This is a genomic window from Porphyrobacter sp. TH134 (assembly GCF_002855495.1).
Taxonomy (GTDB): Bacteria; Pseudomonadota; Alphaproteobacteria; order Sphingomonadales; family Sphingomonadaceae; genus Erythrobacter.
The window spans coordinates 1-54,721 of the sequence record NZ_PKRO01000002.1 but is presented as its reverse complement, the minus strand read 5'-3'; the positions used below and the strand labels follow the sequence as shown (position 1 = coordinate 54,721).

The 54,721-nt window shown below is 66.1% G+C and carries 57 protein-coding genes (1 of these 57 cut by a window edge); 31 read left to right on the top strand and 26 right to left on the bottom strand.

The window, feature by feature from the left end; translation table 11 throughout:
- The 8 genes from C0V72_RS01335 to C0V72_RS01300 all read left to right on the top strand — a co-directional run.
- On the top strand, positions 1–523 hold the 3' portion of the coding sequence (locus C0V72_RS01335) for a shikimate dehydrogenase family protein (protein ID WP_101791417.1). The gene continues 335 nt to the left of window position 1, outside the view; the window shows 523 of its 858 coding nt (coding positions 336–858); its start codon lies beyond the left edge, outside the window; its stop codon occupies positions 521–523.
- Positions 520–1,104 (top strand): dephospho-CoA kinase, encoded by a 585-nt coding sequence (gene coaE, locus C0V72_RS01330; RefSeq protein WP_101791416.1) that lies wholly within the window; start codon positions 520–522, stop codon positions 1,102–1,104. Before C0V72_RS01335 ends, coaE begins: the two co-directional genes overlap by 4 nt.
- Before the next feature lie 49 nt (positions 1,105–1,153).
- On the top strand, positions 1,154–1,864 hold the full coding sequence (gene dnaQ / locus C0V72_RS01325; protein WP_101791415.1) for a DNA polymerase III subunit epsilon: 711 nt from the start codon (positions 1,154–1,156) through the stop codon (positions 1,862–1,864).
- A gap of 62 nt (positions 1,865–1,926) precedes the next feature.
- Positions 1,927–2,493 (top strand): ribosome hibernation-promoting factor, HPF/YfiA family, encoded by a 567-nt coding sequence (gene hpf / locus C0V72_RS01320; RefSeq protein ID WP_101791414.1) that lies wholly within the window; start codon positions 1,927–1,929, stop codon positions 2,491–2,493.
- A gap of 182 nt (positions 2,494–2,675) precedes the next feature.
- Complete coding sequence (locus tag C0V72_RS01315) at positions 2,676–3,137, top strand: PTS sugar transporter subunit IIA (protein WP_101791413.1); 462 nt, start codon at positions 2,676–2,678, stop codon at positions 3,135–3,137.
- A gap of 15 nt (positions 3,138–3,152) precedes the next feature.
- Positions 3,153–3,641, top strand: coding sequence for a PaaI family thioesterase (locus tag C0V72_RS01310; protein WP_101791412.1), 489 nt, complete (start codon positions 3,153–3,155; stop codon positions 3,639–3,641).
- Positions 3,642–3,656: 15 nt separating this feature from the next.
- Complete coding sequence (locus tag C0V72_RS01305) at positions 3,657–3,998, top strand: DUF1491 family protein (protein ID WP_101791411.1); 342 nt, start codon at positions 3,657–3,659, stop codon at positions 3,996–3,998.
- A 187-nt stretch (positions 3,999–4,185) separates the two neighbouring features.
- Positions 4,186–4,845, top strand: coding sequence for a cell wall hydrolase (locus C0V72_RS01300; RefSeq protein ID WP_101791410.1), 660 nt, complete (start codon positions 4,186–4,188; stop codon positions 4,843–4,845).
- 37 nt (positions 4,846–4,882) lie between these two features.
- On the opposite strand, the gene xth is transcribed toward C0V72_RS01300, so the two are convergent.
- From xth to C0V72_RS01285, 3 genes are all read right to left on the bottom strand, one after another.
- Complete coding sequence (gene xth, locus C0V72_RS01295; protein ID WP_101791409.1) at positions 4,883–5,677, bottom strand: exodeoxyribonuclease III; 795 nt, start codon at positions 5,675–5,677, stop codon at positions 4,883–4,885.
- Between the two features lie 122 nt (positions 5,678–5,799).
- Positions 5,800–6,132: a HesB/IscA family protein gene (locus C0V72_RS01290; RefSeq protein ID WP_101791408.1), complete on the bottom strand. Its 333-nt coding sequence runs from the start codon at positions 6,130–6,132 to the stop codon at positions 5,800–5,802.
- Between the two features lie 40 nt (positions 6,133–6,172).
- A complete protein-coding gene (locus tag C0V72_RS01285; RefSeq protein ID WP_101791407.1) occupies positions 6,173–6,604 on the bottom strand; it encodes a CBS domain-containing protein in 432 nt (143 codons plus the stop codon).
- 147 nt (positions 6,605–6,751) lie between these two features.
- Between C0V72_RS01285 and C0V72_RS01280 the strand changes: the two genes are divergently transcribed.
- Complete coding sequence (locus C0V72_RS01280) at positions 6,752–7,063, top strand: hypothetical protein (RefSeq protein ID WP_101791542.1); 312 nt, start codon at positions 6,752–6,754, stop codon at positions 7,061–7,063.
- Here C0V72_RS01280 and C0V72_RS01275 read toward each other — a convergent pair.
- The 5 genes from C0V72_RS01275 to C0V72_RS01255 form a co-directional block, all read right to left on the bottom strand.
- Positions 7,060–7,455, bottom strand: coding sequence for a (2Fe-2S) ferredoxin domain-containing protein (locus C0V72_RS01275; RefSeq protein WP_172438872.1), 396 nt, complete (start codon positions 7,453–7,455; stop codon positions 7,060–7,062). The genes C0V72_RS01280 and C0V72_RS01275 overlap by 4 nt on opposite strands.
- Before the next feature lie 14 nt (positions 7,456–7,469).
- Entirely contained in the window at positions 7,470–9,620 is a 2,151-nt protein-coding gene (locus C0V72_RS01270) for a dipeptidyl-peptidase 5 (RefSeq protein ID WP_101791406.1), read from the bottom strand.
- Positions 9,621–9,660: 40 nt separating this feature from the next.
- Complete coding sequence (locus C0V72_RS01265; RefSeq protein ID WP_101791405.1) at positions 9,661–10,173, bottom strand: DUF2497 domain-containing protein; 513 nt, start codon at positions 10,171–10,173, stop codon at positions 9,661–9,663.
- A gap of 65 nt (positions 10,174–10,238) precedes the next feature.
- Positions 10,239–11,705, bottom strand: coding sequence for a TolC family outer membrane protein (locus tag C0V72_RS01260; RefSeq protein ID WP_101791404.1), 1,467 nt, complete (start codon positions 11,703–11,705; stop codon positions 10,239–10,241).
- On the bottom strand, positions 11,702–12,322 hold the full coding sequence (locus C0V72_RS01255) for a protein-L-isoaspartate O-methyltransferase family protein (protein WP_324761508.1): 621 nt from the start codon (positions 12,320–12,322) through the stop codon (positions 11,702–11,704). The genes C0V72_RS01260 and C0V72_RS01255 overlap by 4 nt, the downstream gene beginning before the upstream one ends.
- A 214-nt stretch (positions 12,323–12,536) precedes the next feature.
- Between C0V72_RS01255 and fumC the strand changes: the two genes are divergently transcribed.
- From fumC to C0V72_RS01240, 3 genes are all read left to right on the top strand, one after another.
- Positions 12,537–13,943 (top strand): class II fumarate hydratase, encoded by a 1,407-nt coding sequence (gene fumC / locus C0V72_RS01250; protein WP_101791539.1) that lies wholly within the window; start codon positions 12,537–12,539, stop codon positions 13,941–13,943.
- A gap of 142 nt (positions 13,944–14,085) precedes the next feature.
- Positions 14,086–15,315: a sensor histidine kinase gene (locus tag C0V72_RS01245; RefSeq protein ID WP_101791538.1), complete on the top strand. Its 1,230-nt coding sequence runs from the start codon at positions 14,086–14,088 to the stop codon at positions 15,313–15,315.
- On the top strand, positions 15,308–16,063 hold the full coding sequence (locus tag C0V72_RS01240) for a LytR/AlgR family response regulator transcription factor (RefSeq protein WP_101791403.1): 756 nt from the start codon (positions 15,308–15,310) through the stop codon (positions 16,061–16,063). Before C0V72_RS01245 ends, C0V72_RS01240 begins: the two co-directional genes overlap by 8 nt.
- Before the next feature lie 128 nt (positions 16,064–16,191).
- On the opposite strand, the gene C0V72_RS01235 is transcribed toward C0V72_RS01240, so the two are convergent.
- On the bottom strand, positions 16,192–16,515 hold the full coding sequence (locus C0V72_RS01235; protein ID WP_172438862.1) for a UrcA family protein: 324 nt from the start codon (positions 16,513–16,515) through the stop codon (positions 16,192–16,194).
- Positions 16,516–16,701: 186 nt separating this feature from the next.
- Between C0V72_RS01235 and C0V72_RS01230 the strand changes: the two genes are divergently transcribed.
- The 3 genes from C0V72_RS01230 to C0V72_RS01220 all read left to right on the top strand — a co-directional run bounded on the left by C0V72_RS01230 (position 16,702) and on the right by C0V72_RS01220 (position 18,107).
- Positions 16,702–17,016: a hypothetical protein gene (locus tag C0V72_RS01230; protein WP_233999722.1), complete on the top strand. Its 315-nt coding sequence runs from the start codon at positions 16,702–16,704 to the stop codon at positions 17,014–17,016.
- Between the two features lie 7 nt (positions 17,017–17,023).
- Positions 17,024–17,785 carry a metallophosphoesterase family protein gene (locus C0V72_RS01225; protein WP_101791400.1) on the top strand — a complete coding sequence of 254 codons (762 nt, stop codon included), beginning with the start codon at positions 17,024–17,026 and terminating at the stop codon, positions 17,783–17,785.
- Between the two features lie 124 nt (positions 17,786–17,909).
- Positions 17,910–18,107 (top strand): hypothetical protein, encoded by a 198-nt coding sequence (locus C0V72_RS01220; protein ID WP_101791399.1) that lies wholly within the window; start codon positions 17,910–17,912, stop codon positions 18,105–18,107.
- 124 nt (positions 18,108–18,231) lie between these two features.
- On the opposite strand, the gene rpsI is transcribed toward C0V72_RS01220, so the two are convergent.
- From rpsI to C0V72_RS01200, 4 genes are all read right to left on the bottom strand, one after another.
- On the bottom strand, positions 18,232–18,747 hold the full coding sequence (gene rpsI / locus C0V72_RS01215; RefSeq protein ID WP_101791398.1) for a 30S ribosomal protein S9: 516 nt from the start codon (positions 18,745–18,747) through the stop codon (positions 18,232–18,234).
- Positions 18,747–19,226, bottom strand: a complete 480-nt coding sequence (rplM, locus tag C0V72_RS01210) for a 50S ribosomal protein L13 (protein WP_101791397.1) — start codon at positions 19,224–19,226, stop codon at positions 18,747–18,749. Before rplM ends, rpsI begins: the two co-directional genes overlap by 1 nt.
- Positions 19,227–19,382: 156 nt before the next feature.
- The gene (cutA, locus tag C0V72_RS01205; RefSeq protein ID WP_101791396.1) at positions 19,383–19,703 is read right to left on the bottom strand and encodes a divalent-cation tolerance protein CutA; all 321 of its coding nucleotides are present in this window, start codon (positions 19,701–19,703) and stop codon (positions 19,383–19,385) included.
- Positions 19,703–20,776 carry a COX15/CtaA family protein gene (locus tag C0V72_RS01200; protein ID WP_101791395.1) on the bottom strand — a complete coding sequence of 358 codons (1,074 nt, stop codon included), beginning with the start codon at positions 20,774–20,776 and terminating at the stop codon, positions 19,703–19,705. Before C0V72_RS01200 ends, cutA begins: the two co-directional genes overlap by 1 nt.
- A 261-nt stretch (positions 20,777–21,037) precedes the next feature.
- On the opposite strand from C0V72_RS01200, the gene C0V72_RS01195 reads away from it, so the two are divergent.
- The 4 genes from C0V72_RS01195 (at position 21,038) to C0V72_RS01180 (ending at position 23,180) form a co-directional block, all read left to right on the top strand.
- A complete protein-coding gene (locus C0V72_RS01195; RefSeq protein WP_442792539.1) occupies positions 21,038–21,322 on the top strand; it encodes a MerC domain-containing protein in 285 nt (94 codons plus the stop codon).
- A 51-nt stretch (positions 21,323–21,373) separates the two neighbouring features.
- On the top strand, positions 21,374–22,351 hold the full coding sequence (thiS, locus tag C0V72_RS01190) for a sulfur carrier protein ThiS (RefSeq protein WP_101791537.1): 978 nt from the start codon (positions 21,374–21,376) through the stop codon (positions 22,349–22,351).
- Positions 22,352–22,420: 69 nt separating this feature from the next.
- The gene (locus C0V72_RS01185) at positions 22,421–22,933 is read left to right on the top strand and encodes a hypothetical protein (protein WP_101791393.1); all 513 of its coding nucleotides are present in this window, start codon (positions 22,421–22,423) and stop codon (positions 22,931–22,933) included.
- Positions 22,934–22,946: 13 nt separating this feature from the next.
- The gene (locus C0V72_RS01180) at positions 22,947–23,180 is read left to right on the top strand and encodes a ribbon-helix-helix domain-containing protein (RefSeq protein ID WP_101791392.1); all 234 of its coding nucleotides are present in this window, start codon (positions 22,947–22,949) and stop codon (positions 23,178–23,180) included.
- Positions 23,181–23,277: 97 nt separating this feature from the next.
- On the opposite strand, the gene murA is transcribed toward C0V72_RS01180, so the two are convergent.
- A complete protein-coding gene (gene murA, locus C0V72_RS01175; RefSeq protein WP_101791391.1) occupies positions 23,278–24,558 on the bottom strand; it encodes a UDP-N-acetylglucosamine 1-carboxyvinyltransferase in 1,281 nt (426 codons plus the stop codon).
- A 138-nt stretch (positions 24,559–24,696) separates the two neighbouring features.
- Here murA and C0V72_RS01170 point away from each other — a divergent pair, with 138 nt between their 5' ends.
- A complete protein-coding gene (locus C0V72_RS01170; RefSeq protein ID WP_101791390.1) occupies positions 24,697–25,575 on the top strand; it encodes a UTP--glucose-1-phosphate uridylyltransferase in 879 nt (292 codons plus the stop codon).
- A 3-nt stretch (positions 25,576–25,578) separates the two neighbouring features.
- On the opposite strand, the gene C0V72_RS01165 is transcribed toward C0V72_RS01170, so the two are convergent.
- The 6 genes from C0V72_RS01165 to glnE all read right to left on the bottom strand — a co-directional run bounded on the left by C0V72_RS01165 (position 25,579) and on the right by glnE (position 33,554).
- A complete protein-coding gene (locus C0V72_RS01165; RefSeq protein WP_101791389.1) occupies positions 25,579–26,883 on the bottom strand; it encodes a cytochrome P450 in 1,305 nt (434 codons plus the stop codon).
- Positions 26,880–28,427, bottom strand: coding sequence for an acyl-CoA synthetase (locus C0V72_RS01160; RefSeq protein ID WP_101791388.1), 1,548 nt, complete (start codon positions 28,425–28,427; stop codon positions 26,880–26,882). Before C0V72_RS01160 ends, C0V72_RS01165 begins: the two co-directional genes overlap by 4 nt.
- A gap of 242 nt (positions 28,428–28,669) precedes the next feature.
- Positions 28,670–29,413, bottom strand: coding sequence for a M23 family metallopeptidase (locus tag C0V72_RS01155; protein WP_101791387.1), 744 nt, complete (start codon positions 29,411–29,413; stop codon positions 28,670–28,672).
- A 110-nt stretch (positions 29,414–29,523) separates the two neighbouring features.
- Positions 29,524–30,315, bottom strand: a complete 792-nt coding sequence (locus tag C0V72_RS01150) for a ferritin-like domain-containing protein (RefSeq protein ID WP_101791386.1) — start codon at positions 30,313–30,315, stop codon at positions 29,524–29,526.
- Positions 30,316–30,324: 9 nt separating this feature from the next.
- On the bottom strand, positions 30,325–30,798 hold the full coding sequence (locus C0V72_RS01145) for a peroxiredoxin (RefSeq protein ID WP_101791385.1): 474 nt from the start codon (positions 30,796–30,798) through the stop codon (positions 30,325–30,327).
- On the bottom strand, positions 30,795–33,554 hold the full coding sequence (gene glnE / locus C0V72_RS01140) for a bifunctional [glutamate--ammonia ligase]-adenylyl-L-tyrosine phosphorylase/[glutamate--ammonia-ligase] adenylyltransferase (RefSeq protein WP_101791384.1): 2,760 nt from the start codon (positions 33,552–33,554) through the stop codon (positions 30,795–30,797). The genes C0V72_RS01145 and glnE overlap by 4 nt, the downstream gene beginning before the upstream one ends.
- 151 nt (positions 33,555–33,705) lie before the next feature.
- Between glnE and C0V72_RS01135 the strand changes: the two genes are divergently transcribed.
- The gene (locus C0V72_RS01135) at positions 33,706–34,686 is read left to right on the top strand and encodes an agmatine deiminase family protein (RefSeq protein ID WP_101791383.1); all 981 of its coding nucleotides are present in this window, start codon (positions 33,706–33,708) and stop codon (positions 34,684–34,686) included.
- Positions 34,687–34,722: 36 nt separating this feature from the next.
- Complete coding sequence (locus C0V72_RS16710) at positions 34,723–34,857, top strand: hypothetical protein (RefSeq protein ID WP_267893423.1); 135 nt, start codon at positions 34,723–34,725, stop codon at positions 34,855–34,857.
- On the opposite strand, the gene C0V72_RS01130 is transcribed toward C0V72_RS16710, so the two are convergent.
- The 4 genes from C0V72_RS01130 to C0V72_RS01115 form a co-directional block, all read right to left on the bottom strand.
- Positions 34,858–35,601, bottom strand: a complete 744-nt coding sequence (locus tag C0V72_RS01130) for a sulfite exporter TauE/SafE family protein (protein ID WP_101791382.1) — start codon at positions 35,599–35,601, stop codon at positions 34,858–34,860.
- Positions 35,602–35,605: 4 nt separating this feature from the next.
- Positions 35,606–36,007: a CopM family metallochaperone gene (gene copM / locus C0V72_RS01125; protein WP_101791381.1), complete on the bottom strand. Its 402-nt coding sequence runs from the start codon at positions 36,005–36,007 to the stop codon at positions 35,606–35,608.
- A 2-nt stretch (positions 36,008–36,009) separates the two neighbouring features.
- Positions 36,010–38,013, bottom strand: coding sequence for a threonine--tRNA ligase (gene thrS, locus C0V72_RS01120; RefSeq protein ID WP_101791380.1), 2,004 nt, complete (start codon positions 38,011–38,013; stop codon positions 36,010–36,012).
- A 253-nt stretch (positions 38,014–38,266) separates the two neighbouring features.
- The gene (locus C0V72_RS01115; RefSeq protein WP_101791379.1) at positions 38,267–39,943 is read right to left on the bottom strand and encodes an alkaline phosphatase D family protein; all 1,677 of its coding nucleotides are present in this window, start codon (positions 39,941–39,943) and stop codon (positions 38,267–38,269) included.
- A gap of 120 nt (positions 39,944–40,063) precedes the next feature.
- Between C0V72_RS01115 and C0V72_RS01110 the strand changes: the two genes are divergently transcribed.
- The 5 genes from C0V72_RS01110 (at position 40,064) to C0V72_RS01090 (ending at position 48,857) form a co-directional block, all read left to right on the top strand.
- Entirely contained in the window at positions 40,064–40,798 is a 735-nt protein-coding gene (locus C0V72_RS01110) for an alpha/beta hydrolase (RefSeq protein ID WP_101791378.1), read from the top strand.
- A 6-nt stretch (positions 40,799–40,804) separates the two neighbouring features.
- A complete protein-coding gene (locus C0V72_RS01105) occupies positions 40,805–41,668 on the top strand; it encodes a tetratricopeptide repeat protein (RefSeq protein WP_233999721.1) in 864 nt (287 codons plus the stop codon).
- The gene (locus C0V72_RS01100; protein ID WP_101791377.1) at positions 41,665–42,660 is read left to right on the top strand and encodes an LLM class flavin-dependent oxidoreductase; all 996 of its coding nucleotides are present in this window, start codon (positions 41,665–41,667) and stop codon (positions 42,658–42,660) included. The genes C0V72_RS01105 and C0V72_RS01100 overlap by 4 nt, the downstream gene beginning before the upstream one ends.
- Before the next feature lie 130 nt (positions 42,661–42,790).
- Positions 42,791–47,524, top strand: coding sequence for an NAD-glutamate dehydrogenase domain-containing protein (locus C0V72_RS01095; protein WP_101791376.1), 4,734 nt, complete (start codon positions 42,791–42,793; stop codon positions 47,522–47,524).
- Between the two features lie 88 nt (positions 47,525–47,612).
- Positions 47,613–48,857, top strand: a complete 1,245-nt coding sequence (locus tag C0V72_RS01090; protein ID WP_101791375.1) for an NAD(P)/FAD-dependent oxidoreductase — start codon at positions 47,613–47,615, stop codon at positions 48,855–48,857.
- On the opposite strand, the gene queG is transcribed toward C0V72_RS01090, so the two are convergent.
- Positions 48,841–49,896, bottom strand: coding sequence for a tRNA epoxyqueuosine(34) reductase QueG (gene queG, locus C0V72_RS01085; RefSeq protein WP_101791374.1), 1,056 nt, complete (start codon positions 49,894–49,896; stop codon positions 48,841–48,843). The genes C0V72_RS01090 and queG overlap by 17 nt on opposite strands.
- 47 nt (positions 49,897–49,943) lie before the next feature.
- Here queG and C0V72_RS01080 point away from each other — a divergent pair, with 47 nt between their 5' ends.
- The 4 genes from C0V72_RS01080 (at position 49,944) to msrB (ending at position 54,237) form a co-directional block, all read left to right on the top strand.
- Positions 49,944–50,954: an ABC transporter ATP-binding protein gene (locus C0V72_RS01080; protein ID WP_101791373.1), complete on the top strand. Its 1,011-nt coding sequence runs from the start codon at positions 49,944–49,946 to the stop codon at positions 50,952–50,954.
- Entirely contained in the window at positions 50,951–52,210 is a 1,260-nt protein-coding gene (locus C0V72_RS01075; protein WP_101791372.1) for an ABC transporter permease, read from the top strand. The genes C0V72_RS01080 and C0V72_RS01075 overlap by 4 nt, the downstream gene beginning before the upstream one ends.
- Before the next feature lie 105 nt (positions 52,211–52,315).
- Positions 52,316–53,665 (top strand): cytochrome P450, encoded by a 1,350-nt coding sequence (locus C0V72_RS01070; protein WP_101791371.1) that lies wholly within the window; start codon positions 52,316–52,318, stop codon positions 53,663–53,665.
- A gap of 83 nt (positions 53,666–53,748) precedes the next feature.
- Entirely contained in the window at positions 53,749–54,237 is a 489-nt protein-coding gene (gene msrB, locus C0V72_RS01065; RefSeq protein ID WP_101791535.1) for a peptide-methionine (R)-S-oxide reductase MsrB, read from the top strand.
- 9 nt (positions 54,238–54,246) lie between these two features.
- Here the strand turns inward: msrB and C0V72_RS01060 are convergent, their stop codons facing one another.
- Positions 54,247–54,588 carry a PilZ domain-containing protein gene (locus C0V72_RS01060; protein WP_233999720.1) on the bottom strand — a complete coding sequence of 114 codons (342 nt, stop codon included), beginning with the start codon at positions 54,586–54,588 and terminating at the stop codon, positions 54,247–54,249.
- Between the last annotated feature and the right edge of the window lie 133 nt (positions 54,589–54,721).

Here is a 54,721-nt window from a genome sequence, read left to right as displayed (position 1 = left end):
GCTCAAACCCGACCTTGCCGAAACGCACTACTACCGCATGGCGCGCATCATCGGCACCGGCGGGGCGGCGCGCGCGATCATTACCGCGCTGGCGGGCCACGGCTTCACGCTGGTCGTGGCGGGCCGCGATCCGGGCAAGGCGCGCGCGCTGCTCGATGAACTCGCGCCCAAGGGGGAGCATCACGCCATCGCGCTCTCCCACTTCGCCGATCCCACCGATTTTGCCTTTGACGACCGCGAAGGGTGCCTCGATCTGGTCATCAACGCCTCCAGCCTTGGCATGGCAGGCCAGCCCCCCCTGCCCTTCGACTGGAGCCACGCCCCGCCCGGCAGCATCGCCTACGACATTGTCACCACCCCGCTGGACACGCCGTTCCTCCAAGGCGCGCGGGCAAAGGGTCTGCGCACGATTGACGGGCTGTCGATGCTGATCGGGCAGGCGGCCACCGCTTTTGAACATTTCTTCGGCCAGCCCCCGCCGCGCGGCCATGACGCGGAATTGCGGGCGCTGCTGACGCAATGACCCGCCCGAAAATCATCGGCCTCACCGGCAGCATCGGCATGGGCAAATCCACCGTTGCGGCAATGTTCGCCGAGGCCGGGATCCCGGTGTTCGACGCCGATGCCGAAGTGCGCGCGATGCAGGGGCCGGGGGGCGCGCTTGTCCCCGCGATCGAGGCCGCCTTTCCCGGATCGACCGGGCCCGACGGCGTTGACCGTGACCGGCTGGGCCAGCAGGTCTTCGCCGACAAAGCGGCGCTCGCACGATTGGAAGCGATCGTTCACCCGGCGGTCGCGGCCCGGCGCGCCGCTTTCCTTGACGCGCACCATGACAAGGCCGCCGTGGTGTTCGACATCCCGCTTTTGTTCGAAAAGGGCGGGCATGACAGCGTCGACAGGGTGGTGGTCGTCTCCGCCCCCGAAGCCGTGCAGCGCGCCCGGGTGCTGGCGCGGCCCGGCATGACCCCGCAGAAATTCGAGCACATTTTCGGCCTGCAACTCCACGATTCCGAAAAACGCGCCCGCGCCGACCACGTGATCGACACCGGCACGAGCCTTGCGGAAACCCGCGCGCAGGTCGCCGCGCTGATTGCGTCATTTTGATTGCAGGCGACGCTTGCAAGTCCCCCAACTTGGGCAGATAGTCCCCCAAATGCGTGAGATAATCTTCGACACGGAAACCACCGGACTCGATCCCAAAACCGGGGACCGCATGGTGGAAATCGGCTGTATCGAGATGGTCGGCCGGGTCGAAACAGGCCGCAGCTATCACGCCTATTTCAACCCCGATCGCGACATGCCGCCCGAAGCGGAACGGGTGCACGGCCTCAGTGCCGCCTTTCTCGCCACCAAGCCGCGCTTTGCACAAAGTGCTGACGAATTGCTCGCCTTTCTGGGCGATGCGCCGCTGGTGGCGCATAATGCCGGGTTCGATTTCGGCTTTCTCAACAACGAGCTGGAACTGGCGGGGCACGCGCCCATCAGCCTTGACCGGATGGTGGATACCGTCGCGCTGGCGCGGAAAAAGCACCCCGGTGCCAAGCTCAGCCTGGATGCGCTGTGCACCCGTTACGGGATTGATCGGAGCCACCGGGTCAAGCACGGCGCGCTGCTGGATGCTGAACTGCTGGCGCAGGTCTATGTCGAACTGACGGGCGGGCGCCAGATCGGGCTCGGTCTGGCGCCGGCCGATACGGCGGCGTCCGTCAGCACCTCCGATCAGCCCGCCACCAACGCGCCCTGGCACCGGCCATCGGCCGGCAAGCCCCGGCGCGAACCTCGCCCTCATGTTGCCAGCCCGGAGGAGCTGGAGCGTCACCGCGCCTTTGTCGCGGGCATACAGAGCGCGATCTGGAACAATTGACCAGCGCGCCGGCCACATATTTCAGCTGGGATCCTCAGCTTTGACGGGAGGACTAAACGCTTATGGACATTCGGATTTCGGGCCATCAGATGGACACCGGCGCAGCCTTGCAGGAACATGCCGCCGACCGGCTTGGCACAGTCGTCGACAAGTATTTCGACCGGGCGCTGTCCAGCCACGTGACCTTTGGCAAGGCGGGTGCGGGCGCGATCAGCTGCGATATCGTCACCCACGTGATGCAGGGCCTGATCCTGAAAGCGCAAGGTTCGGCCTATGATGCGCACCTCGCCTTCGATGACGCTGTGGGCAAGATCGAAAAGCAGCTGCGCCGGTACAAGCGCCGCCTGACCGATCGCCACGAACAGGCCGATCACGCCCGCGGCGAGGAAGAGGCGGCCTACACCATCTTTGCCGTTGAGGACGATGCGGAGGACGAAGTCGTCGCCGATGCGCCGCTGGTGATTGCCGAAACCCGTGTCGATATCCCCACCGCTACCGTTGCCGACGCGGTGATGATGATGGATCTGCGGAACACCACCGCGCTGTTTTTCAAAAATGCTGGCACGCAGCGGCATAATATGGTCTACCGGCGTGCCGATGGTTCAATCGGTTGGGTTGAACCCAAATAGGGCCGAGCAGCGCCCTTGCCGTAAGGGATTCCTTTATCGCAAGGGCCTCGCGCAAAGGCTCAGACGGCGGCAGCAGGAGGGGCTCCGCCCCGGCTCGGTTATGCTTTTCGGCATGACCGGACTGGATTGTCGCTTTCGTACCGCCATTGCGGGGCGCGCTTACAACCGGGATTTGCACAATCATGGACGTCAACCTGGCTCTATCACCGCAGGCGATCGGGTTTGCTCGGCTGGATTCCAAGGCCCGAGTGCTGGCGCAGGCCGGGCAGCTGCTGAGCGATGCTTACGGGCTGGTGCCGGGCGAAGTGCTGGAAAATCTCGAAGCCCGCGAAGCGCTGGGCAGCACCGGGTTTGGCCGGGGTGTCGCGATTCCGCACTGCCGGTCGAAGGATATCCGCCGCCCCAGTCTGGCGGTGCTGCGGCTTGAAGCGCCGATTGATTTTGGCGCGGCGGATGCCCGTCCGGTGACGCTGGTGTTCGCGCTGGTGTCGCCCGAGAACGCCGGGGCCACCCACCTGCACGCTCTTGCTGCGATTTCGCGCCTGACGCGGGACGAGACGATGCTGCAAATGCTGGCCGATGCGCCGGATGCCGAAGCGATCTATGCGCTGCTGACCAACCAGTTCGTGCGCGACGCAGCCTGACGCCAGCCTTTCCCCATGTCCGCCAGCGATGCGTTATTTCCCCCGACCGGGGCCGATCAACATTACCGCGCGCTTGAGCGGCTCTACGCTTCGGCACCGGTCAACGCCAAGTTCGCCTCGGCGCTGCATATTCCGGGCGAAGGGCGCGCGCACTTGACCTTTACGATCACACCCGAAGATTACCACGCCGCCGGGGCGGCCCACGGGACGATCTATTTCAAGATGCTGGATGATGCGGCCTTCTATGCGGCCAATTCGCTGGTGACGGATCGGTTCTTGCTGACCACCAGTTTCAACCTGTTCTTTTCCAAGCCGGTGCGCGCCGGGCGCGTGACGGCAGAGGGCCGCTGGGTCAGTGGGCGCCGCCGGGTGTTCGTGGCCGAAGCGCGGCTGGTGGACGAGGAAGGGGACGAGATCGGGCGCGGCACCGGCACCTTCATGCGCAGCCGCATCCCGCTGTCCAGTCTGCCCGGATACGCGGCGGACGGGCCATCCGGCCTGTAACCCCGGCCTGTCACGATGGACGCCCGCCTGCCCGCCCATCTTGAGGCCAGCGCGATTATCCGCCTGGCCGAATCGCAGGGCGGGTACGCGACGGTGCTGGCCAAGGGGGAGCATGACGCGGGCACGATCCTGTTGGTAACGCTGTGTCGCGGAACAGGCGCTGTGCTTTTCGAAAGGATGCCCCAGCGCGACGGATCGCGCCTTTTTGTTGCCGCAAAGATAGAAAACCCTGATAATAAACAGGAATTTTCCGACTATCTGGCCCGCCGCCGCGTTCAGGACCAGGATATGTGGCTTATCGAGGTGGACATCGCGGATCCCGAACGCTTCGTCGCACAGCTCAACGATTCGCGTTGACGTAAACGGCAAGAGGGCTAGTGGCCCGCTCAATTCCTCGCGCAGGCTGACAGGGCGGCAATCCGGCCCCTCGATCAGCACGCAGACGGGGAGCGGCCGGCAGGCTTTTTGACCCCCACATCGATAACGATCTGGAGACGGTTCACACCTGCGACTGTGCGCGCTCACCGCCGAATTTGTAGATTTGATGCGCCGCAAGACCACTACGATTGCTGCGATTGCCGCTGTTGGCATTGCAACCATGTTATTTCCGAGCGGCCGCGACGCTGCCGCTCTGGCGCAAGCCGCCACTGACCAGCTGACCGCGGCCGTTCCGGCCCAACCGGCGGAGCTGGTCCCCCAAGCCATCACCTTCGTATCCGAGCCGGTGGTGCAATCGCTCCCCGCCGACGCGTCGGGTGATGCGCCCTCCCCCACCCTGACGGAAGCCGGATCGCTGAGCGAGCTGGTCGGCATGATCGATACCGCTGCGCCGATGGACGAACAGCTGCGTTGTCTGGCTGGCGCGGTCTATTTCGAAGCGCGCGGTGAACCGCTGGCCGGGCAGTTGGCCGTGGCGCAGGTCATCATCAACCGCACCGAAGACGGCCGCTTTGCCCGGTCCTATTGCGGCGTGGTGGCACAGCCCGGGCAATTCTCTTTCATGCGCGGAAGCCGGATGCCTCAGGTGCGCGAAGGCTCACCCGCGTGGACGCGCGCCGTTGCCGTGGCGCAGATCGCCCACCGGGGCTTGTGGGAATCGGAAGCCGGCAATGCCGTGTTCTTCCACGCCCGCTATGTGAACCCGGGCTGGAGCCAGACCAAAACGCGCCTCGCCCAGATCGATACGCATATCTTTTATCGGTGATCCTCGCGGCTGATACAGGGGCAAGCCCCCCAGCCGACTAAGCAGAAATCTCCACCCAGACAGGCGTATGGTCGCTCGCCTTCTCGCGCCCGCGATAGGCCTTGTCGACGCCGCAGGCTTCCATCCTGTCCGCGCATTCGGGTGAGAGCAGGATGTGATCGATCCGGAAGCCGTGATCGCGCTGCCAGGCACCCGCCTGATAATCCCAATAGGTCCACACCCCCCCGCGCGGGTTGTGGGTGCGGACCGCGTCGGTCCACCCGTCCGCCAGAAAGCGGCTATAGGCCGCCCGGCTTTCCGGCTGCATCAGCGCATCATCCTGCATAGCCTTGACCGACCACACATCATCATCGTGCGGGATCACGTTGAAATCGCCGAGCACCACCGCCGGCACTTCCTCGGCCCAGATCGCCGCCATGCGTGCGCGCAAGGCCGCCATCCACGCCAGCTTGTAGGTGAATTTCGGCCCCGGATGGGGGTTGCCATTGGGGAGATACAGGCAGGCGATCCGCACGCCGCTGACATCGGCCTCAAGATAGCGGGCCTGTTCCGCATCGCCTTCGTTGGGGCCGGGGATACCGAGGCCGCGCTGCACCTCGGTCAGGGTGTAACCGGCGCGGGTATCGACCAGGATCGCCACGCCGTTGAAGCTTTTCTGGCCATGCCAGATCGCGCTGTAGCCGATCGCCTCAAAGTCAGCCGCCGGGAAGCCATCGTCCTGCGACTTGATCTCCTGCAGGCAGGCGACCGCAGGGCGGGTTTCTTCGAGCCATTCGATCAGACGCGGCCCGCGCGCCTTGATGCCGTTGATGTTGAAGGTGGCGATTTTCATAGGGCTCTCTCTAACCGTTCGGGCTGAGCTTGTCGAAGCCCTGTCCTGCCTTTCGAACCCAAGCCCGAAGGAAAGAACGGCCCTTCGACAAGCTCAGGGCGAACGGGAAGGAGTGCAGGTGGCTAAATCCCGAAACTGGCCCCGCAGCCGCAGCCCGCCGCAGCCTGCGGGTTTTCGACCTTGAACGCCGCGCCGCCCAGCGATTCGACGAAATCGACCGTGCTGCCCGCGATCAGATCGAGGCTGACGGGATCGACCACCAGCTTCACGCCGTCGGTTTCGGAAATGGAATCATCCGCCTCCGGCCCATCGGCGAGATCGAATTTGTACTGGAAGCCCGAACACCCCCCGCCTTCGACCGCAAGGCGCAGGATCGCCGGGCGCGCCTGCCGCGAAGCGATGAAGGCCACGCGCTTGGCAGCAGAGGGGGTGAGGATCAGGGGCTCGGGGCTCATGACCTTAATCTAGGGCGCGCGGGCGCGATGCTCAAGGCCATCACACCGCCTGAATATAATTGCGCAGCGCCTCGGCCTCGTGCTGCACCTCGTCCATCTTGTGCTTCACCAGATCGCCGATCGAGATGAAAGCGATCAGTGCGCCGTCTTCGACCACCGGAAAATGGCGGAAGCGGCGGCGGGTCATCATCGCCAGCGCATCATCGATCGTGGTGGCTGGCTCCACCGTAACCGCGGGCGAGGTCATGATCTGTTCGACCGGCAGATCGAGGCACGCACCGCCATGATCGGCCAACCGGTAGATCACGTCGCGTTCCGAGACGATGCCAACCACCTTGCCATCGCGCAGCACCGGCAGCGCGCCGATGCGGCGGGTGGCCAGCACGGCGACCGCGTGACTGACCGGGGTGGCAACGTCGCAGGCGATGATGTCCGAAGGGCCGCGGTGGGCGATGATACGAGCAATGGTCATGCAAGACTCCCTCTCTCTCAGGCAGGCAAATTGCCATGTTTGGCGGCAAAAGGCGAATCCGCCCGCGGCAGGGGGTTGCGCGCGGCGTATCAGGGCTTGCAGCTTTCGCGCGTTGCCAAGCGGGCCCGCGCGCGTCATGGCAGGACCATGGCCCGTAAATCCCCGCTCGATGATCCTGTGAACGCCGCCCACGCCTGGGCGCGCTATCGCCAGATTATGAAGGTGCTGCTGGCAGCGACCACGCTGACCGTGGCCATCGCGATGGGCCTGCTGTTTGCCTATAACGGCATGATTTCCGTGCATTTCTACATTGCCGTGGCGCTGGGGATCAGCCTGACCATGCTGCTGGGCGGCGGGCTGATGGGGCTGGTGTTCCTCAGCAATGGCACCGGCCACGACGAATCGGTCGATAATCAGCTGCCGGGCAAGGACGAGTTCTGGTCGCCCAAGGATGACTAGGCAGGGTTGAGGCGGTAATCCTCGACCGGCACCCCGCCCACCAGATGTTCCTGAATGACGCGCTCCAGCACGGCGGGCGAGCAGGAATGATACCACACCCCGTCCGGCCACACGACCGCGATCGGCCCTGCCGCGCATAGTTGAAGGCAATCCGCCTTGCTGCGCTGAACGCCCCCGCCCACGCCGCGCGCGCTTTCATCGGTGCGCTGCGGGCCGACCAGCCCCAGCTCTTTCAGGCGCGTCTTGAGGAAGCCCCACGCCTCCTCCCCCGCCTCGCGCGAACAGCACTTCTGCTTTTCCGACACCGCGCACAGCATGATGTGGCGGGTGATCGCCGTGCCCTTGGCCGGATCGCCAAAATGCCGGGCGAGGTTGGTCTGCGCGCAGAGCAGCGCTTCGTCGCGGTTCACTCGGACTGCTCCGCCTTCAGCCAGCGGTCCAGCCAGGCGAACACGGTGTCGTGCCATTGCAGCGAGTTCTTCGCGCCGAGCACCCAGTGGTTTTCATCCGGGAAGACCAGCAATTGCGCCGGGATCCCGCGCTGGCGCAGGATCGTGAAGGCGCCGAGGCCCTGGGTGTAAGGCACGCGGAAGTCCTTTTCCCCCAGCACCACCAGCATCGGGGTCTTCCACTTATCGACGTGGTTGGCCGGGTTCCACTTTTCGTAGGTTTCCGCCGCGTCTTCATAGGATCCGCCGAAATCCCAATGCGGGAACCACAATTCCTCGGTCGAATGCGCAAAGGCGCGGTTGTCGAACAACCCGTTGTGGTTGACGAGGCATTTGAACCGGTCGGCCCATTGCCCGGCGATCCAGTTGATCATGTACCCGCCATAGCTTGCCCCCATGGCGCAGGCGCGGGTGCCATCGATCTGGGTGTCGAGCGCGAGCGCCGCGTCGAGGCCCTTCTGCAAGTCCTCCAGCGGCCCCCCGCCCCAATCCTTGTTGATCGCATCGGTGAAGGCCTGCCCGTATCCGGTGCTGCCGTGGAAATCGATCGAGATCACCGCGTAACCCTGCGACGCGGTGACGCGCGGGTTCCAGCGGTTTGACCAGCTGTCGTTGTAGCTGCCCTGCGGTCCGCCGTGGATATAGAGCAGCGCCGGGATCGGCCCGGTCTGATCGGCGAGCCGGGTGATTTGGCCCCACACCGTGTCCCCGCCTGCGCCCTTGAAGCTGAAGCGGCGGGTGACGATGCTGGCAAGGCCGCCCATGCGGGTGGTGGCCACATCGGTCAGCGGGCGGGCCTGCCCCATCCCGTCCGACAGATAGAGTTCCGCAGGATTGCCGAGCGAATCCCGCGTGAACAGCGCGCGGCCCCCGGGCAAGGGGACGATATTGGCGATATGCGCCTCGTTCCCGGCCATCAGGCCCAGTTCGGTCACTTTGCCGGTTGCGGGGTCGATGTTGAAGGCGGGGGTATCCAGCACCTTTTGCGCCGTGGCGATCAGGTGCTTGCCGTCCGCGCTCCAGGCGAGGCTGGCAAAGCTCAGGTCGACATCCTTGGTCAGGTTGCGCTGCTGCCCGGTTGTGAGGTCGAGCAGCTGCACTGCCAGCTTGTCCGCCTCGTACGTCGGGCGTGCCATCGCCAGCCATGCCAGATAGCGGCCATCGGGCGAAGGAACGGGAGCGGAGTCGGTGGCCTGGTTGCCCCCCGTCAACAGCTTCGGCGCGGCGCCGGAAAGGTCGGCGGCGTAGATATCGAGATTGGTCGAGGTCGGTTCAGCCGCGTTTGATAGGCGGGCGGTGAAATAGAGCGTCTTGCCATCGGGCGCGAAAGCGATTTCCTCCGCGCCGCCAAACGGCAGGGTTGGGCTGTCGGCCGTGATTCCGGTGGCGGGGTCGAGGCCGTCGGCAGGCACGCCCTCGCCTTGGGCGACACCATCCACCAGCGGGAAGGTGAAGATGCGGTTGTGGGTGCCTGGGCTGGCCCAGCGATCCCAGTGGCGCACGAAGCCGTCTTCGGCGTCATAGAGCCGCCCGGTGCCGGGGCCGGGCAGGTGCTTGGGCGCGGCATCAGCGCAGCCGAAAGTCGGGCAATCGCGGGATATCTCGCCCCACACTGCGATAGCTGTGCCACTGGGGGCGAGCTTGAAGCCCGCAATCTCGGCATGCTGCGGCTCGGCGACCACTTGCGGAGCGGCGAGCGTTCCATCCTTCGCCAGCACCGCGCGCCACACGCGGGTGCGCTGCGGCGCGGCGGCATCGGGATGTTCGCCGCTGAGGAAATACAGCGCGCCATCCGCGCCAAAGGCCAGATCGCTCGCCCGGATCGGCAGCGTCAGCGCGGTGGGCGCGGCGCCCGGCTTGGCCAGATCGAGCAGGTAATGCTGGGGTGCGCGCTTCAGCGTCGCGGGATCGGTGATGGTCACGCTGTAGACCGCCATTGTGCCCGCCGCATTCACCGCAGGCGCGCCGAGACGCGGGAGGGTGACCAGATCCTCCGCGCGCATCGGGGGGGCGGTGACGCCGGGGATTGCCGGCGTATCTTGCGCGGCAACGGGCAGGGCGACAAGGGCGGCGGCGGCGACAGCGCCGAACACGGTGAGGTTACGCATGGCGGCGGGATTAGCCCGCCTTATCGCCTCTTGCCAGAGCTTAGCGGCGCTTGCCGACGATCCGGGCGATTTCGGCCTGCACCAGCTGTTCCACCATGGCGGGCAGGTTCGCCTCCAGCCATTCGGCCAGCATCGGGCGCAGCAATTCGCGCGTCAGGCCTTCGAGCGAGGTTTCGCCCGAACGCACGATCTGCGGGCGGGCGGGCGGTTCGGCCAGCATGGCGAGCGCGGCGAGGTTTTCCTGCATCGCATCGCGCACGGTTTCGGCCAGCAGCGGGCTTTCGTCCGTCTGATCGAGCGGCAGGGCCGAAGGCTCATCGAAAGGTTCGGGCGCATATTCCATTGCGCCCAGATCCAGCACATCGTCACCGGCTTCGGCAGCGTCGCGCACCTGATGCGTGCGGGCGAGCGGCATCGGCTCGGCATTGTCATCTTCGGATACCAGCATCCGCCGGCGCCGGGTTTCCATGGCCCCGGCACGATTGTCGCGCGCGATGACTTTCTTGATCGATTCGAGGATTTCCTCGACCGAAGCTTCGTTATCTTGCGTCATGCCCATGATCTGTGTCCGCCGCCCTGTTACCCTGCTGTCCGGCCTGTCCCGAATCGGGAACGAAATCACTCACCGGGCAGAAGTTGCGGGCCGATTGTTGCGTTGGCGGGGGGAATGTCAACGGTTCTGGTTGATTTCGGGGCAGGTTCGGGGTCGCGGTCCCAATCCCACAGCTTGCTGCTGACACGCTGTGCGTTGACGGTGGGATCGTAAAGCACCCCGCCGGTATCAAGGTTGAGATCGCGCGCTTCGGCCCGGCCCATCAAGGCCAGCAGGTTGAAGCCTGCCACATAGGCGTTGCGCCGTGCGGTCACCAATTGCGCGCGGGCGTTGACCAGTTCCTGTTCGCCATTGAGCACGTCGAGGATCTGGCGGTTGCCGATCGATTGTTCGGCGCGCAGGCCTTCAAGGCTGAGTTCGGCGGCTTCGACCGCGGCTTGCGCGCTCTTGATCACGGCATTGGCGGCCTGCCAGCTGGCATAGGTGCCGCGGGTTTCGGCGATAACCTGGCGTTCGGCGGCGATCACATCTTCCAGCGCGGCCGATTCGCGCGCGCCGGCCTGACGCTTCTGCGCGGCAGGCAGGCCGCCCTGAAACAGCGGGACGGTGACCCGCACCCCGGCATTGGCGGTTTTTTCGCTTTGCGCAAAGTCGGCGGCAACCGGCCCGCCGAGCGTGCCGAAGAAGTCGCTGTAATCGCCGTTCACAAACACGCTGACAGTCGGCAGGCGGCCGCTGCCTGCCGCCTTGGTATCAAACCCGGCGGCCTCGGCACGCTGCTTGGCGGCATCAAGGTTGGGGTTGTTTTCCAGCGCGCTGACAATCGCCTCGCCCACGGAATCGGGCAGACCAGGCAGCGGCGGCGGGGCTTCCAGTTCCCCCGGCTCGCGCCCGACCAGCCGGATATAGGCTTCGCGCGCGGCGATCAGGTTGGCTTCGGCCGATTGCAGCTCGCCTTCCGCCACCGCGAGGCGCGAGCGGGACTGGGCGACATCGGTGATGGTCAGATCGCCGATCTGGAACCGGTCGCTGGTCGCTTCGAGATTGGTGCGCAGCACCGCGACATTGTTGGTCGACAGCGCGACCAGTGCTTCGGTCCGGAGCACATCCATATAGGCCGCCACGACTTGCGCAAACAGCGTGCTTTCGGTGTTGCGCAGGTCTGCTTGCCCGGCTTCCACCCGTTCCTTGGCGGCGGCGATCCCGTTGCGCACGGCCCCGCCCGAATAGACCGGCACCAGCAGCTGCGCATTCACGCCAAGGTTGCGTTCCGGCGCGGCGAACTGGTTGGCCGATTGCTGGACGAATTCGATATGCGTTGCGGTGATGTTGGCCGAGGGCAACCCCTGCGAGCGCTGGATGACCACGCCTTCATCCGTCGCGCGCTGGTTGGCGCGCGCGCCTTCGAGTGTGGGGTTGGTGTTATAGGCACTCACCAGCGCCTCGCGCAGATTATCGGCCTGAACGGGCGCCGCCAGCGCCACAAGGCTGACAGCAGCGGTCAGGCGAAGCGGAGCGCGGCGAAAGCTCACGCGAAGGTCCAGCCCTTTGGCACATCAAAGGCGTGCAGCACGGGAATGCCTAGATCCTCGGTCGGCTGAAGATTGACCTGGCCTGCCACCTTGCGGCCCGAGGCAAGGCGTGTGACCTGGCGCAGCACCAGACCGGTGACGATGCGGCCACCTTCGGCCAGCTGCGCGCCAACGCCGTCCGGCAGCTGTTCAATCGCACCATCCACCACGATCAGCGAGTAACGGCCCGTGCCCCCTGCGGTCAGCGCAGCCGCTTCGGCGGCGGTCATTTCGGATAGATCAGCCACCAGCGGGCGCAGCAGCGCGGCCAGGTATCCGGTGCCGCCGCCCACAACCAGCACGGTGTCATCCGGCATGGGCGCCGCTTCCAGCAGCAGCTTGCCATAGAACAGCGGCGCGGCCAGGTGCTTGCCATCCTCCAGCGCAATCGCGCGGTCGATATAGGCGACCGATGCCTTGCTGGCGGGCAGAAAATCTTCGCGGGGCACGCTTAGCAGCCGGGCCAGCACATATTCCTCGTTGACGCCGCTGGTGCGCAGCTGGCTGTCAATCATGGCGCGGCGCGCGACCACGGTTTGGGGGCTGGTATCGGGCAGGGTCGTCGTCATGATGCTCATGTTCTTTCGCGCGACTGTATTAGATGTGCAATACAGCCAGTCAAGCCTCTCATAAACGTGCCGATGCCACGTTCCAAGGCCTTTGGCCCGGTTTTCGCAGCGTGCGATGCCGGCGATTTCCACCTTTGACCTCGCCGCGCCCTGGTGCTTAGGGGAGCGCCGACCCCGAGGGGATTCTCAATCGACTTAGTGAGGGATGGCTTCGATGAGTGACATGACGACCGCTGGGACAGACACCCGGATTGAAACCGATTCGCTGGGCGAAGTGGCGGTTCCTGCCCACATGCACTGGGGCGCGCAGACGCAGCGCAGCATCGTCAACTTCCCGATTGGCGGCGAAAAGATGCCCCCGGCGCTGGTGCGCGCGCTGGGCGTCCAGAAGCTGTCGGCGGCCAAGGCCAACATGAAGCTGGGCGTGCTTGATGCCGGGATCGGTGAAGCCATCGTGAAGGCCGCGCGCGAGGTGATTGACGGGACGCTGGCCGACCAGTTCCCGCTGGTGGTGTGGCAGACCGGCAGCGGCACCCAGTCGAACATGAACGCCAACGAGGTGATCGCGAGCCGCGCGAACGAAATCCTGACCGGCAACAAGGGCGGCAAGACCCCGGTCCACCCCAACGACCATTGCAACATGGGCCAGTCGTCGAACGACACCTTTCCCACCGCGATGCACATTGCCGCGGCGACCGAGGCGCTCGATCACCTGATCCCGGCGCTGACAAAGCTCCACGGCGCGCTGGATGCGAAGGCCAAGGAATTTGCCGAGATCGTCAAGATCGGCCGCACCCACTTGCAGGATGCGACCCCGATGACGCTGGGGCAGGAGTTCTCGGGCTACGCCGCGCAGATCGGTTACGGGATCAAGCGGGTGGAGGCTGCCCTGCCCCGTGTGCTGGAGCTGGCGCAGGGCGGCACGGCGGTCGGCACCGGGATCAACGCCAAGGTCGGCTTCGACACGGCGTTCGCTGCCGAAGTCGCCGCCGAGACCGGCCACGCCTTCGTCACCGCGCCCAACAAGTTTGAAGCCCTCGCCGCGCATGATGCGATGGTGGAGATTTCGGGCGCGCTCAACGTGCTGGCGGTCAGCCTGATGAAGATCGCCAACGATATCCGCCTGCTCGGCTCCGGCCCCCGCTCGGGCCTCGGCGAACTGAGCCTGCCGGCCAACGAGCCGGGCTCCTCGATCATGCCGGGCAAGGTCAACCCGACCCAGTGCGAAGCGATCACGATGGTCTGCGCGCAGGTGATGGGCAATCACGTCGCGGTGACAGTCGCCGGATCGCACGGGCATCTGGAGCTGAACGTCTTCAAGCCGGTGATCATCTACAACGTGCTGCAATCAATGAAGCTGATCGGCGATGCCTCCCACGCCTTCACCGATAATTGCGTGGTGGGGATCGAGGCGAACACCACCCGCATCACCCAGCTGCTCAATGAAAGCCTGATGCTGGTGACCGCCTTGAACCCCCACATCGGCTACGACAACGCCGCCAAGATCGCCAAGAAGGCCCATGCCGAAGGCACGACGCTGAAGGAAGCGGCGCTGGCGCTGGGCCTGCTGACCGAAGCGCAGTTTGCGCAGTGGGTGGTGCCGTCGGACATGATCCGCCCCAGAGACTGATGCGGATGAAGGGAGGGCCCAAGTCGTTGGGCCCTCCTGAACCGGCGTTCATATTTCGACCAAGGTCCGACCCTGCCCGACGACATGCGCCCCCGCCGGTAGCCATTGCCCGGGCGGGGCGTTATCGCTTTTGGGCATAATGATGAACGATCCGACGAACGCCGTTGCCCCGGCCGATCCCGCAGTCACCGTGTCTTTCCGCACGGTGCTGTTTTCGATGGTGGTGCTGTGGGCGACCTATTTCATCCTCACCACGGTGCGCAGCCTGGTGATGGATTTCGGCCTGCAGTTCGAGCTTGGCTGGCGGCGGTTGCTGGTCACCGTCGCGGGCATCGCGCTGACGATGGTGCTGTGGCTGCTGCTGCGATTGTTCGATAACCGTCCGCTGTGGCTCAAGATCTCCGCCGCGATCGTGCTGGCCCTGCCCGTTGCGGTCGGTATCGGGCAGGTCAATTACATCGTGTTCAAGGACATGGAGTTCGCGCAGCGTCAGGCCTATGCCGAACGCTACAATCTCAATCTGCGGCGCGATGAAAGCGGCAACTTCTTCATCGATCTGCCCGCCCGCAGCGGCGGCGCGCCGACAGATTCGCAAAGCGTGCTGATCGAACAGGCTGAAACCTCGGGCGATTTCTGGCGCAAGCTGCTCGACGTGGCGCTGGGGCGGTATTTTCTGCTGCTGGCCTGGGCCTCCACCTATTTTGCGCTGCTGGCCGGCGTCCAGGCCCGCGCCTCGCAGCGCCGCGAGGAACAGTTCCGGTCTGCCGCCAAGGCCGCCGAATTGCTCAGCTTGCGCTATCAGGTGAACCCGCATTTCCTGTTCAACACCCTGAATTCCCTGTCAGCGCTGGTGATGACCGGCAAGGCTGACCGGGCCGAGCGCATGATCCAGACGATCAGCCGCTTCTACCGCCACAGCCTCGCCACCGAACCCACCGCCGATGTGTCCCTGCGCGACGAGTTCGATCTGCAAAAGCTCTATCTCGATATCGAAGCGGTGCGGTTTCCGACCCGGCTGGTGTGCGTGTTTGATCTGCCCGACGATCTGGCGGAAGCGCGCGTGCCCGGGATGATCCTGCAACCGCTGGTGGAAAATTCGGTGAAATATGCCGTTTCCCCGGTGTCGCGCAAAGTGACGATCACGGTGGCCGCGCGCGAGGAGTTTGACCGGCTGGTCATCACCGTCAGCGATGATGGCCCGGGCGTGCCGCCGGGAACGCCGCATGGCTTCGGCATCGGCCTTGCCAATGTGCGCGACCGGCTGGAGGCGCGCTTTGGCGCCGATATCGGCTTTGTCTCCGGCCCGGTACCGGGTGGCTATCGCACCGAAATCCGCATTCCACTGACCAAGATGATGGCCCGCCATGACTGATAATCCTTCGGAAACCGCCGCCCTCAGAACGCTGATCGTCGATGACGAACCGCTTGCGGTGGAACGCGTGCAGGTGATCTGTGCCGAGATTCCCACGGTGCGCGTGGTCGGAACGGCAAGCGATGGCGCCGCTGCGCTGCGGCTGGCGGAAAAGCTTGAGCCCGATCTGGTGCTGCTCGACATGACCATGCCCGAACTGGACGGGCTGGGCGTCGCGCGCCACTTTGCCGCGCAGCCGCAGGCGCCAGTGGTGATCTTCGTGACCGCGCATGATCATTTCGCGGTCGAAGCCTTTGATCTGGAGGCGGTGGATTATGTCCTCAAACCCGTCTCTGCCGACCGGCTGGCGCGCGCCATTGATCGCGCGGTCGCTCGGCGCGGCACGCGACGGCAAAAGGCGAGCCGCTATCTCGACGAGCTGTGGGTGCCGCACCGGTCCGAGCTGCTGCGGATCGCGGTGAGCGAAGTTCATCAGATCGATGCCGAGCGCGATTATGTCCGCCTGCATGTCGGCGGGCCCGAGGGCGGGCGATCCTATCTGCTGCTCCAGACGATCGCGGGTCTGGAAGAACGGCTCGATCCCGAACAGTTCATTCGCATCCACCGGTCGACCATCTTGCGCCGCGATCATATCCGCGGGCTGCGCCATGATGGCCTGGGCGTCTGGTCGGCCGAGCTGGTCAATGGCGAGGCGCTGCGGATCGGACGCACCTATCTCGCGCGCGTGAAGGGCATGGCGGGACGGTGAGGCGGGGCGGGTGGTGTGCGCCACCGAAGGTAGCTGCTCAAAAAAACGGCCCGAACCCCAGGGACTCGGAGGGTTCGGGCCGAAACGTCTGCGCCGCTAGCCAGGCGCAGAGCGAGAGCTTGCGCGGTTCAGCCGCCGCGCTGCTCATTCGCGATCAGGGCAGCGACCTGCCGTTTGGCATCTGTGCGGGCCTTGGCGAGGCAGGCCATCGCATCGCGCGACATCAGGCGTGTTCCGGTGTTCGGGTTGGTGGTGCGGCACACACCGCGCACGGCCTTGGCGACCCTTTGATCCAGCACCTTCTGGCCTGCGGCTGTGCCAAGATCGAGATCGCCGGTCTTGACCGTGATTTTCGTGGTCTGCCTTTCGCTCGCCAGCGCAGGGCTGACAGCGATGCTGGCAAGGCCGAACGCGGCGAGCGCGTGGGTGAACGGTTTTGCGATATTTTTCATCGGCATATCCTCCATGATGCAGGGGCCTGAGATCGGGCGGGGGTCCGATCCGGGGGGTGTCAGGCACCCTGCTGAACTCTGTGATAGGCGCCTGCGGCCGCATCATCATGCGCGCTTCGATCAACCCGCTCGCGCTGCTCGACCGGCGCGGCGACCGGATGACCAACGGCGGGGATCCGGCGACAAATGCCGGTTTCCAATCGACCGGCGCAGCGCCATATTGCCGGGATGAACTGGGCCACGCTGCTGATCTTTGTGCTGGGCATCGCCAATTTCGCGGTGGGCCGCGCGGTGTTTGACAATGGCCACCCGTTATTGGTGCGCCTGCCGCCCCGCAGCCAGACACTGGGCCGGCGCGCCGCTTTGGTGTCCGAATTTGCGGTGCTGTTCTTTGCGCTGCTGCTGTCGGTCGAAGGCTGGCCGGGTTACGCCTTCGCCTATGCGCTTTATACCGCGGTCAACGCCGGGGCGGCCTGGCTGATCCTGAGCGGGCGGGTATAAGGCCGCGATGCCGACCCGCCTGTTCCATATCAGCGATGTCCATTTCGGCACGGAAGACCGCGCCGCGCTGGATGCGGTCGCCGCCGCTGTCGCTGCCGAGCGTCCGGCCGCCGTCGTGTGCACCGGCGATCTCACCCAGCGGGCCAAGCATTCGGAATATGCAGCGGCGCGGGCATGGTTTGCCGCGCTCGGCGTGCCGGTGGTGCTCGAACCGGGCAATCACGACATGCCCTATTACAACCCGTGGGAGCGGTTTACCGATCCCTTCCGCCGGTTCGAAAGCTTGCGGGCGGCGGTAAGCGGCGGGTTCGAATCGCCCGATGTCGTGCTGGTGCCGCTGCGCACCACGGTGCGCGCGCAGACCCGCATCCCGTGGTCGGACGGCGTGGTGAAGCCTGCCGCGCTGCGGGCGACCCTGTCCGCGCTGGCCGCGCTCAAGGGTGATCCGCGCACCATCATCGTGATCGCGCATCACCCCTTGCTCGGCCCGGAAGGGGGCAAGCACAATCCGACCATCGGCGGTGACGCCGCCTTTGCCGAGCTGGCCGCAGCGGGCGCGCATGCGGTGATCTCGGGCCATGTCCACGTACCGTTTGACGAGGTGCGCCGCAGTGGCGGGCAAGCGATGCGCACGGTCGGCACCGGCACCCTGTCCACCCGTCTGCGTCATGAGGCACCGGCCAGCTGGCGGGTGATCGATTGCGATCCCGGCGGCGTGATCGACACGCATCTGCGGCTGATCGGGTCGGGCACGCCCCCGCTCAGCTGACCCGGTAATCTGACTCGGTAATCTGACCGGGCCTTGGCTTAACCGTTTCTCTACTGCCCGCTTTAGGAGTTTATTCGGCATACCCTGCCCGAAGACGTCAGGTTGCGTCAGGGGGGGAATGGCTATGGATGTGATCAAGGCCCTGACATTTGGCGCGATCCTGTCGGCCACGATTGCGCTGGTGATCGGATCGCAGGGCACGGCTGGCGGCGCCTTGGCGATCCATCTGGTGCCGATCGCCGAAGCCAAGCTCTATTGGTCCTGGCCGGTGTTTCTGTCGGGTAGCGGGATCGCGTTCGGGATTATGCTGTTGCAACGCTGAGGCCGCCCGGGCCGGCCAAAAAGAAGCGGGCCAAAGGAAAGGGCGGCTCCCTTGCGGGGCCGCCCTTTGCTGTATTCGATAAGATGGAGCCTTAGCGCTTCGAGAACTGCCCCCAGAAGCGCGATTAGCGCTTCGAGAACTGGAAGCTGCGGCGGGCCTTGGCCTTGCCGTACTTCTTGCGCTCGACCACGCGGCTGTCGCGGGTGAGGAAGCCTTCGGCCTTCACCGCGCTGCGCAGTTCAGGCTCGTACTTGCTCAATGCCTGGGCGATGCCGTGCTTTACGGCGCCGGCCTGGCCCGACAACCCGCCACCGCGCACGGTGCAGATCACGTCATACTGACCGGTGCGGTCGGTAATGGTGAAGGGCTGGTTGATCACCAGACGCAGGGTCGGACGCGCGAAGTAGGTTTCCTGATCGCGGCCATTGATGGTGATCTTGCCGGTGCCGGGCTTGACCCACACGCGGGCAACCGCATCCTTGCGGCGGCCGGTGGCGTAGGAACGGCCCTGCGCGTCGATTTCGCGGTCGCGCAGCGGGGCTGCGACGCGGGCGATTTCGGCAGCGTCGCCCTGCGGCACGCCAGCGGCGATGTCCTTCAGATCGGCGAGATCCGAGACGGTCGTGGTTTCATCAGTCATTATGCAACGACCTTGTTCTTGCGGTTCATGGAAGCGACGTCGAGCACCTGCGGCTTCTGGCCGTCATGCGGGTGCTCGGTGCCGACATACAGGTGCAGCGCGCGCATCTGGTCACGGCCCAGCGGACCGCGCGGAATCATGCGCTCAACCGCCTTTTCCAGCACGCGCTCGGGGAACTTGCCGCCCAGCACCTTGGCCGGGGTGGTTTCCTTGATCCCGCCGGGGTGGCCGGTGTGCTTGTAGTAGATCTTGTCGGTGGACTTGTTGCCGGTGAACTTCACCTTTTCGACGTTGATGACGATCACATGATCGCCGCAATCGACGTGCGGGGTGTAGCTCGGCTTGGTCTTGCCGCGCAGGATGTTGGCGATGATCGAGGCCAAACGACCGACGACGAGACCGTCGGCGTCGATGATGTGCCAGTTCTTTTCGACCTCGGCCGGTTTGATCGACCGGGTCTGCTTGCTGAGTGCCTTCATGGCATGTGTCCTTGGTTCAAAAATGTCTTCCAGAACAGATCCGGAAGAATCGCCCTGCCAGCCAGTCGGCCGGACGGGGAAGCGCGCCGCAAATGTCGCCGGGGGGCCTCAAAGTCAAGCAAAAGCGCCGTTTTGCGGTGTGGTAAAATAATACCGCTAGTGTGGAATGGTGGTCGCAACCCATGCGGCGGTTGCCGGATGGGCGGCATCGGCGTGCCAGCCGATGATGGCGGGCGTATCATAGGGATGCAGCGCGCCGAGCTGGGCGACGACCGTGTCCAGCTGCTGCGCGGTGGTCTTGAACAGTACGCCGACCTCGCTCCCCGCGGCGCGGGCGCCGTCCCAGATGAAGCGGCTTTCCATGGTGCCGAGGATATTGGCGCAGGCGATCAGCCGTGCATCCAGCAAGGCATCGGCAGCGCTGCGGGCGCTCTCGGCGTCGGGAAACGGGCACCAGACCAGCGCCGCGCCGGACATTACGCCGCCCGCTGCCCAGCGCCCAGACTGTGCATGGCCCGCACTGTCGCGATGACCGTCAGCGCGCCCACCAACTGATGCGCCGCCGCAATCCACAGCGATACGCCGCTCATCACGGTGGCGATGCCCAGCAGCACCATCGTGCCAAAGGCGGCGTTGAGGGCGACGGCGGCAAAGCGGTCCGCCGGGCGCACCCCCCGCGCGAGCCACACCAGCGCTGCCACCGCCACAAAGGCCCACCAGCGGTGGAGGAATTGCAGCAGGAAGGGATCATGGGTCAGCGTCCACAGCGCGCCTTGCGACCAATCGACCTCGGGCACCAGCCGGCCGTTCATCAGCGGCCAGTCATTGGCGGTCAGGCCCGCGTTCAGCCCCGCTACCCATGCGCCGAGCAGCAATTGCACGAACAAGACAAAGGCCACCACCGCCGCGCCTGCGGTCAGCGGTGCCGGGCGCGTGGCGGGATCGGCCGCCAGCCGCCGCAGATCGCGCGCTGTCCACACCAGGCCTGCCAGCAGGAACAACGCCGTCAGCAGGTGAGCGGACAGGCGGAAGTGGCTCACATCGGTCAGATCGGTGTTGCCGACGCCGGATGACACCATATACCACCCCAGTGCGCCCTGCCCCAGGATTAGCGTGAACATCGCCGCCAGCCGCCAGCCATAGCCCGCCGGAATCGCCCTGCGCACCGCGAAGACGATCAGCGGCAAGAGATACGCCAGCCCGATCACACGGCCCAGAATGCGGTGGAACCATTCCCAGAAGAAGATGAACTGGAACGCCGCCAGATCCATCCCTGCCGGGCCGCTTTCCATCCGATATTCGGCGGTCGCCTGGTATTTGGCGAATTCTGCCGCCCAGGCGCTTTGGGTGAGGGGCGGGAGGATGCCGCTCACCACGTTCCATTCGGTGATCGACAGCCCGCTTTCGGTCAGCCGCGTGATCCCGCCCACCAGCACGATCCCCACAACCATGACAGCAAGCACTTCAAGCCAGCGCGCCACCGCCAGCGGCCTGGCGCGGGTGTGCGGGGTGGGTTGGAACAGAACCGAGACAGAGGCGGATGTTGCCATAGTGGCTCGCTCTTTGTGCCGCAGTACGCGCGAGTGCAAGCCTGTTTGCCGCAAGCCGGGGTGCGGGCGTTGCAAGATCAGGCGGGCCAGACCGGGTGCGCAAATCTTCCTTGCGCAATGTAACAATATCACATAGGGGCTGAGACAGTAATGACCCCAAATGCTCTCCCTCCTGCGAGTCGGACCTCGCTGCGCCGCCGACTCGATCAGCTCGGGATTGGGCTGGCGGGGCTTTGCGCCCTGCATTGTCTGGCGACATTGGTGGTCATCTCTGCGCTTGGCGTGGGCGGCCACTTCCTGTTTGACGAGAATATCCACCGCATCGGCCTGCTGCTGGCGTTGATCGTCGCAGCGGTGGCAATCGGCTGGGGCCTGCTGCGGCACGGCCGGATGCTGCCCTTTGCGGTTGCGCTGGGCGGGCTGGCGCTGATGGCGGGTGCATTGATCGTGCCGCACGGCGCGAACGAGTTTGTGCTGACGCTGGCGGGGGTCGGATTGGTGTCCATCGGCCACCTGCTCAACCTGCGCGCCGCGCGCTCGGAATAGCTGCCAAACTCACAGGTTGCAGCCTCGGCGGGAGCGCCTATGTCCGCTGCCATGACCAAGAGCATCACTTTGAACGGCGCGCCCCACCGCTCCGCCGCCGCCACTATCGCTGACCTCGTGCGCGAGCTGGAACTGACGCCCGCAAAGGTTGCGGTGGAACGCAATGGCGAAATCGTGCCGCGCTCGACGCTGGAAGAGGCCCCGCTGGCTGAGGGCGATACGCTGGAAATCGTGCATTTCGTGGGCGGGGGCGATCATGCGGGCGATACGTGGAGCGTTGCGGGCCGCACCTTCCGCAGCCGGCTGATCGTGGGCACGGGCAAGTACAAGAGCTTCGAGCAGAACGCCGCCGCGGTGGAAGCCAGCGGTGCGGAGATCGTCACGGTCGCGGTGCGGCGCGTGAATATCTCCGATCCCAAGGCGCCGATGCTGACCGATTTCATCGACCCCAAGAAAATCACCTACCTGCCCAACACCGCGGGCTGCTTCACCGGCGAGGATGCGGTGCGCACCCTGCGGCTGGCGCGCGAGGCGGGGGGCTGGGATCTGGTCAAACTGGAAGTGCTGGGCGAGGCGCGCACACTCTATCCCGATATGCGCGAAACGCTGAAGGCGACCGAGGTGCTGGCCAAGGAAGGCTTCCTGCCGATGGTCTATTGCGCCGACGATCCGATTGCCGCGAAGCAGCTGGAAGACGCAGGCGCGGTCGCGATCATGCCGCTGGGCGCGCCGATCGGGTCGGGCCTCGGCATCCAGAATCAGGTGATGATCCGCCTGATCGTGGAAGGCGCCAAGGTGCCGGTGCTGGTCGATGCGGGCGTCGGCACGGCATCCGATGCGGCGGTGGGCATGGAACTGGGCTGCGACGGCATCCTGATGAACACTGCTATCGCCGAAGCGAAAGACCCGATCCGCATGGCCCGCGCGATGAAACTGGCGGTGGAGGCCGGGCGCGAAGCTTATCTGGCGGGCCGGATGGCGCGGCGGATGTATGCCGACCCCAGCTCGCCCCTCGCCGGGTTGATTTAGGTTAAAACTACATAACCCTAAATTAACCATGGCGTGAGACGTTCTCCTTGTCTGAAGGAGACACGCGCCATGATGATGCCGATTGCCGAAATGCGGGAATTTGCCGGGTTCGCCCCGGCCGAACAGCGTTACATCAAGCGCAGTCTCGACATCGGCCTCGCCCGCACCGACGCCTTCCGGCGCTGGGGTCGCAGCGAGCATGAAAACACGGCGATCCGCCGCCAATATGTCGCCTATCAGGATCTGAAGTCCCTGCGCGCGCTGATCCCGCAGGACGGCACGGCCTATGAGGTGGAACGCTTCCTGGGCAAGCTGGTGCGCCTCGCCGCTTTCGATCTGGAACAGGAGCGGCTGGGGTGTTTTTCGGCCTTCCGCTTTCTGTATGAACGCCTGCTCGGTGCGCGGGCGCGGCCCTATCTGCCTGCCGCCTTCTGCGCGGCTGCCGCCTTGCCCTCGATCCGCCCCGAACGCCGCAAGTTGCTGCTGCAATCCTTAAGCGAAGCCGCCGCCACCGCGCCCGGCTGGTCGGAGCGCGAGCCGGTGTTCCTGCCCGAATATGTGGACGACTTCGAAGCGGCCTAATAGTTACGCAGGGATGGAGACGCTCTCCCCCTATCACCCCCCGGTCAAACGCTCGCTCAGTATCGCGGGCCACCAGACCTCGATCAGCCTGGAACCGCTGTTCTGGGAGATGCTGAAGGCCGCCGCCGTGCGTGAGGGGCTGGCCGTGGCCGCACTCGTTGCGCGCATCGATGCCGAGCGGATCAGGTCGCCGACACCCCCGGGGCTGGCAAGCGCGATCCGGGTATGGCTGGTGGTGAATGCCTGATTCTCGTCATTGCGAGGCCGAAGGCCGCGGCAATCCAGGGGGTGTGCAGAACCGCTCTGGATTGCTTCGCTGCGCTCGCAATGACGAGGATAGGACGTCAATCGTCCACCCGCTCGATATCCGCGCCGACGAGCTGGAGCTTCTCCTCCAGCCGCTCATACCCCCGGTCGAGGTGGTAGAGGCGGCGCACGGTCGTTTCGCCCTCGGCGGCGAGGGCGGCGATGACGAGGCTCATCGACGCGCGCAGGTCGGTCGCCATGACTTCGGCGCCGGTCAGGTGCTGGACGCCCTTGACGATGGCGGTGCGGCCCTCGGTGGTGATGTCCGCGCCCATGCGTGCCAGTTCGGGCACGTGCATGAAGCGGTTTTCGAAGATCGTTTCCTTCAGCACGCTCGCGCCTTCGGCCTTGCACAACAGCGCCATCAGCTGGGCCTGCATGTCGGTGGCAAGGCCGGGATAGGGCGCGGTGGTGAGGTTGGTGGCTTTCAGCGCGCCGCCCGCCTTCACCGTCACGCTCTTGGCGTCCGAGGTGACGTCGCAGCCAATGGCTTGCAGCGCGTGGATGGTTGCCAGCATGTCATCGGCCTTGGCACCTTCCAGCCGCACTTCGCCGCCGGTGATTGCGGCAGCGCAGGCATAGGAGCCCGCCTCGATCCGGTCGGGCATCACGCGGTAGGTCGCGCCGTGCAGGCGCTTCACGCCGTGGATGGTGAGCGTTGAGGTGCCGATCCCCTCGATCTCCGCGCCCATTGCCACCAGCATGTTGCACAGGTCGACGATTTCCGGCTCGCGCGCGGCGTTGAACAGCCGGCTGGTGCCGTTCGCCAGCACCGCGGCCATCAGCGCATTCTCGGTCGCGCCGACGCTGACAACGGGGAAATCGAAATCACCGCCCGGCATCCCGCCATCGGGCTGGATCGCGCGGACATAGCCTGCGGCCAGCTCGATCTGCGCGCCGAAGGCTTCGAGCGCTTTCAGGTGCAGGTCGATCGGGCGGTTCCCGATCGCACAGCCGCCGGGCATCGACACGGTCGCCTCGCCGCTGCGGGCCAGCATCGGGCCGAGCACCAGAATGCTCGCACGCATCTTCCTGACGAGGTCATAGGGTGCGACATTGGAGGTGATCCGCGTCGCTTCCATGCTCATCACCCGTCCGAAATCTTCGGGCCGCGTGCCTTGAATCACCGTCGTGACACCAAACTGGTTCATCAGGTGCTGGAACCCGTCGATATCCGCGAGCCGCGGCAGGTTGCGCAGCGTCAGCGGTTCTTCGGTCAGCAGCGCACAGGGGATCAGCGTCAGCGCCGCGTTCTTGGCGCCGGAGATCGGGATGGTGCCGGAAAGGCGGTTGCCGCCGCGAATGATCAGTTTGTCCATGTTTCATGCCTTAGCGAAAAGTGCTTTTGGTGCAACTCACCGCCGCAACGCTGCGATCAAGCATTGACCTTGGCAAGGCCGCGCGGCACGGGACCGCCGGGGTCCGGTGTTTTCGATTTGAACCAGTAAGGGTGCGCAATGTCTCCCAGGCCGATCCGCAAAGCCGTGTTCCCCGTTGCCGGTCTCGGCACCCGGTTTCTCCCTGCGACCAAGGTCGTCCCCAAGGAATTGCTGCCGGTGGTGGACCGGCCCCTGATCCAATACGCGGTGGACGAAGCGCGCGAGGCGGGGATCGAGCAGATGATCTTCGTGACCGGCCGGGGAAAGAGCGGGATCGTCGAACATTTCGACATCGCCTTCGAACTCGAACAGACGATGGCGGAGCGCGGCAAGGATCTGTCGGTGCTGGAATGCACTCGCGCCGTCCCCGGCGATGTCATCGCGGTGCGCCAGCAGGTGCCGCTGGGCCTCGGCCATGCGATCTGGTGCGCCCGCGCGATCGTGGGGGACGAGCCGTTTGCGATCTTCCTCCCCGACGAACTGATGGTCGCGCGTGAAGGCGGCAGCGGGTGCATGAAGCAGATGGTCGAGGCGTATGAACAGGTCGGCGGCAATCTTATCAGCGTGCTGGAAGTGCCGATGGCGCAGGTCTCCAGCTATGGTGTGATCGATCCGGGCGCGGCACATGGCGCGCTGACCGAAGTGCGCGGACTGGTGGAAAAGCCCGCCGTGGCCGACGCGCCGTCCAACAAGATCGTCTCGGGCCGCTACATTCTCCAGCCCGAGGTGATGCGGGTGCTGGAACATCAAGGCAAGGGCGCGGGCGGCGAAATCCAGCTGACCGATGCGATGGCCAAGATGATCGGCCAGCAGCCGTTCCATGCCGTCACCTTCGATGGTGCGCGCTATGATTGCGGCAGCAAGGTCGGCTTCGTCGAGGCGACGCTGGCGATTGCACTCGCCCGGCCCGACATGGGCGATGCGGTGCGGGCGATTGCGCTGGATTTGCTGAAATAGCGCCTAGGCCGGCGTTACCTTCAGCGGCAGGGTCTTGAGCCCCCCGACGAACGTGCTGCTGGCGCGCTTCGCCTCTCCCGCCGGTTCCACCGCCGCGACCCGGTCGAGGATGGCTTCGAACAGGATCTTCATCTCCAGCCGCGCCAGATGCAGGCCGAGGCACTGGTGCGCGCCTGCGCCAAATGCGAGGTGCCGGTTGGGGGAACGCGCGGCGTCGAAGCGGCGCGGGTCGGGGAACTGCGCGGGGTCGTGGTTGGCGGCGACATAGTTGATCATCAGCCAGTCGCCCTGCTTGATCGCCTGCCCGCCCAGCTCGCAATCCTCCGCCGCGGTGCGCATGAAGTGCTGCACCGGGCTGGTCCAGCGGATCGCTTCTTCAACGATGCCGGGCAGCAGCGAACGGTCGGCGCGGACGCGGGCGTATTGTTCAGGGTCGCCCGCCAGCGCCTGCATCGCGCCTGCCGTGCTGGCGCTGGTGGTGTCGTGCCCGGCGGTGGCGACGATGATGTAGTAACCCGCCATGTCACGCGGCGGGAGCGGCTCGCCGTCCACCGTGGCGTTGGCGATGACGCTGGCGACATCGTCGGTGGGGTTCTTCCGGCGATCGTCGGCGAGAGCGGCGAAGTAATCCTCGAAGGTCTTCACCGCGCCCGCGACGATCTGGACGACCTGTTCCGGCGTCATCTGGTCCATGCCGCTGCCCGACAGGTCCTTGTCCTGCCCGCCGAACAATTGCTGGGTGAGCATCTGCATCCGGAATTCATCCTCAGGCGGCACCCCGAGGATCTGCATCACGACGCGCAAGGGGTAGGGGCCGGAGACCTCCTTCACGAAGTCCACTTCCCCGCCCGAATCCTTCGACTGCTCCAGCATCCGGTCCACCGTGCGGGCGGCGAGCGCGCGCAGCTCACCCTCCAGCCGGGCGAGGTTCCTCGGCATGAACCATTCCTGCGTCAGCTTGCGGTATTTCGGGTGGATCGGCGCGTCGAAGACCACCAGCGAATCGACCAGCATGTTCGATCCGGTGGCGGCGCGGCTGAATTCGATCGCCTGGTTGAAGCTGAACACTACCGGGCGCGGGTTGTTGAGGAAGGCGGTGTTGTCCTTCGAGATGCGCATCACATCGTCATAGGACGTTACCAGCCAGAACGGTTCGAACAGCCCCGGCGTATCGGGTTGCACCTTGGCGACCGGGGTGCTGGCCCGGATGGCATCGAAGGTGTCGAGCAGCCCATCCCATTGGGCATAGGCCTGCGGATCGATGACCTTGCGGGCGACGTCACCCGAAAGCACCGCCTCCCCGCTCATGCGGCCGCTTCTTTCGCCTTGGCCGCATATTCATCGCGCAATTCGCGCTTGTAGAGCTTGCCATTGGCCTCGCGCGGCAGATCGGGGCGGAAGTCGAAAAGCTTGGGCATCTTGATCTTGGAGAGACTAGCGCTGAGGAAATCGCGCAATTCTGCCTCCAGCGCTGGGCCTGCATCCGCCATATCCTTGGGCTGCACCACCGCGACCACCTTCTCGCCCAGATCGGGGCAGGGCGCGCCGATCACCGCGGCGTCCATCACCTTGGGGTGGGTGACGAGCAGGTTCTCGATCTCCTGCGGGTAGATATTCACCCCGCCGCTGATGATCATGTGGCTCTTGCGGTCGGTCAGGAACAGGAAGCCGTCCTTGTCCAGGTGGCCGATGTCGCCCAGCGTCATCCAGCCCTTGGGGTGCATGGCCTCGGCGGTCTTGGCGGCGTCGTTGTGATAGGTGGGCAGGTTGACGTTCTCGAAGAAGATCAGGCCATCCTGATCCGGCCCCAGCTCCTCGCCTTCCGGCCCGCAAACATGGACCTTGCCATGCACCGCGACGCCGACCGTGCCGGGCTTCATCAGCCAGTGTTCGGACTTGACCAGCGTCATCCCGATCATCTCGGAGCCGGCGTAGTATTCATTCACGATCGGCCCCCACCATTCGATCATCGCGCGCTTGATCGGCACCGGACAGGGCGCGGCAGCGTGGATCGCGCGCTGGTGGCTGGAGAGGTCATAGCGGCTGCGCACGGCGGGATCGAGCTTGAGGAAGCGCACGAAATGGGTCGGCACCCACTGGCTGTCGGTCACCTTGTAGCGTTCGATCGCCTTCAGCGCCTCTTCGGGATCGAACTTCTCCATCATCACCACGGTGCCGCCCAGCCGGTGGACGATCGAACACCAGCCGATCGGCGCGGCATGATACAGCGGGGCGGGCGAGAGGTAGATCATCGAGCCATCGGCGGGCATCCCCATCCCCATCGTGGCGAGGCCCAGCAGCGGCACGGGCGCGGCGGGATCGGGATCTTCGGGGGGGGCGGGGCGGATGCCCTTGGGCCGCCCGGTGGTGCCGCTGGAATAGAGCATCAGCAAGCCGGCGCTCTGATTCGGGATCGGCGTAGGCGGCTGGGCGGCGAGCGCGGCGGCGAAATCTTCTGCGCCGCCTGCATCCATCTTCAGCACCGTCAACCCGGGGCATTCCTCGCGGATGTCACCCAGGATCGCGTCGAAATAGCCGCTGGTGATCAGCAACGTCGCCTGCGCATCGCGGATGATATAGGCGGCCTCGGGCGCGGTCAGGCGGCTGGAGATTGGCACCAGCATCGTGCCTGCGCGCTGCGATCCCCAGATGAGGGTGAAATATTCGATCCGGTTTTCCAGCAGGACCGCAAAGGCATCGCCTGCCCCAATGCCGTGGGCGCGCAGCAGGTGGGCAAAGCGGTTCGATTCGGCTTCCATTTCGCCATAGGTCATCTGCTGGCCCGATCCGGTCATGATGACGGCAGGATGATCGGGGCGGGTCGCGGCGTGCGCGATCGGATGCATCGACATGTGTTCTCTCTCCCTTGCCACCCCCGCTTTGAAGCGCGGCATGGCCTGAAGAGGAAATTACGCGAGGCGTGCAGCCCCGCAAGCAAAAACGGTATCGGAAATGCTACTGATTGCGCAGGCCGGTTGGTGCGGGCTCTGGGACGCGGGCGGCAGGCGAAAAAAAGGCGGCGGGTAAACCCGCCGCCGATGATCGGACACCCTCTCCAATGTCCGGCCCGTTTGCACGGGCAAACTCGTGAAGCTTACTCGCCGCCGCCTTGACCGGTAAGGCGAGCATCGCGGGCATAGGCCAGCTGTGCTTCGCTCTCTACCATATACGGAATCGGATTGACTGCAAGCCCGTCGACACGGACTTCATAATGCAGGTGCGGGCCGGTCGAACGGCCGGTCGATCCGACATAGCCGATGAGGTCGCCCTTCTTCACATTATCGCCCGCCGCAACCGCGAGGCGCGACAGGTGGGCATAACGCGTTTCCATCGACGCGCCGTGGTTGATGCTGATGTACAGGCCGTAGCTGGAATACCAGTCGGCCCGGCCGATGATGCCGTCAGCCGTGGCATAGACCGGGGTGCCGGTCGGTGCGGCCAGATCGATCCCGGCGTGGGCGCGGCGGCCGCCGAGCACCGGGTGGTTGCGCATCCCGAAGCCGCTGGTCAGCTGCGCGCCTTCGAGCGGCATGCGCGACGGCACGGAAATGCCGCGCTGGCGGATCGGGGACGAATAGGCCGTGCCCATATCGCCGGTGCCGACATTGGGGGACGTGCGTTCGATCGCGGTCCAGCTGGCAAACAGCGATTTGAAGCGGGTGTCACCATCATCGACCACGCCTTCGTTTTGCGCGTCGCGCACCGGCTGGGTCATGTCGGCGCTGCTGGTGGCGGCGGAATTCGCGGTGTTGGCGAAAGCCGGAGCGGCGGCGGAAACCATAAACGCGGCGCCGGCTGATACAGCGAGCTTGACCACGTAGCGCACGGCAAATTTCATACTGACCCGGTTCCCGATTGCGGCCCGCCATTTTTGCGGCGGCACCGTTGGAGTAATCCGGCACGTCGTTCGCGCGCCTTGTGTTGAAAGCTTGTTATCCGGGTGAGTCGTTAATGCGCAATCTCTGCATAGAATCCGCGCGACAAACCGGCTGCAAGACGCGCTGAGTCGTTGAACGGTGGCTTAATGGCCCCGCGGAAGTGCTGTTTTACGAGGGCTTGCCAAAGGGATTCGGGCTCTGCCTGCATCATTTCGGCACAGCGCAGAAAGTGCTTGGTGCCAACGCCCACGTGGCGAATTTCGTCGTCAAGGATGCGGGCAAGGATTTTTGCGCCGCCCGCATCGCCGCTCGCCTGCACCCGTTCCAGCGTGGCCGGCGTCACATCCAGCCCGCGCGCTTCCAGCACCATCGGCACCACGGCGAGGCGCGCGGCGACATCGTGGCGCGTGGCATGGGCCGCCTCCCACAGCCCGGCGTGCGCGGGCAGCGCGCCGTAGTGGCTGCCGAGCTGTTCCAGTTTGCGCGCCAGCAGCGCAAAATGCATCGCCTCGTCCGCGGCTACGGCGAGGAAATCGTCCACGAAAGCGCGGCCCATGGCCCCGCCAAACCGCCCCGCCATGTCGAGCGCGAGGTCGATCGCGACGAATTCGATATGGGCAAGGCTGTGCCACAAGGCGATTCGCCCGCGCTCGCTCCCGCCCTTGCCGCGCTTGGGCATCTGGCTGGGTGCGCGCAATTCGGGCGCGGCGGGCCAGGCCGGTTGGTCGGGCATGGCGAGATCGAAGTCCCACGCCAGCACGCCCTTGCGCCAGTCGCGCGCCACCTGACGGGCGGCAAAGCACTTGGCGCGCGGATCGGCCGTCAGCAGCGCGGCGCGGATAGCGCGGGCGAGGGTGGTCATGGGCCTGTGTTAGAGCGCTTTAGCTGCCGCCAGCACCTCTTCGGCGTGCCCGGCCACTTTCACCTTGTCCCAGATGCGCGCGATCTTGCCGTCGGCACCCACCAGATAGGTCGCGCGGACCATGCCCATGTAGGTCTTGCCGTACATCTGCTTTTCCGCCCACACGCCGAGCGCATCGGACAGCCCGCCTTCTTCCGCATCGCTCGCCAGCGGGGCGGTAAGGCCATGCTTGGCGATGAACTTCGCGTGCTTTTTCGCCGGGTCCTTGCTGACCCCGAGCAGCTTGGTCCCCGCCGCCGCGAAATCAGCCTGCAAGGCGGAGAAATCCTTGTTCTCGGTGGTGCAGCCGGGGGTATCGTCCTTGGGGTAGAAGAAGATCACCAGCTTGCTGCCTGCAAAGTCCGATGGCTTCACGCTTCCGCCTTCGGGGGTTTCCATGGCGATATCGGGGATGGCGTCACCGACGCCGGGAAAGTTGCTCATGCGGGGTTCTCCTGTTCGGTAGCGAGAATGTCTGTGCCCAGAATTTGTTTCCACGCCTGCGCGACCTGCCGGCGAGCGGCGGCAAAGGCTTCGAGCAGCGTGTCGTAACTTTCGCATCCGCAGGCCCGCGCCAGCGCCCGCGCGCCAGAGGGTGGGGGTTCGCGGCCATCGGGGGCGAGCAAGCGCCCGGCAACCAGCATCCGGCTCATCAGCGCGTGCGGTACGGCCAGATCGGCCGGGATCAGGCCAGCCTCGGCCAAACCTGCTAGCGCCGCCGCCAGATCGGGGTCGAGCGCCTGGGGTGCCGCCTCGGCCAGCGGGCGTCCATCAGCCGCCTGCCCGCGCAGTTGCAGATAGTGGACAAGAAACTCGATATCGACCAGCCCGCCGCGCGCCAGCTTGGCATCGATCGGGCCAGAGCCGGGCTTGTGCCTGGCCATCTCGGCACGCATCCCGAGCACCGCATCGCGCAGCGCCGCCCGGTCGCGCGGGGCGTGCAGCACTTCGGCGAGCACCGCCTCCAGCTCGCTACGCGCCTCGGGCGAACCATACAGCACCCGCGCGCGAGCGAGGGCCATATGCTCCCACGTCCACGCCGCCTCGCGCTGGTACTTGCCAAAGCCTTCGCAGCTGACCGCCAGTGGCCCCTGATTGCCTTGCGGGCGCAGCCGCGTGTCGACCTCGTACAGCGCGCCTTGCGCGGTCGGCACCGAAAGCGCCGCGCTGACCCGGCTGGCTAGGCGGTTGTAATAGACCGTCGCCCCCAGGGGCCGCGTCCCATCCGACTGCGCGGTGAAATCGCCGGTGAACAGGTAGACGATATCGAGATCGCTCGCGTGGGTCAGTGCCCCCCCGCCCAGCCGCCCGAGGCCGAGGATCAGCAGCTCGCTGCCGGCGATCCGCCCATGCTTGGCCGCAAACTCCTCCACCGTCGCCTCGGCGGCGAGTTGCAGCGCGGCCTCGGCCGTGCGCGACAGGGCGCTGGCGATGGCGAGCGGGTCGGCCAGCCCTTCGATCAGCTGAATACCCAGCGCAAAGCGGATCTCGCCGGTGATGATGCGGATCGCGTCCAGCAGCGCCTCGTAATCGCCGCGCACCGCCGCCCCGCGCATCCGCGCCATGATCGCGCCTGTCTCGCCCGGCAGGTCGAGCGCGTCCTTGTCGATCAGGGTGTCGAGCAGTTCGGGCTTGCGCGCCAGCTCGTCGGACAGCACCGGGGCAAGGGTGAGCGCCGCCACCAGCCGCTGGATGAGGTCGGGCCGTGCATCCAGCAGGCGGAAGGTGGCGATCAGGCTCGGCACGCTTTCGATGATGCGTTCCCAGCGGGTGATCGCGCGCGGCGGATCGTCGCTTTGGGCCATCGCTTCGAGTAGCGCCGGGGCAATCCGGTCCCAGGCGGCAATGGCCTGCGGGGTGCGGATCGCGACATGGCGCCCATCGCGCCAAGTCTCGATGCGTTCGGCCAGCGTATCAGGCTCGGCAAAGCCCCATTCGCCCAGCTGCCGGGTCAGGGCACTGACCGGCATGGCGACCGGCACGGCCACGGTTTCGGGCTGGCCGATCAGCTCTTCGTAAATCCGCGCCGTGCGGGCGGTGATGGCGGTCAGTTCCGCAACCAGCGCCGCGCCGTCGCTGAGGCCATCGAGCTGCGCGACATTATCGAGCGCCGCGCCCTCGGGAAGCGCGTGGGTTTGGCGGTCGTTCACCATCTGCAAGCGGTGTTCGATCTGGCGCAGGCGGTCATAGGCCTCGCCCAGCGTGAGGGCGTTTTCGGGCGGAATCCACCCGGCGGCGGCCAGCGCGTCAAGGCCGGCGCGCGTGCCTCTTACCCTGAGCGAGGTATCGCGCCCGCCGTGGATCAGCTGGTGGGTCTGGGCGTAGAACTCGATCTCGCGGATGCCGCCGCGCCCGCGTTTGACATCGAAACCGGGGCCGGGGGCGACGGGGCCGGAATGGCTGTCGCGGATGCGCTGGGTCAGCGCGCGGATTTCCTCCACCGCGCCGAAATCGAGCTGCCCGCGCCACACGAAGGGGCGGATCTGCGCGAGAAAATTCTCGCCCGCCGCGATGTCCCCGGCGGCGGCGCGCGCGCGGGTGAAGGCCGCCCGCTCCCACGCCAGCGCCGCGCCCTGATAATGCGCCAGCGCCGATCCCACCGGCACGCACAGGGGATTGACCTCGCTCGCCGGGCGCAGCCGCAGGTCGACCCGCAGCGCATAACCATCGGCGGTGTTCGACGCGAGCAGCGCGACAATCCGCCGGGCATAGCGTTGGGCCGCATCGCCCGGATCGTCGGCCGGCCGCCGCGGCAGGCGATCCCGGTCGAACAGCAGGATCGGATCAATGTCGGACGAATAGTTCAATTCGCCCGCGCCCTGCTTGCCCAGCGCCAGCGCGATAAAGCCATCGGCGCTGTCGGCGTCGCAGCGCTCGGCAATCGCGGTGCGGATGGCGCAGTCCAGCGCGCGGTCGGCATAGGCGGTGAGTTCGCCCACCACCTGCGGCAGGGCGAAGGCGCCCGCCAGATCGCCCACCGCCAACGCCGCCGCCAGCGCCAGCCGTTCACGCCGCAGTGCCACCTCGGCGTCGGGATGCCCGCCTTGCGCCCGCACCCATGCCAGCGCGGCAGCGCCATCCCCTGCGGCAAGCAATGCTGCCAGATCGGGCTGACGTTCCAGCGCCCGCGCCAGAAACGGCGCATGGGTGCGGGCGCGGCGGAGTGCGTTGTCCCAATCTGGCGTGGCTGTGTCTCCCATCGCCCATCTCTCTGGCCCCCCGGCGCTGCGGCTGCAAGAGGGGTGCTTGTTGCCCTACCGCTGCGCTGCTTGAGGGAGTTTTTGTTGCCCTACCGCTCCGCTGCTTGAGGGCGTGCTTGCGCGTGGCCCTACCCTCTGCGATGGGGCCGCCATGACGATGATCATGCCTCCCGAATGGGCGCCGCAGGACTGGCTGTGGATCGGTTTCCCGCATCTGGCCGAGGAATGGCCCGGCTGGCTGGAACCCGCGCAGGTGCAGATGGCCGCCTTTGCCAGCGCCGTGGCAGAGAGTGGGCAGCCCGTGCGCCTGCTCGTGCGCGACGAGGCCAACGAGGCCCGCGCCCGCGCGCTGGTCAGCAGCAAGGTCACGCTGGAACGCCGCGTCTATGGCGATGTCTGGCTGCGTGACACCGGGCCGCTGGTGGTGTCGGAGGGCCAGGAGCGGATCGCGCGGCGGTTCGGCTTCAACGGCTGGGGCGGCAAGTACCTGATGCCGGGCGATCAGGAGATCGGTGCGGAGTTGGCCCGCGATGCAGGGCTGGCCGTGACGCATACGCCGATGATCCTCGAAGGCGGGGCGGTGGATGGTGACGGCACCGGGCTGGTGGCGACGACCGAACAATGCCTGCTCAATCCCAACCGCAACCCGCATCTGACCCGGGCCGAGATCGAGGCAGAGCTTGCCGCGCAGCTGGGCTTTACCCGCGTGCTGTGGTTGGGCGATGGGCTCATCAACGATCACACCGATGGCCATGTCGATAACCTTGCGCGGTTCGTCGGCCCCAATCGGCTGGTGGTGCCCGAGGCAACCGGCACCGCCGATCCCAACGCCGCGATCTACGCCGATGCGGCAGCGCGCGCTGCGGCGGCGGGGGTCGAGGTGGTCCGCATCCCCTCGCCCGGCCTGCTCACCCGTGACGGGGTGGTCGAACCGGCGAGCTATGTGAACTTTGCCATCACCAGCCATCTGGTGGTGGTGCCGACCTTCGGCAGCCCCCACGATGCCGACGGGGTCGCTGCCATCGCCGCGCTGTTCCCTGACCGTGACACGATCGGTCTGCCGGGAGAGGCGGTGCAGGCCGGCGGCGGGGGTTTCCACTGCGCCAGCCAGCAGATGCCGTCAGCGATTTAACGCTTCGTTAGGGATTTGGGGCCAGTGTGCGGGATCATGACCCGTGCCCTTGCTCTTGCTCTGCCGCTTGCCTCTGCGACCCGGATCGATGCGCTCGATCTGGCGCGGCGGTTGATCGTGCTCGGCTGCGGCGCTGCGCTGATCCTGGCAGGCCAGGCGCTTCCGGTCTGATCAGACCAGCCGCGCAAAGGCGGCCACGGCCGCCCCGCCAAGAATCAATCCCACGCTCACCCGCCAGACCGGATCGCTGATCTGCCCCGAGACACGCGCGCCCAGCCGGTTCCCGGCGATGATCATCGGCAACATCACCAGCGCGAACACCAGCAGCTCCCACCGCAGGATGCCGAGCCATGTCGCGCTCGCCAGACCGGCACTGGCGGCGATGGTGAAGATCAGCTGCATCGAGGCCTTGATGGTCGGGCGCGGCAGGTCTCGCCCCGCATAATAGGGCACCACCGGCGGGCCGGGCATCCCGGCATAGCCCGTCATCAGCCCGCTCAGCACGCCGACACTTCCGGTCACCACCGGCCCCGGCACCGCAGCACCGCGCTTGGGCAGCAGGATCGCCAGAAAGGCGCTGACCGCAATCAGCGCGATCACCAGCCGCGCTACGTCCCTGCCCGTCATGGAAAGTGCCCACAGGCCGATCGGTGTGGTCACCACCACCAGGGCGGCGATCACCCACGCGCTGCGCTCGGCATCGCGCACCAGACTGCGGATCTCGGTCGCGCCGATCATGAAGGTCAGCGCATTGGCCAGCACCACCGCCTCGACCGGCGGCAGCGCGAGCGCCAGCACCGGCACCAGCAGGATCGCCATGCCAAAGCCCGTGAGGCCCCGCACAAAGGCAGACCCCAGTGCCGCCGCCAGCGCGACGGCGATCTGGATTGCGGTAAAGCCCCCGAAAATCTCCACGTGGCTACGGGGCGCTACGCGCTTTGAGCCAGGCTTCCATCTCGGCGATTTCGGCCTTTTGCGCCGCGATTACGCGGGTGGCGAGATCGCGGGCCTTTTCATCCTTGGCATATTTCAGGGCCACTTCGGACATTTCGACCGCGCCCTTGTGATGGGCGAGCATGCCCTGCATGAAAGCGACGTCGGCATCGGCGGGGATATCGGCCATCCCGGCGTGCATCCGGTCGTTCACGGCCTTGTAGGCGGCCTGCGCCTCGGTGAGTTCGGCCTTTGCCTCCCCGCCCATGTCATGGCCGGAATGGTCCATGGTCGAATGATCGACGGCGGCGGCTTCATCCTTGGGGGTTTCGGCCCCGCAGGCGGCCAGCAACAGAATGGCGGGTGCCAGGGCGAGGATACGCTTCATGGTCAGTTCTCCGTCTTGAGATCGGGCGGGGTGCCTTCGGCCTTGAGCATTGCGATCGCCTCGGCAAGCGGCATCACCTTCTGGTGCTCCGCGCCGAGCGTGCGCACAGCGACCGTGCCTTCCTCGGCCTCGCGCTTGCCGACCACCAGCAGGTGCGGGACCTTCGCGAGGCTGTGTTCGCGCACCTTGTAGTTGATCTTCTCGTTGCGGGTGTCGGTCTCGACCCGGATACCGGCGGCCTTCAGCTGCGCTTCGACATCGTGGGCATAACCATCGGCGTCCGACACGATGGTGGCGACCACCGCCTGCACCGGCGCAAGCCACGTCGGCAGCTTGCCGGCGAAGTGCTCGATCAGAATGCCGATGAAGCGTTCGTAGCTGCCGAAGATCGCGCGGTGGAGCATCACCGGGCGGTGCTTTTCGCCATCCTCGCCGATGTAGTTCGCGTCCAAGCGTTCGGGCAGCACGCGGTCGGACTGGATGGTGCCGACCTGCCAGGTGCGCCCGATCGCGTCGGTGAGGTGCCATTCGAGCTTGGGCGCATAGAACGCGCCTTCGCCCGGCAGTTCTTCCCATGCGAGGCCATTGGCGGTCAGCGCATCGCGCAATTCCTGCTCGGCCTTGTCCCAGTCCGCCTCGCTGCCGAAGCGCTTTTCGGGGCGCAGGGCCAGCTTGATGTCATAGGTAAAGCCGAAGTCGCGGTAGACCGAATCCGCCAGCGCGAGGAAGGCCTGCACTTCGCCCACCACCTGCTGTTCCGTGCAGAAGATATGCGCGTCGTCCTGCGTGAACTGGCGCACGCGCATCAGCCCGTGGAGCGCGCCGTGGGGCTCGTTGCGGTGGCAGCAGCCCATTTCGCCCAGCCGGATCGGCAGGTCGCGGTAGGAGGTGATGCCCTGCTTGAAGACCATCACGTGCGCCGGGCAGTTCATCGGCTTGATCGCCATCCACGCGGCATCGTCGGCCACCTTGGGGGAGGCCGCGCCGGACTCCTCGTCCACTTCGGGCACCATGTCGGGCACCGCGAACATGTTCTGCGCGTATTTCCCCCAGTGGCCCGACTGGGTCCACTGGCGCACGTCCATCAGCTGCGGGGTCTTGATTTCGCGGTAGCCCGAACCGTCCATCTTGCGGCGCATATAGGCTTCCAGCTCGCGCCAGATGCGGTAGCCCTTGGGGTGCCAGAAGACAGAACCGTGGGCCTCTTCCTGCAAGTGGAACAGGTCCATCTCGCGCCCCAGCTTGCGGTGATCGCGCTTGGCGGCTTCTTCGAGGCGCGTGAGGTGAGCGTTCAGCTGCTTCTTGTTGAGCCAGCCGGTGCCGTAGATGCGGGTCAGCTGCGCATTGTTCTGGTCGCCGCGCCAATAGGCCCCGGCGACGCGCATCAGCTTGAAGGCGTCGGGATCGAGCTTGCCGGTCGAGGGCAGATGCGGGCCGCGGCACATATCGAGCCAGTCGTTGCCGCTCCAATAGACCGTCAGTTCCTCGCCCTCGGGCAGTTCCTTGGCCCATTCGGCCTTGAAGGTTTCGCCCTCACCCGCCCATTTGGCGATGAGGTCTTCGCGGCTCCACACTTCGCGGCGCAGCGGCTTGTCGGCGCGGATGATGCGGCGCATTTCCTCCTCGATGGCGGGGAGATCGTCCATGCTGAACGGCTCGCGGCTGTCGGGCGCCTTCACGTCGTAATAGAACCCATCGTCGGTCGCCGGGCCGAAGGTGATCTGCGTGCCGGGGAATAGCGATTGCACCGCTTCGGCCAGCACATGGGCATAATCGTGGCGCGCGAGTTCGAGCGCGTCGGCCTCGTCACGGCTCGTCACCAGAGCGAGATTCGCGTCCCCGTCGAAAGGCCGGGTGAGATCGCGCAGTTCCCCGTCAACGCGCGCGGCAATCGCCGCCTTGGCAAGGCCGGGGCCGATCGCGGCAGCAATATCCGCCGGGGTCGAGCCCGCGGGCACTTCGCGCACCGATCCATCGGGCAGGCTGATCTTGAGCAGTTCGGTCATCGTCGTTGGTCCGTCTCGTTTGCGGCACGCCCTGCCACAAGCAGAGGCGCACCGGAAGAGCGGTGTTGAGCGATACGGTCAGGGGAGAACACCGCGCCGCCCCGAACCGGGCGGCGGGCCTCGCGCTTAACGCACAGCCCCCCGCCCCCGGCTAGTCGTCCGGGTCGTGGTGGTGGTGCAGGGAGTGGCAAGCAGCTTGGCCATGGCCGTCAGATAGGCGCGCAAGGACGAAAAGTCACGCGACGAAGCGTTCTCACACCGCCAGCTTGCCGCTGCCCTTCTCGGTCGTGATCCGCTTCGTGCCCGCAAGCTGCGTCGAACGCTGCTTGATCCCGGCGCTGAAGCGGTATTCGGTCACCGCGCGCGTGGGCGTCAGTTCCACCACCATGTAGCCGCGCTGGGCGGTGTCGGCCCATTTCAGGCTTTCGTTGGTGGCAACCAGCGCGCTTGCCAGATCGGCGGGGGGGATGGCGGCAAGGTAGTTTTCAAAGCCGGGCGAGCTGACCGAACACACGCCCAGTTCCACCCCCACCGGGGTGCGGTCCTGCGCCAGTTCGAAGGCCCAGCCATTGTGGGTGTCACCCGCCAGCACCAGCAGATTGGCGTCGGCCGCCAGCGCCGCCTTGAACACCCGTTCGCGCGCGGCGGGATAGCCGTCCCATGCGTCCATATTGGCGGGCAGGCCCATCTGGCTGGCGAGGGCGGCGGCCCTCAGCCGGTCGCGCACATAATCGGGAACGCTGCTGCCAAGCTGATCGGCGAGGCTGACGGGCGTGCGCAGATTGCCGATCAGCACCTGCTGCACCAGCACCTGCCACGCCGTGCCGTCGGCGGTCGATGCGGCGAGCCCTTCGGCCAGCCATTGTTCCTGCGGCTGGCCCAGCAATTGCCGCGCGGGATCGGCCCAGGCGCCATCCTTGAACCGCGCCAGCGCTTCCATCGCGGCTTGCGGATCGGTCTGGCCTTTCAGCACCATGCCCAGATCGAGCTGCTTGTCGCGCCCCTCCAGCCGGGTATCGAGCCGGAACAAAGTCGCCAGATCGCCGATCTGATAGGCGGCATAGGGCGCGTCCGACACCGGCATCCATTCGCGGTAGGCCTGCTTGGCCGCGGCCTTGCGTGTGTTCCAATCGCCCTCGGTGTCGGGTTGGTGGTTCTGCGCGCCGGTTTCGTAGCTGTCGTTGGCGCTTTCGTGATCGTCCCACACCGCGATCATCGGCAGCACCTGATGCAATCGCTGGCAATCGGGATCGGCGCGGTAGGTGGCGTAGCGCAGGCGGTAATCGGTCAGCGCGACGATTTCGGTGGTGGGATCAAGCACGCGGCCCGCCACCGCCTGCTGGGCATCGGGATAGGTGCCCGCGCCATATTCGTAGATGTAATCGCCCAGATGCAGCGCCAGTTCGGCATCGTTGACTTCGGCGGCGTGGCCATAGGCGTTGAACCAGCCGAACCCGAAGTTGGAGCATGAGAAGACGGCGAGCCTGACGCTGGCGGTCGGCCCTTGCGGCAGGGTGCGAGTGCGGCCCACGGGCGAAGTCGCGCCGCGGGGCGCGATAAAGCGGTAGAAATACCAGCGCCCCGGCGCGAGACCCGTGGCGATACCCTTGGCGCACCAGTCGCGCGCCGGGCTGGCGGTCACGCTGCCTTCGGCGACTGGGCGGGTGAAATCCTCGTTTTCGCTCACCTGCCAGGTCAGGGCGGTTTCCGCCTCGGCGACAAAGCGCGTCCACAGCAGTACCGAATTGGCCGACGGCTCCCCGCTCGCCACATTGTGGGTGAAGCCGGTGCCGAAACTGCGCGCGGCGAGCGGCGCGGCGGCCATCGCCGCCGATGCCCCGGCGAGCGTGAACAGGTTGCGGCGGGTGAGCGCGGTCACGCCGGATGTGGGTTGCGGGGTGGGCTGGGAGGCGGTGTCGGTTTTGAACATGGCGCGGCGCTTATCCCTCTTGCGTTGCGCTGCTGTGACAGTGGCCGGTGAAGAAGCCCGTCGCCGCGCGCCGCGCCAGAATGGTTGCCTTTGCGCTCCCGTGCAAGGCATGGATGGGGCATGACCGACATTCTCTATCACACGCTGTATGATCGCCGCCGGGTGGCCTTTCGCTACACGCATGGGGCCGGCCCCTGCCTCGTCTTTCTGCCCGGCTACATGTCCGACATGAGCGGCAGCAAGGCGACCGCATTGTTTGCCGAGGCTGAGGCGCAGGGCCGGGCCTGCCTGCTGCTCGACTATTCGGGCTGCGGGGCAAGTGACGGCGAATTTGCCGACGGGATGCTGAGCGGCTGGCGCGACGAGGTGCTGGCGCTGATCGCGTGTTACGTCAGTGGCCCGGTGCTGCTGGTGGGATCGTCGATGGGCGGGTGGCTGATGCTGCTGGTGGCTGAACATCTCAAGCACCGCTGCGCCGGACTGATCGGCATCGCGCCCGCGCCCGATTTCACCCGCTGGGGCTATACCGAGGATCAGCGCGCCGCGCTCGCCGCGGGGGAGACGATCTATGAACCCAATCCCTATGGCCCCGAACCCACGCCCACTTACGCGAAGTTCTTCGCCGATGCCGAATGTCACCTGCGGCTGGAAAGCAGCATTGCCATCACCTGCCCGGTGCGCTTGCTCCACGGCAAGGCGGACGCCGACGTGCCGTGGGACATCAGCCTGCGCCTCAAGGCGGCGCTGGCTTCGGCTGATGTTCAGGTAAGTCTGATAGAAGACGGCGATCATCGCCTGTCGCGGGATAGCGACATTGCCGCTCTCAAGGCCATCGTGGCCGAATTTTACGGATAGCCACACGTGTCCCTGATCCTTGCCCTGCTGCTGCAAGTCGGCCCCAATCCGCTGACGGGCGGGCTGCCCAATGACGATCTGGTGCGCGACCGCCCGCCCCGCTCGGATGGGGTGAAGGGCGCGGCCGATGCCACCACCGCATGGTTCGAGATGTGCCTCGACCAGATCGAACAGGATCCCGCACGCGCGCATTCCATGGCGCAGATCCGCCGCAGCGAGACGCGCGGGACGGATCGGGTGCTGGCCAACCATTGCCTTGGCACGGCGTCAGCCGAGCTGGGCCTGTGGGACGATGCCCGAACCGCCTTTATCGCCGCCCGTGCCGATACGCCCGAGGGCGAGACCCGCACCCGCGCGCGATTCGCCGCGCTGGCGGGCAACGCCGCGCTGGGCGGCGGGGATGCGCAGGGCGCGCTCGATCTGTTGACTCTGGCCGAAACCGATGCCCGCGCCGCCGATGCCGCCCCGCTCGCCGCCATTGCCGCGACCGATCGCGCCCGCGCGCTGGTGTCGCTGGGGCGCGGTGACGAGGCGCTGGCGGCGCTGGAAGCGGCCACCACGCTGGCGCCCGAACGGCCCGAGGGCTGGCTGCTGAAAGCCACCCTGCTGCGCCGCCTTGACCGGCTGAGCGAGGCGCAGACCGCCATCGAACGCGCCGTGCTGCTGACGCCGCAAGACCCTGACATCGGGCTGGAAGCCGGGGTGATCGCAGTGCTGGCGGGGCGCGATGATGCCGCACGGGCGAGCTGGCAATCGGTGATCGACCTTGCGCCTGAAAGCCCCGCCGCCGCGACCGCCAAGGACTACCTTGCGCAGCTCGGCCAAGCGGGCGACACTGCCGCCCCGCAGGAGGATACCCCAAAGTCATGACCCGTTTTTCCGTCCTCGATCTGGTGCCGGTGCGCGAAGGCGGCACGCTGACCGAAGCCTTTGCGGCCACCACCGGGCTCGCCCGCGCCGCAGAAGCCTTCGGGTGCGACCGGTTCTGGGTCGCCGAACATCACGCGATGGACGGGATCGCGGGCGGGGCCACGTCCGTGGTGCTCGCCCATATCGGCAATGCCACCAGCCGCATCCGCATCGGATCGGGCGGGATCATGCTGCCCAATCACACCCCGTTCCAGATCGCCGAGCAGTTCGGCACGCTGGACGCGCTGTTTCCCGGCCGGATCGATCTGGGGCTGGGCCGCGCGCCGGGGGCGGGGCCGGAATTGCAGCGCGCCCTGCGCAAGAACCTGCATCAGGCCGCCGAATACTTCCCGCAGGACGTGGTGGAGCTGCGCGCGCTGTTGACGGGCGACTATGACTTGCCGATCGCCGCGACGCCGGGGCTGGGCGCCAAGGTGGAATTGTGGATGCTGGGATCGAGCCTGTTCGGCGCAAGCCTCGCCGCCAAGCTGGGCCTGCCCTATGCCTTTGCCGCCCATTTCGCGCCCGATCACCTTGACGCAGCCCTTGCCGTCTATCGCCGCGATTTCCAGCCGTCCGAGGCCTGTCCGCAGCCGCATGTGATGGTTGCCATGAACGTGTTCGCTGCCGAAACCGAAGCCGCCGCGCGCCTGCTGGCCTCCAGCCAGCAGCAAAGCTTTGTGCGGCTGCGCAGTGGCACGCCCGGCAAGCTGCCCCCGCCGATTGCGGACTATCACGACACGCTGCCCGCCCATGCGCAGGCGATGCTGGCGCATATCGGTCAGGCCGCCGCTGTCGGCACGCCGGCGCAGGTGCGCGAGGCGATTGCCGCCTTCGTCGCCCGCACCGGGGCGGACGAGATCCTGCTGTCGGGCGCAACCTATGATCCGGACGCCCGCATCCGCAGCCTGGAACTGACGCTGGAAGCCTGCGAAACCGTGCCCGCGGCGTGATTCCACGCAATCATCACGCTTGCGCCGCAGTCATGAAAGCGGGTATCGCCAGACGACACGATAACAACAATCCGGCACAATAATATTACAGGTATGCGATGCCGGAATGCAGGATGAGCAGGAGCCACGCATGGGGTCCAAGACTGTCGCCGCCGCCGCGCCCAAATCACCGGCCAGCCCGCCAAGCCGCCCCTTGATCAAGGCCCTGCGCCGCCAGCTTGAGGCCTCCTTATTGCCCGGCGATGCCCCGGCCCGCGCATCCGATCAAAAGGCGGCGCTGGACGAGGCGGCGGAATATCTCCTTGGCGCTGCTGCCACCCGCGCGCCCGGGCAAGCGCTGGTCCAGCTCGAATCTACAGGCGGCGAGCGGCGGCATCTGCGGATTGCGGTTATCAATGACGACATGCCGTTTCTGGTCGATTCGGTCGCGGCGACGATTGCTGCGCAAGGGTTGGGGATCGACCGGATGCTGCACCCCGTCGTGCCAGTGCAGCGCGATGCTGCGGGCGCGATCACCGGACTGGAAGCGGCCGGCACGCGCGAATCGCTGATCTATATCGAAACCCCGCGCGTCGATGCCCGCCAGCGGCGCGACCTGCTCGACGCGCTGCACACCACGCTGGGCGATGTCCATGCGGCGGTCAGCGACTGGCCGCAATTGCAGGCGGCGATGAACGCGGATGCGGTGCGCGCACAGGCCGTCGACGCCGAAGCGGGCGCGTTGCTGGCATGGCTCGGGGCAGGGATGCTGACCCAGTTGGGCCACCTGACCCGCCACCGCGACGGCACGATCACCGATCGGCTGGGCATCTGCACTGCATCCGCGCAGGATCTGCTGGCCGAAATCAGCTATGACCGCGCCTTCGACTGGTTCGACCGCCAGGACGCGGCAGGCACGCCCAAGGCGCTGCTGGCGATCAAATCCAACGTTCACGCCCGCGTCCACCGCGCCAGCCCGCTCGATCTGTTTATCGTGCCGGTACGCGAAGGCGGCACCATTACCGCGCTGTCGATCCATGCCGGGCTGTGGACGAGCGCCGCGCTTAACGCCCGCCCGGGCGAAGTGCCGGTGCTGCGGACGATGGTGACCGATCTGACCGCGCAGGCCGGGTTCGATCCCGCCGGGCATAATGGCAAGGCGCTGGTGCACGCCTTCACCTCTTTGCCCAACGATCTTTTGACCGCCTTCGATCCGGCGCGTGTCGCTGATCTGGTGATGACCAAGATGGCGCTGATCGACCGGCCCCGCCCGCGTCTCATCATGGTGCGTTCGATGCTGGAACGGCATGTCTTCGCCTTTGTCTGGCTGCCGCGCGATCAGCTGTCGACCGATGTGCGCTTGCAGATCCAGGCGATGCTGCTGGCCGCGCCCGGGGCGGCGCTGCTCGACTGGAGCCTTGAGGTGGAAAGCAGCAGCCTTGCCCTGCTGCGCTTCCTGATCGATGTGCGCGCCTGCGATGATCTGCCCGATGACGCCGTGATCGAAGCGCAATTGGCGCAGATGCTGCGCGGCTGGAACGAGACGGTGGCGGGCCATCTGGCCGACACCGAAGACGCGGGCCGCGCCGCTGCGCTGGCGGCGCGTTATGCCCCGGCCTTCCCGACCGGTTACCGCCTGACCTATGGCCCGCACGAAGCCGCCCGCGATATTGCCAAGCTGCGCACGCTGGCCGTGGCCGAGGGGAGCGCCGCCCGCGCGGTGCGCTTGTACCGGCTGGAGGGTGACGGGGCCGATACCCTGCGGCTGAAAGCCTATGTGCTGGGCGGCACGCTGGCCTTGTCCGATGCGGTCCCGGCACTGGAGAATTTCGGGTTCCGGGTGGCCGCCGAAGTGCCGACCTTTCTGACCGATGCCAGCCTCGGCTCGATCCATGATTTCATCCTGACCGTGCCCGCAGGCCGCGATGCCGAAGCGTTGCTGGGCCGCGCGGCGCTGATCGAAGGCGCGCTGGCCGATGTGCTGAACGGCGTGGGCGAGGATGATCCCTTCAACCGCCTGATCCCCGCCGCCGGGCTGGCCCCGCGCGAGGCGAACTGGCTGCGCGCGATCTATCGCTATCTGCGCCAGACCGGGGTGAGCTACACGATCTATACCGTGGTCGATGCGCTGGTCGCCGCGCCGCAGGTGACAGCCGCGATGATCGCGCTGTTCGCCGCGCGCCACAATCCGGCCTTCGCGGGCGACCGGGACGAAGCCATCACCGCCGCGCAAGGGGCCTTCACCCGCGGGCTGGCGAAAGTCACTGCAATCAATGATGACCGGCTGCTTCGCTTGTACCGCGCGGTGATCGATGCCGTGCTGCGCACCAACGCCTTTGACCCTGCCGCGGCAGAGGCGCTGGCGTTCAAACTGGAATCGGCGCGCGTCCCCGGCCTGCCCAAGCCGCTGCCCTGGCGCGAGATTTTCGTCTATTCGGTCCGCGTCGAAGGCATTCACCTGCGCTCTGGCAAGGTCGCGCGCGGGGGCCTGCGCTGGTCCGACCGGCGCGACGATTTCCGCACCGAAGTGCTGGGCCTGATGAAAGCGCAGCGCGTGAAGAATGCCGTGATCGTGCCGACGGGCGCGAAGGGCGGGTTCTATCCCAAGCAGCTCCCCAGCCCCGCGATCGACCGTGAAGGCTGGGCAGCGGAAGGCCGCGCCGCCTATGAAATCTTCATCCGCACGCTGCTGTCGGTCACCGACAATATCGTGGATGGCACCGTGGTGCACCCGCAAGCGGTCGAAGTGCTCGACGGGGAAGACCCCTATTTCGTGGTTGCCGCCGACAAGGGCACCGCGACCTTCTCCGACATCGCCAACGGCATCGCGCAGGGGCGCGATTTCTGGCTGGATGATGCCTTCGCCAGTGGCGGGTCGAACGGGTATGACCACAAGGCGATGGGCATCACCGCGCGCGGGGCATGGGTCAGCGTCCAGCGCCACTTCCGCGAAATGGGCATCGACGTGCAGACCCAGTCCGTCACCGTGGCGGGCTGCGGGGATATGTCGGGCGATGTGTTCGGCAACGGGATGCTCTTGTCCAAGGCGCTGAAGCTGGTTGCCGCCTTCGATCACCGCCACATCTTCATCGACCCTGCGCCCGATCCGCTCGCCAGCTGGAAAGAACGTGCGCGCATGTTCGCGCTGCCCCGGTCAAGCTGGGAGGATTATGACCCTGCGCTGATTTCCAAGGGCGGAGGCGTGTTCCCGCGCACGGCCAAGTCGATCAAGCTCAGCAAGCAAGCCCGCGAGGTGCTGGGCATCGATGCAAAGGATATCGAGCCCGAAGCGCTCATCACCGCGATCCTCAAGGCGCCGGTTGACCTGATGTGGTTCGGCGGGATCGGCACCTATGTGAAGGCGGCGCACGAAAACAACGTGGCCGTCGGCGATCCGGCCAATGACAGCTTGCGCGTGGATGCCACCGAGATGCGCGCCCGCGTGATCGGCGAAGGCGCGAACCTGGGCGTGACGCAGGCCGGGCGGATTGCGTTCTCCCTGAACGGAGGCCGCATCAACACCGACTTCATCGACAATTCGGCCGGGGTCGATTGTTCGGACAACGAGGTCAACATCAAGATCGCGCTGGCCGCTGCCACCGCCAGCGGCAAGCTGTCGCAGAAAAAGCGCAACACCCTGCTCGCCGCGATGACGGATGATGTTGCCGCGCTGGTGCTGGAGGACAACCGCTTGCAGGCGCTGGCCCTGTCGATTGCCGAAAGCGGCGGCGCCGGGGCGACGCCCGCCTACGTCCGCCTGATCGAGCGGCTGGAGGAAGTGGGCGATTTCGACCGCCGCACCGAAGGCCTGGCGGACGGCGAAACGCTGGTCCGGCGCGCGGCTGACGGGCAGGGGCTGACCCGGCCCGAGCTGGCGGTGCTGCTGTCTTCGGCCAAGCTGGCCTTGCAGGCCGCGATTGAAGCCAGCACCCTGCCCGATGACCCGGTGCTGGACGATGTGCTGCTGGCGCGCTTTCCCGCAGCGATGCGCAAGGCCTATTCGCAAGAAATCCGCGCCCACCGGCTGCGGCGCGAGATGATCGCGACCAGCCTGTCCAACCGGATCGTCAACCGGCTGGGCATGGTCCACCCGTTTGAACTCGCCGAAGAAGAAGGCGTGGGCCTCGCTGAAGTGGCCGCGGCTTTCGTGGTGGCAGAACGCCTGTTCGGCCTCGATCCGCTGTGGCGTGAGCTGGACGGGGCGGACATCCCCGAAGCTGCGCGCCTCGCCCTGTTTGATCGGCTGGCGGCGGCGGTCGGTAATCTGATGAGCGACGTGCTGCGCACAGCATCGGGCAAAGTCGCTGCGGGCGCGATGATCGGCGCGTTGGGCGGCGGTGTGACCGCGCTGATCGCCGGGCGCGAAGAACTGCTGACGGCTGAGCCGCGCGCGCGGTCAACAGTGCTGCGGACCAGCTTTGCCGCCATGGGCTCGCCTGACGCGCTGAGCGCCAAGGTCGCCAATCTCTTCGATTTCGACGGCGCGGTGGGTCTTGCACAGGCCGCGCTTGCCAGCGGAATGGAAGCCAAGCTGCTCACCCACGCCTTCACCGATATCGGCGCGCTGCTGGGCCTCGATTGGGCGCAGGGCACGGCGGCGCACATGTCGCCCTCGGATATCTGGGAACGGTTGCTGGTGTCCGGCCTCGCGCGGGATTTCCAGCAGATGCGGATCGAGTTTTTGCGGCGGCAGATCGCGGACAAGACCAACAGCAAGGCAGGCAACGCCGATCCGCGCGGCGCGGTGGCCGATTGGGCGCAGCGCAATGCCGCAGGCGTGGCGCAATTCCGCAAGCTGATCGCCCGCGCGCAGGCCCGTCCGCCGGTGGGGGCAGCGATGCTGGCCCAGATCGCCAGCCAGGCGCGCAATCTGCTGGAGCGATAGGGCAGCGCCTCTCAAACCATCAGGTTGACCCTTGCGGAATTTGCGGCAAGTCAATTCGCGAGGGTTAAACGAAGGGCATAGCGTCGCAATGACATCCAACCACAGCCACGCAGACGTCGTCATCGTCGGCACCGGCCACGGCGGCGCGCAGGCCGCGATCGCGCTGCGCCAGCACGCGTTCGAAGGTTCGATCCTGATGATCGGGCGCGATGATGCGCCGCCTTACGAACGCCCGCCCCTGTCCAAGGAATATCTGGCCGGCGACAAGGGGTTTGAACGGATCATGATCCGGCCCGAAAAGTTCTGGGCGGACAAGGATATCGCCTTGCGGCTGGGCGCGGCGGTGACAGGGATCGATCCGGCCAGCCACACCTTGACCCTCAGCGATGGCGCAAGCGTGACCTATCGCAAGCTCATCTGGTCAGGTGGCGGCGACCCGCGGCGCTTGCCGGTGCCCGGCGCGGTGCTGCCCGGCGTTTTCTATGTGCGCGACAAGGCCGATGCCGATGCGATGATGGCCGCGCTGGCCGATGGAGCCAAGCGCGCGGTGGTGATCGGCGGCGGCTATATCGGGCTGGAGGCCGCCGCTGTGCTGCGCAAGCTCGGCTGCGAAGTGGTACTGGTCGAAATGCTCCCCCGCCTGCTGGCGCGTGTCGCGGGGGAGGAATTGTCCACCTTCTATGCCGAGGAACACCGCCGGCAGGGCGTTGACGTGCGGTTGGAAACCGGCGTGCAGGCGGTGCTGGGCGAGGCGGAGGGCCGGGTCACCGGCGTCAGGCTCGACACGGGCGAAGAGGTGCCGTGCGACATGGTGATCGTTGGTATCGGCGTGGTGCCGGCGGTTGCGCCGCTGATTGCGGCAGGGGCGGCCGGATCGAACGGCGTCGATGTCGATTTCTGCTGCCGCACCACGCTGGATGATATCTATGCCATCGGCGACTGCGCCGCCCACGCCAATGATTTTGCCGATGGTGCCGTGATTCGGCTCGAATCGGTCCAGAACGCGCATGACATGGCGAACACCGTGGCCAAGGCGATCATGGGCGAGAAGGAGCCCTATCACGCGCTACCGTGGTTCTGGTCCAACCAGTATGACCTGAAACTGCAAACCGCCGGGCTGAACATCGGCTTCGATGAGACCGTGCTGCGCGGCGATCCGGCAACGCGCAAGTTTACGGTGGTCTATCTGAAAAGCGGCGTGCCGATTGCGTTCGACTGTGTCGGCACGATGAAGGATTATGTGCAGGGCCGCAAACTGCTGGAAAGCGGCTGCGGCAAGATCGACCCGGCGCTGCTGGCCGATCCGGAAGTGGCGATCAAGGATTTGATGTAAGCCGCGCCAAAGCCCACTGCGCCGCCTCTGCCACCACCGGGTCAGCATCGGTGGTCAGCGCGCTCACTTGGTCTGCCAACGCGGCGTTCCCGCTGTTGCCCGCCGCATAAAGGCAATTCCTCACAAACCGGTCCCGCCCGATGCGCTTGATCGGCGAACCGGAAAACAGCGCCCGGAACCCCGCATCATCCAGCGCCAGCAGCTCTGCCAGCCGGGGCGCGACCAGTTCGGCGCGGGGGAGGAATTCGCGGATCGCCTGCGCGGCAGAGGCGAACTTGTTCCACGGGCACACGGCCAGACAATCATCGCAGCCATAGATGCGGTTGCCGATGCCCGCGCGCAGGTCTTCCGCCACCGGGCCTTTGTGTTCGATGGTAAGGTAGGAAATGCAGCGCCGCGCATCCAAGCGGTAAGGCGCAGGGAAGGCGTCGGTGGGGCAGGCGTCGATGCACGCGCGGCAGCTGCCGCATTGGTCGCGGTGCGGCTCGGCCGGGGCCAGGTCCAGCGTGGTGTAGATCGCGCCAAGGAACAGCCAGCTGCCATGCGAGGGGCTCACCATGTTGGTGTGCTTGCCCTGCCAGCCGATGCCCGCGGCCTCGCCCAGCGGTTTTTCCATCACTGGAGCGGTGTCGACGAACACCTTGACCTCCGCCTCCGGCACCTCAGCCACCAGCCAGCGGGCGAGCGCCTTCAGCCGCTTTTTCACCACATCGTGATAGTCGCGGCCTTGCGCATAAACCGAGATGCGGGCGTGGGTGCCTGATCCTGCCAGTGCCAGCGGATCATGCGCGGGGGCATAGCTCATGCCGAGCGCGATCACGCTGCGCGCTGCGGGCCACAGGCCCTGGGGCGAGCGGCGGTGATCGAGCCGCGCTGCCATCCATTCCATGCTGCCATGCTGCCCTTCGCCCAGCCATTCTTCCAGCCGGGCGGCGCGCAAGGGATTCTCCCCCGCGCTGGCAAAGCCGCAGGCGGCAAAGCCCAGCGCGCTCGCCTGCTCGGCGATCCGCGCTTCAAGACTTGCCGGGGCGTTTACCATATTCGGAAGGGCTCCCGTTTAATCCTGATCGCTAACGGCGTAAGGCTATGGACATGGCGGTAAGCGATCACAACAGGCCGGGCAATCACGTGGATGGCGCGGTAGCGATCCCGAAGGATGCGCGCCCTCTGGCCATCGAAGCGCGCGGGCTGGTCAAAAGCTTTGACGGCACGCGGGCGGTCGACGGGGTGGATATCTCGGTGCCCGAAGGCGCGATCTATGGGATTCTCGGACCGAATGGTGCCGGCAAAACCACGACGCTGCGGATGCTGCTGGGCATTATCGATCCCGATGAAGGCGTGCGCCGCGTGTTCGGGCATGACCGCCCGCATGATATCGGCCGGCTGATCGGCTATTTGCCCGAAGAGCGCGGGCTGTATCCGGCGATGAAATGTGTCGAGGCGATTGCCTTTATGGGCGCGCTGCGCGGGTTGCCGCTAAAGGAAGGCCGCCGCCGCGCGGCAGAGCTGCTGGAACGCCACGATCTCGGCTACGCCGCGGACCGCCAGATTCGCCAGCTGTCCAAGGGCATGGCGCAGACCGTGCAGCTGCTCGGCACGCTGGTGCACCGCCCCCGGCTGGTGGTGCTGGACGAGCCGTTTTCGGGCCTCGATGCGATCAATCAGGGCAAGCTGGAACTGATGATCCGCGCGCTGGCCGATGACGGGGTGACGGTGATCTTTTCCACCCACGTGATCCACCATGCCGAACGCCTGTGCGAAGGCGTGGCGATCATCGCCGGGGGCAAGGTGCCCTATGCTGGCAGTGTCGAGGCGGCACGCGACCGCATCCCGGCGCAGGTGCGGCTGGAAACGCGCAGCCGTGAAGGCGCGTGGCTGTCATCCCTGCCTGCCGACACCCGCCGCAATGGCGATTTCTTCCAGTTTCCGCTGCCTGCCACCGGGATCGAGCCCTTGCTGAAAAGCCTGATCGAAGGCGAGGCGGGGATCCTCTCGCTCTCGATCGAACGCGCCGGGCTGCATGATGCTTTCGTCGCCATCGCGGGTGAGGCCGCCGCACGCCAGTTGCAGGCCGATAGCGAAGGAGCCCGCGCATGACCGAGACCGCTGCACCCCTCCGCCCCCGCCTCACCCTGCTTGAGGCCGCATGGGTCATCGCCCGGCGCGATTTCGTCGCGGTGCTGTTCAGCCGCGCCTTTCTGTTCTTTCTGATCGGGCCGCTGTTCCCGGTGCTGATCGGCGGGCTGGCGGGGAGCATTGGCCGGTCGGTGTCCGATCAGGCGATCAGCATCGAAGTCGGCCTCGCGATGAGCGCGCCCGACAATGCGGCGATGATCGCGGCTGGTGATGCCTTGCGCCCGCAGCTGGGTGGGTTCGTGCCCGAACTGCGCGTGGTGGATGAAGCGGCGGGTGGCAGCGCCTTTGATGCGCGCGCGTACCTGGACGAGCGGCGCGGTAATTACGCCGCCATCGTCACCGGCACGCTGGCCGCGCCGCAGGTGGTGGGCACCCAAGGGCAGGTCGATCGCTGGAAAGGCCCCGTCGAACTGATCGCCGCCACCGCAACCGGCGCATCGCCTGCTGCCTTCCCCGAAGCCACCAGCGAGGTTGTCGCCACCAGCGCCGCGTCGGAACGCACCAACCGCATCCGCACCGCGCAGGCGGCGCAGATGGTGCTGTTCCTGCTCACCATGCTGCTGGGCGGCATGGTCTTGTCCAATCTGGCGGAAGAAAAGGGCAACAAGATCATCGAAATCCTTGCCGCCGCGCTGCCGATGGACGCAGTGTTCATGGGCAAGCTGTTTGCGATGCTCGGCGTGTCCTTCGTCGGGATCGCGGTGTGGGGCACGGTCGGCTGGGGCTTCTGGGCGATTGCCGAAAGCGCGGTCGTCACCGTCACCCAGACCAATTTCCGCGATCTGCCCGGCCCGGCGGTGGGCTGGCCGATGTTCATCGCGCTGGGGATTGTCTATTTTTCGATGGCATACCTGCTGCTCGGTTCGCTGTTCCTGACCATCGGCGCAATGGCGGCCTCGGTGCGCGAGGTGCAGACCATGTCGATGCCGGTCACCATGCTGCAACTGATGGTGTTCTTCCTCTCGGCCGCCAATATTGGCCAGATCGGCACCACGCTGGAGCTGACCTCGGTGGTGTTCCCGCTGTCATCCCCCTTCGCGATGCTCGCCCGCGCGGCGCTGGAAGAAACGCTGTGGACCCATGCGGTGGTGCTGGTGTGGCAGGCGGTCGCCGTGCTGCTGCTGGTCAAGGGCGGTTCCATGCTGTTCCGCAAGCGGGTGATGAAATCGGGCGGCGCGGGGCGCGACAAGGCGAAAAAAGGCCGCCTCGCCGCGTGATCAGTCTCCATTCGCAACCCACTATTGACATGGCTGTCAGTTAGGGCAGGATGCGAGTCGGATCGGAGCGGCCCGTGACCAGAGGCTGCCTGACGGGAGACGAACATGGCCACGATTGCCCCCCCGACACCCATTGAGCGCCCGCAAGTGCGGCGCGAACCCAGCGCCTACGATGCCCTGAAGGCGCATCTTGCCGCCCATCCCGAAGAACGGCTTCAGCACGCGCATCCGTGGGATGTCAGCCGGTCGGACATTTATTTCAACGACACCTGGCAGCCTGTGTTCGCCGAAATGCGCGCCGCCGGGCCGCTGCATTACATCGCGGACAGCCCCTATGGTCCCTATTGGGCGGTGGTCGGCCACAAGGCGATCCAGCATATCGAGGCGCTGCCCGAAACCTTCTCGTCAAGCTGGGAGCATGGCGGGATCACCATTCTCAACCCGCTGAGCAAGGAAGAAGCCGAAGCCGCCGGCCATGCCCCGCGCGAGCTGCCGATGTTCATCGCGATGGACCGCCCCCAGCACACCGGCCAGCGCCGCACCGTCGCGCCCAAGTTCACGCCCAGCGCGGTCACCGACATGGAAGCCGAAATCCGCCAGCGCACCGGCGAAGTGCTCGACCGCCTGCCGCGCGGGAAAACCTTCGACTGGGTCGAGGAAGTCTCGATCGAACTGACCACCGGCATGCTGGCGATCCTGTTCGGCTTCCCGTGGGAAGACCGCCACCTGCTGACCCTATGGTCCGATTGGGCGGGGGATACCGAGCTCGCCAGTGTGCGCGAGATGGATCAGATGCGCTGGGGCTTCCTTCAGGAAATGGGGGCCTATTTCCAGTCGCTGTGGATCGAACGCACGATGGATACCGAGCCGGGCAATGATCTCATCTCGATGATGCTGCACTCGCCCGCGATGAACCAGATGCGGCCCGAAGAATTCATGGGCAATCTGGTGCTGCTGATCGTGGGCGGGAACGACACCACCCGCAACACCATGAGCGGGATCATCCATGCCATGGACAAGTTCCCCGACCAGCGCAAAGCCTTCGAGGAGAACCCGGACCTCATCCCCAATGCGGTGCAGGAATGCCTGCGTTATCAGACCCCGCTGGCCCATATGCGCCGCACCTGCACCGAAGACACCGAAGTGTTCGGCCAGACGATCAAGGCGGGCGACAAGGTGGTGCTGTGGTATCTCAGCGCCAACCGTGACGAAGAAGTGTTCGACAACCCGGACAAGCTCGACATCACCCGCGACAATGCCCGGCGGCATCTTGCCTTTGGCTATGGCATCCACCGCTGCGTGGGCGCGCGGCTCGCGGAAATGCAGCTGCGCATCCTGCTGGAGGAACTGCACAAGCGCCGGATGCGGGTGCATGTTGCGGGCGATGTGGAGCGGGTGCGCGCCAACTTCGTCCACGGCTTCCGCAAGCTTGAGGTGGAGATCACCAGCTTCTGACGGGCCGTGGATGAAACTTCCGGCGTGTTCGGGGCGTATTAAGGCTGGAACGCCCAAGACCGTGAACGATGGAACACACACCCATGCGACTGCCCGTCATTGACCGCCGCCGCCTGCTGGCCCTTGGCGCTGCGCTGCCCTTTATCGGCGCGTGCTCTGCCGCGCCGGCCGAAGCCAAAAGCTTCCCCAAGGGCAAGACCGAGGCCGAATGGCGCAAGGTGCTGACCCGCGATCAGTTCTACGTGCTGCGGCAGGAAGGCACGGAGCGCGCCTTCACCTCCCCGCTCGACAAGGAAAAGCGCAAGGGCACCTTCGTGTGTGCGGGCTGCGCCAATCCGGTCTATGCCTCGTCGCACAAGTTCAACAGCGGCACCGGCTGGCCCAGTTTCTGGCAGGCGGCTGACAAGGGGGCCGTGGGCACCAGCACCGATTACAAGATCGGTTACCCCCGCACCGAAGTTCACTGCGCGGACTGCGGCGGGCATCTGGGTCATATCTTCGATGATGGCCCCAAGCCCACCGGCAAGCGGCACTGCATCAACGGGGTCGCGCTGAAGTTCGTCCCCGCCTGATCGGCGCGGCTAGCTTTCGAGCAGCGCCGGGGCCTGAAGCCGTGCGGCCAGCCGGGCGAAATCGCCCAGCGCAAAGGTGTCGTCAAACACCAGCCCGTAATGCTGATCGCGCCGCCAGCGCACCTTGGCGCGCACATCGCGGGTTTCGCCGTCCAGCCCCGGTGCTTCGACCCGCACGGATTGATCGATCGCCAGCAGGCCTTCGCAGCTGATCCGCGCACCTTGCTGCGACAGGTTTTCGACCACCGCCGCAAACCGCCCCGTCAGCGTGTTGACGGTCACCGGGAAACACAAGCCGAGTCGCAGCCCGCGTTTGGGATATTCGGCCGATTCGTTGACCAGCCGCTCCACCTCGACGCTTTGGGCAAAGGCGAAACCGGCTTCATTAGACCTGTTGCGAAAGCCGGGCCAGTTTGATTTTTCTGGGACATCGAGTGAGGACAGGGGGGTGTCTTTTGATGCAAGGGATCAGAAGCCGGCCTCG

What these genes read in the sequence shown, in the direction of transcription:
- coaE (WP_101791416.1), top strand. Translation starts at nt 520, where the DNA reads ATGACCCGCCCGAAAATCATCGGCCTCACCGGCAGCATCGGCATGGGC.
- dnaQ (WP_101791415.1), top strand. Translation starts at nt 1,154, where the DNA reads ATGCGTGAGATAATCTTCGACACGGAAACCACCGGACTCGATCCCAAA.
- hpf (WP_101791414.1), top strand. Translation starts at nt 1,927, where the DNA reads ATGGACATTCGGATTTCGGGCCATCAGATGGACACCGGCGCAGCCTTG.
- C0V72_RS01315 (WP_101791413.1), top strand. Translation starts at nt 2,676, where the DNA reads ATGGACGTCAACCTGGCTCTATCACCGCAGGCGATCGGGTTTGCTCGG.
- C0V72_RS01310 (WP_101791412.1), top strand. Translation starts at nt 3,153, where the DNA reads ATGTCCGCCAGCGATGCGTTATTTCCCCCGACCGGGGCCGATCAACAT.
- C0V72_RS01305 (WP_101791411.1), top strand. Translation starts at nt 3,657, where the DNA reads ATGGACGCCCGCCTGCCCGCCCATCTTGAGGCCAGCGCGATTATCCGC.
- C0V72_RS01300 (WP_101791410.1), top strand. Translation starts at nt 4,186, where the DNA reads ATGCGCCGCAAGACCACTACGATTGCTGCGATTGCCGCTGTTGGCATT.
- xth (WP_101791409.1), bottom strand. Translation starts at nt 5,677, where the DNA reads ATGAAAATCGCCACCTTCAACATCAACGGCATCAAGGCGCGCGGGCCG.
- C0V72_RS01290 (WP_101791408.1), bottom strand. Translation starts at nt 6,132, where the DNA reads ATGAGCCCCGAGCCCCTGATCCTCACCCCCTCTGCTGCCAAGCGCGTG.
- C0V72_RS01285 (WP_101791407.1), bottom strand. Translation starts at nt 6,604, where the DNA reads ATGACCATTGCTCGTATCATCGCCCACCGCGGCCCTTCGGACATCATC.
- C0V72_RS01280 (WP_101791542.1), top strand. Translation starts at nt 6,752, where the DNA reads ATGGCCCGTAAATCCCCGCTCGATGATCCTGTGAACGCCGCCCACGCC.
- C0V72_RS01270 (WP_101791406.1), bottom strand. Translation starts at nt 9,620, where the DNA reads ATGCGTAACCTCACCGTGTTCGGCGCTGTCGCCGCCGCCGCCCTTGTC.
- C0V72_RS01265 (WP_101791405.1), bottom strand. Translation starts at nt 10,173, where the DNA reads ATGACGCAAGATAACGAAGCTTCGGTCGAGGAAATCCTCGAATCGATC.
- C0V72_RS01255 (WP_324761508.1), bottom strand. Translation starts at nt 12,322, where the DNA reads ATGAGCATCATGACGACGACCCTGCCCGATACCAGCCCCCAAACCGTG.
- fumC (WP_101791539.1), top strand. Translation starts at nt 12,537, where the DNA reads ATGACGACCGCTGGGACAGACACCCGGATTGAAACCGATTCGCTGGGC.
- C0V72_RS01245 (WP_101791538.1), top strand. Translation starts at nt 14,086, where the DNA reads ATGAACGATCCGACGAACGCCGTTGCCCCGGCCGATCCCGCAGTCACC.
- C0V72_RS01240 (WP_101791403.1), top strand. Translation starts at nt 15,308, where the DNA reads ATGACTGATAATCCTTCGGAAACCGCCGCCCTCAGAACGCTGATCGTC.
- C0V72_RS01235 (WP_172438862.1), bottom strand. Translation starts at nt 16,515, where the DNA reads ATGAAAAATATCGCAAAACCGTTCACCCACGCGCTCGCCGCGTTCGGC.
- C0V72_RS01230 (WP_233999722.1), top strand. Translation starts at nt 16,702, where the DNA reads ATGCCGGTTTCCAATCGACCGGCGCAGCGCCATATTGCCGGGATGAAC.
- C0V72_RS01225 (WP_101791400.1), top strand. Translation starts at nt 17,024, where the DNA reads ATGCCGACCCGCCTGTTCCATATCAGCGATGTCCATTTCGGCACGGAA.
- C0V72_RS01220 (WP_101791399.1), top strand. Translation starts at nt 17,910, where the DNA reads ATGGATGTGATCAAGGCCCTGACATTTGGCGCGATCCTGTCGGCCACG.
- rpsI (WP_101791398.1), bottom strand. Translation starts at nt 18,747, where the DNA reads ATGACTGATGAAACCACGACCGTCTCGGATCTCGCCGATCTGAAGGAC.
- rplM (WP_101791397.1), bottom strand. Translation starts at nt 19,226, where the DNA reads ATGAAGGCACTCAGCAAGCAGACCCGGTCGATCAAACCGGCCGAGGTC.
- cutA (WP_101791396.1), bottom strand. Translation starts at nt 19,703, where the DNA reads ATGTCCGGCGCGGCGCTGGTCTGGTGCCCGTTTCCCGACGCCGAGAGC.
- C0V72_RS01200 (WP_101791395.1), bottom strand. Translation starts at nt 20,776, where the DNA reads ATGGCAACATCCGCCTCTGTCTCGGTTCTGTTCCAACCCACCCCGCAC.
- thiS (WP_101791537.1), top strand. Translation starts at nt 21,374, where the DNA reads ATGACCAAGAGCATCACTTTGAACGGCGCGCCCCACCGCTCCGCCGCC.
- C0V72_RS01185 (WP_101791393.1), top strand. Translation starts at nt 22,421, where the DNA reads ATGATGATGCCGATTGCCGAAATGCGGGAATTTGCCGGGTTCGCCCCG.
- C0V72_RS01180 (WP_101791392.1), top strand. Translation starts at nt 22,947, where the DNA reads ATGGAGACGCTCTCCCCCTATCACCCCCCGGTCAAACGCTCGCTCAGT.
- murA (WP_101791391.1), bottom strand. Translation starts at nt 24,558, where the DNA reads ATGGACAAACTGATCATTCGCGGCGGCAACCGCCTTTCCGGCACCATC.
- C0V72_RS01170 (WP_101791390.1), top strand. Translation starts at nt 24,697, where the DNA reads ATGTCTCCCAGGCCGATCCGCAAAGCCGTGTTCCCCGTTGCCGGTCTC.
- C0V72_RS01165 (WP_101791389.1), bottom strand. Translation starts at nt 26,883, where the DNA reads ATGAGCGGGGAGGCGGTGCTTTCGGGTGACGTCGCCCGCAAGGTCATC.
- C0V72_RS01160 (WP_101791388.1), bottom strand. Translation starts at nt 28,427, where the DNA reads ATGTCGATGCATCCGATCGCGCACGCCGCGACCCGCCCCGATCATCCT.
- C0V72_RS01155 (WP_101791387.1), bottom strand. Translation starts at nt 29,413, where the DNA reads ATGAAATTTGCCGTGCGCTACGTGGTCAAGCTCGCTGTATCAGCCGGC.
- C0V72_RS01150 (WP_101791386.1), bottom strand. Translation starts at nt 30,315, where the DNA reads ATGACCACCCTCGCCCGCGCTATCCGCGCCGCGCTGCTGACGGCCGAT.
- C0V72_RS01145 (WP_101791385.1), bottom strand. Translation starts at nt 30,798, where the DNA reads ATGAGCAACTTTCCCGGCGTCGGTGACGCCATCCCCGATATCGCCATG.
- glnE (WP_101791384.1), bottom strand. Translation starts at nt 33,554, where the DNA reads ATGGGAGACACAGCCACGCCAGATTGGGACAACGCACTCCGCCGCGCC.
- C0V72_RS01135 (WP_101791383.1), top strand. Translation starts at nt 33,706, where the DNA reads ATGACGATGATCATGCCTCCCGAATGGGCGCCGCAGGACTGGCTGTGG.
- C0V72_RS16710 (WP_267893423.1), top strand. Translation starts at nt 34,723, where the DNA reads ATGACCCGTGCCCTTGCTCTTGCTCTGCCGCTTGCCTCTGCGACCCGG.
- copM (WP_101791381.1), bottom strand. Translation starts at nt 36,007, where the DNA reads ATGAAGCGTATCCTCGCCCTGGCACCCGCCATTCTGTTGCTGGCCGCC.
- thrS (WP_101791380.1), bottom strand. Translation starts at nt 38,013, where the DNA reads ATGACCGAACTGCTCAAGATCAGCCTGCCCGATGGATCGGTGCGCGAA.
- C0V72_RS01115 (WP_101791379.1), bottom strand. Translation starts at nt 39,943, where the DNA reads ATGTTCAAAACCGACACCGCCTCCCAGCCCACCCCGCAACCCACATCC.
- C0V72_RS01110 (WP_101791378.1), top strand. Translation starts at nt 40,064, where the DNA reads ATGACCGACATTCTCTATCACACGCTGTATGATCGCCGCCGGGTGGCC.
- C0V72_RS01100 (WP_101791377.1), top strand. Translation starts at nt 41,665, where the DNA reads ATGACCCGTTTTTCCGTCCTCGATCTGGTGCCGGTGCGCGAAGGCGGC.
- C0V72_RS01095 (WP_101791376.1), top strand. Translation starts at nt 42,791, where the DNA reads ATGGGGTCCAAGACTGTCGCCGCCGCCGCGCCCAAATCACCGGCCAGC.
- C0V72_RS01090 (WP_101791375.1), top strand. Translation starts at nt 47,613, where the DNA reads ATGACATCCAACCACAGCCACGCAGACGTCGTCATCGTCGGCACCGGC.
- queG (WP_101791374.1), bottom strand. Translation starts at nt 49,896, where the DNA reads ATGGTAAACGCCCCGGCAAGTCTTGAAGCGCGGATCGCCGAGCAGGCG.
- C0V72_RS01080 (WP_101791373.1), top strand. Translation starts at nt 49,944, where the DNA reads ATGGACATGGCGGTAAGCGATCACAACAGGCCGGGCAATCACGTGGAT.
- C0V72_RS01075 (WP_101791372.1), top strand. Translation starts at nt 50,951, where the DNA reads ATGACCGAGACCGCTGCACCCCTCCGCCCCCGCCTCACCCTGCTTGAG.
- C0V72_RS01070 (WP_101791371.1), top strand. Translation starts at nt 52,316, where the DNA reads ATGGCCACGATTGCCCCCCCGACACCCATTGAGCGCCCGCAAGTGCGG.
- msrB (WP_101791535.1), top strand. Translation starts at nt 53,749, where the DNA reads ATGCGACTGCCCGTCATTGACCGCCGCCGCCTGCTGGCCCTTGGCGCT.